Below are 57671 nucleotides of genomic sequence, written 5' to 3'. Positions count from 1 at the left end.
TTCGGTCGCGTGCTGGCACAACTGCGGTGGTCGGTGTGTCAATTACGCGCTCGTCCAAGACGGCGTGGTGACGCGCCAAAAAACGGATGACACGCACGAAGACAGCCCGAACTTTCCACAACAACGTGGTTGTGCGCGCGGTCGCTCGCAACGGCACCAGGTCTTTGGCGCGGATCGCATCAAGTACCCGATGAAGCGCAAGAACTGGGCGCCCGGCGGCGGCAAGAAAGAATTGCGCGGCAAGGACGAATGGGTGCGGATTTCCTGGGACGAGGCACTGACTATCGTCGCGAATGAAATTATTCGCATTCAAGCCAAGTACGGCAACACGTCCATCTTTGTTCCAGGTGGTTCCGAGATCGGTCGCACGCTGACACTGTTCGGCGGATACGTTCCCAGTTATGGCACGACCTCGGGTGGCACCCTCCACTCGACCAAGACGACGGTGCTGGGTTACACCGCGTACACGAACGTGATGATGAATGATCGCATGGATCATCGCAAGACGACCTTGTTCGTGCACTGGGGACTCAACTCGATTTCGAGTAGCGGCGGCAATCCCACCTTCAACCATCTGCAAGATCGCAAGAACGGCGCCAAGATCATTGCGATTGATCCGTACTACACGGATGCCGCCCAGGTTCTCGCGGATGAGTGGATTCCAATTCGCCCGAACACCGATCACGCGATGGTGTTGGGCATGGCGCACGCGTTGCTCGCCGAAGACGATGCCAAAACGAATCCATTGATTGACTGGGATTTCTTGAATCGTTGCACGGTCGGGTTCGACAAAGACCACATGCCCGCCGGCGCGGATCCCAAAGAAAATTTCAAAGACTATGTGCTCGGCACGTACGACGGGGTGCCTAAAACGCCGGAATGGGCAGCGGCGATCTGTGGTGTGGATGCGAGCCGCATTCGTTCGCTTGCGCTCGAAATCGCCAAGACGAAAAACGTTGGCTTGGGTATGTCGAGCGCGACCTGCCGTCAGCAGAACGCGGATTCGTGGCCCCAAATGTTCTACACGTTCGGCGCGATGAGCGGGCACATTGGCAAGCCCGGCAGTTTTACGGCGGACGGTTACTATCACCAAGGTTTCAGCGGACTGCGTTGCATGGTGGATATCGTCCAGCCCGGCAGTAGTGGGTTGCCAAGCGTCGGCGCGAATCCCGTCGAAGAAAAAGCGGCGGATCCGTGGACAGCATTACCCCAAGTTCCCGGCACGCGCTTGTGCGAATCGTGGATGTGGAACGCGATTGCCAAGGGCAAGTATCAAGCCGTCAAGGGGCAGTGGCGCGACCTGAACGTTCAAATGATCTATCACGGCGGCGGCGCCAAACTCCAAACCGCGGACGGCATGAACGATGGCATCGAAGCGCATCGCAAGGTCGAGTTCGTCGTCAGCAACGCGCAAATCCTCACGACAAATGCGCGGTACTCCGATGTGGTTTTGCCGGTGACAACGGCGTGGGAACGCGATGGTGGGATGATTATTACCGGCAATCGCGAGTTTGGTCTGATCTGGGGTCAGCAAGTGACCAAGCCGTTGTTTGAAGCGCGCGACGACATGTGGATCGCGGCGGAACTTGGCAAACGCCTGGGTCTCGATGCGACCAAGATTGCGCCGCTTTCGAACGCGCAACAAGTTTACAATCAAATCGTCGGTTCCAAGGTTCTCAAGGAAGACGGCAAGACGACCGAGCCGCTAGTGACGATCACGGAAAGCGATGTCAAGTCGCTCGCAGAGGTGGGGATTATCGTCAAGCCGCAAGCCGGGCGCGTGTCGCTCCAAAAATTCCAAGAACTGGGATTCTATCAAGTGCCGCGCAAGCCAGGCGACAATTTCGAGTACGTCGCGCTCAAGGCATTCCGCGACGATCCGGAAAAGAATCGCTTGCCGACCAAATCCGGCAAACTCGAAATCCACAGCAAGACGCTCGCGGACATTATCGAGTCGCGCGGCTGGTCAACGATCAAACCGATCCCGACCTACAATCCGGCGCAGGAAGGGTACGAAGCGACCTTCAAAGATTTCAAAGCCAAGGTCAAGGGCGAGTTCCCACTGCAACTCTACACGATTCACTATTATCGCCGCTCGCACTCGGTCTTTGACAACATTCAGCAATTGCGGCGCGCCTTCCCGCACGAGTTCTTTATGAACCCGATTGATGCGGAAGCGCGCGGCATCAAACACGGCGATATCGTGTTGATCAAGAGTCGCCATGGCAAAGCGATTCGCCCCGTCAGTTTGAGCGAACGCATTTTGCCCGGCGTCGTCACGTTGCCGCACGGCGCGTGGGTCGAAATGGATGAAGCAAGCGGCGTGGATAAAGCCGGTGCGGATAACATCATCAACGGATCGGTTCCGACCGGTCAAGGTGTCTCTGGTTGGAACACGTGTAACGTTCAGGTCGAAAAGTACACGGGGTCCATCGAACTCAAACCCGACTATCAATGGTCGCCGCGAATCCCGGTCAAGGAGGCATAAGCGATGGCAAAGCAACTTGGCTTTCATATCAACTCGAGTGTCTGCGCGAATTGCAAAGCATGTCAAATCGCGTGCCAGGACAAGAACAATCTGCCGACGGCAATTCGTTGGCGTCGCGTCGTTCTGTACGGCGGCGGCAACTGGGTCGAGAAAGATGGACGCTGGATGCCGAATGGCGTTTTCAGTTACAGTGTGTCCTTCGCGTGCATGCACTGCGAAAAACCACTGTGCGTCGAAGCATGTCCGACCGGCGCGATGGTCAAGCGCGCGGATGGCGTCGTCCTGGTAAATCAAGATCAATGCGTCGGTTGTCGTTACTGCGAATGGGCGTGTCCGTACGGCGCGCCGCATTTCAACGAAGCTAAAGGCGTGATGACCAAATGTAATTTCTGCGAAGACCTGCTCGCGCAGGGACAAAACCCGGCGTGCGTGGATGCGTGCCCGATGCGCGCGATCGAGTTTGGCGACATCGCCGAACTGCGCGCGAAATACGGAACGCTCGCGGAAATCGAACCCCTGCCCTCGGCAAAGATCACTCAACCGCACGCGGTCGTTACCCCCCATCGCAACGCGCAAGCGAGCGGCAAAGGCACAGGCAAGATCATGAATCTGCCGGAGGAGTTGTAACCATGAACGTGCGTGAATGGGCATTGATTACGTTCACGATCCTCGCCCAAATGTCCGTAGGATCGTTCATCGTCCTCGGCATCGTCCACTATTTCGTCGTCCGCAAGTCGGGCGAGAAACAAGCGGATGAGTTGTCCGACCGCGCGCTCCTCGCGATCGGTCCCGTGCTCGCGCTCGGTATGGCGGCGTCGCTCCTGCACCTCGGCAATCCGGTCAACGCGTACAAAGCCGTGACGAACCTGGGAACCTCGTGGCTCTCGCGCGAGATTTTCTTCGGCGTGTTGTTCGCAGTGGCGGGCGCGGTGTTTGCGGTGATGCAGTGGAAAAAGATTGCGACGTTCACGGTGCGTAACGTCGTCGCGATGATCGCGGCGGTCATCGGCGTCGCGCTCGTGTACAGTATGTCGCAAGTCTACATGATGCCAACGCGCCCCGCATGGAATCTAGTGACGACGCCGGTATCGTTTTATGCGACGACGTTGTTGCTCGGCGTGCTGGCGATGGGCGCGGCATTCGTCGCGAATTACTGGTACGTGCAGAGAAAAAATCCTGGGTGCGCGAGTGAGCAGTGCGTACTCTTGCGCGATGCGCTCCGCTGGATTGCGATTTCGTCCATCGTCTTGCTGGGTTTTCAGTTCGTCGTCTTGCCCTTGTCTATCGCATTGATGGCGGCAAGTGGCGCAGCGGCAAGCGCGGCGATGTTCGTAGGAGAGTACGGTGTGCTGTTCGCGTTGCGTCTCGTGCTCGTGTTTCTGGGCGCAGGCGTGCTCGGCATCTTTGCTTATCGCGAAGCGCAAAACGCGGGACACGAACGGATGTTGAGCATTCTCGCGTACAGCGCGTTTGCGTTTGTGCTGGTTGGCGAAATCGTCGGGCGATTCCTGTTCTACGCCACGGCGACGCATTTCGGTTTGCAGTAAAACTTGTAGGGGCGTTCAGTTGAACGCCCCTACATGTCTAAAATCTATGACGAATAAAATTGCATTTGCTTTAGGTTTAATCTTTCTCCTGGGTTTGTTCTCGCTCACAAGCCAGGTCTCCGCCGCGCCGCCACGCCAATCTGGGACGACGCCAACGCCAACGCGAGCAAGCGGGCGCGTGGCGACCGCCGCTCAAGTTGCCAAGGCGAAACTGGACTGGACGCAATCTGGGCATGCGAGTACGTTCGATAACGGCGCGGGCGCGAACACCACGTGTGCGCGGTGCAAGTCGCCGTTCAACTGGGATGCCAAAGCGCCCGCGGCGCAATCGGCGTTGGATTGCGGCGCGTGCAAGCGCGTGCCCGGCGCGCCGCGACCTGACCTCGAAGGTGGTGTGCCGGTGGCGACGAGCGCATGGCAGAATATCGGTTGCGACGTGTGCCATCAACCGGTGGGCAATTCGTATTCGACCGCGCTGTCGTTTTGGAACAATGAGACGAAACAGTACCAAGCCGTTCACGATGCGAATGAATTGTGCGCGCACTGTCACGAAGGTCGCCACGGCTTTGAAGTAATGACCGAACAAAAAATTTCTCCGGCGCACAAGGGTTGGGCGTGTACGCAATGTCACGGCGCGCACAACGCGCCGGTCAAGTGCGCGGATTGCCACGACCCGACCAAAGGGCGCGGCGCGGCGGAACACGCCAAGCATCCGCAGGTGAATTGTACGGCGTGTCACGACGCGGGCGGGTTGAGTGTCGGATTTGAAACCGAGGCGCCCTCACGGATTGCCGCGCGTCACTTGAACACGTACATCACACTCCGCTTTGCGCACACGTTAACTTCGTGGCCCTCGCACAATTTGCAATTGGAAGTAGATTGCGAACGCTGTCATCATCCCCAAGGTACATTGAGAACGGTCGTCGCATCGCAAATTGGATGCGATGTGTGCCACGCAGAAGGCGCGTCGCTCTTTTGGTGCACCAACTTTCCACGCAACCCAGACCCGAATCCAACACCGACGCCGAAGCGTTAGGTTGACCGGATGCTCTCTTCGAAAAATTTTTGGATTCTGCGAATGGCGCTGGTCGCCGCGCTTTTCTTTTTGGGGACTCGATCAGCCCACGCGCAATCTAGCCGTCTCGCGGTTGTGATCGCGACTCCTGCTCAGGGCGAAACAGTTTACGTTTCGCCCAGTGCGTTTTTGTACAGCATTTACATCAACGGTTGGATCGTCACGAGCAATCCCGAACCTAGTCTGATCAAACTCCAATTGGATTTGTTGCGCGGAACGGAACTGACCGCGAATCTTAAATCGCGCGCGAACCCCGATGGCTCCTTCTCTTTCTCTGTGACCGCGAATCCGGCTGGCGCTGATTTTCCTGATCCGCACACTGGATGCATCGAGTGTCATTTCACGTCGCCGATTGCCTTGCCGCGCGGCAAAGTGCTTGTGCGCGTCACCGCGACCGACCCCGCGGGCAACCAAGCCGTCGCCGAGCGGACCATCATCGTGGATCATTCGGGCAGCGCGATCATTCCAGTCAAGGTCGTCGACGCGGATCATCCTGAGCAGACGATTCCGAATATCCCAGTCCTGGGTTCCGCGCGAATGTACCTGTGGCGCGCCCGAACGAGTACGGCAACGACCGATACGACTGGTCACGCGCGCGTCCAAGTTGAAGCGCTCGCGCAATCTTCGACGCGTTACATTTTTACCGTACCGCCGGTCGTGGTCAATGGCGTATTGTACGAAAGCGTCGAATCGAAACAAACGACTTTGAAACCCGGACAAGCGTTCGGCGAAATGTTGACCTTGCCGGTGCGCGCGCGGCGCGGTCAAATCACCGGAACGATTCGCGGCGTCGGAGATTCGGTATTGACGGTTCGCGCGATTGACGGGCAAACCGGCGCGAGTTTTGTCGCGCAAGCGCGCGAGGGTGCATTTGCATTTTCCGAATTGCCGGTTGCGCGCTATCTCGTCGCGCTCGACCCGGCCGAACTCGCGCCGCGCTCGCTCCAAGCCAATGCGTCCCAGATTGATTTATCCATCGCGTCATCGGCGCAAGCCACGGTCGCGTTAACTGCGAATGTTGCCTCGCCGCGCGTGGTGCACGGAACGATTCGCGCTAGCAACGGCGAGCCAGTACCGTTCGGCTGGGTCGCGTTAGATGGAGCATCCGGCGGCACGCGAACCAATCCTGCGACCGGCGAGTTTGTGTTGTACGATGTTCCGGCAAACGCGCAAACGCTGCGCGTGATTGCGCCGGGATTTTGGAGCCAGAGCATCGCGATCAAAAATGATGCGGCAGTGTCCATCACGCTTGCGCCGCGTAACGAATTGCGCCAAATCGCGTGGGGCAACGGCTTGACGATGTTGCCACCGGAAACACTCACCGAATCGGTCGGCGGTCATCTGGTTTTGACGCACGGTTGGATGTGGGGCAAGGGCACCGGCGCGTTTTCCATCGAAACCGCTGGCGCGACCATCACGTTCGAGAATGCGCGCGTTGCCATCGAACGACAAGCCGAGCGCGCGTGGTTGTACGTGATGGAAGGCAACGCGAACGTGGCGCTCGATTCATCGCGCCAAACAACCGTGAATGCCGGGCACATGCTGGTGATTGATTCGCATTTTGAAAATCTGCGTGCAGTTGCGATCGAGCCCCTCGCTATCCGCGCACTTACCGGAACGTTCAGCGATCCTTCCGAATTTGTGACCGAGCCAACTCTCAGCACCCAAGTGCGCGACGGGGTAGTGCTGTTCGGCATCAGTGTGGCGCAACTCGTCACGTTCACGACGTACGGATTCATCACTCTGGCAATTCTAGGCGCGCCGCTCTTGATTTGGGCGATGTGGTCGCGCGCAAACCGCCAAAATCACCCAACCGGGTGATGCCAAATTACTCCAAAGAGAGATGCGCTCAAACTGACTTTGCCGTATCCTGAACGTGTCGGTTTCAGGATGAAGAGATGATTGATGAAGATCATAACCCTGTCAACGGCGCGTCTCGCGCCGTGACAGGGTTTTTGTTGCGATTGAAACAACAGGGAGGAAAATCGGATGAGTGAAAAAAATTTGATCACTCAAGTGTTGCAAGACACGTTGCTGACCCGGCGCACATTCTTGAAATGGAGCGCGGCATTGGGCGGCACCGCGGCGCTGGCTAGCGGCGGATTGAACATCGGATTGCAAGAAGCGGTTTCTGCCGCGCCTGAGACAGCGCCGAAAGAAAGTAAATGGGTCACCGCCGCGTGCTGGCATAACTGCGGCGGTCGTTGTTTGATTCGCGCGAACGTGGTGGATGGCGTGGTCACGCGTGTCAAGACCGACGACCTGCACCCCGATAGCCCGGACTTTCCGCAACAACGCGGCTGCGTGCGCGGTCGCGCGCAGCGCATGCAAATTTTTGGCGCGGATCGGTTGAAATATCCGATGAAGCGCAAGAACTGGGCGCCGGGCGGCGGCAAAAAAGAATTGCGCGGCAAAGACGAATGGGTTCGCATTTCCTGGGACGAAGCGCTCGACATTGTTGCCGGCGAGATCAAACGCGTCAAAGAAACCTACGGCAACAAGGCGATTCTCTCGAAAAACAACATGGCGTTTCTTTCCGCGTACGGCGGCAACATGACGATCTGGGGTACAACCTCGGACGGCGCATGGCCCCAGCCGAACATGAAAATGCAGGGCGGCACCGGCGGCACGGCGGACAGCAACAATGATCGGCTCGACTATCGCAATTCGAAATTGATCGTGTTGTGGGGCGCGAATCCGATTTGGAGTAGCGCCGGTAATCCAACCTACAATTATCTCCAAGCGAAAAAAGCCGGCGCGCGCTTTATTTTTGTTGATCCGTACTATAACGACTCGGCGATGATGTTGGGCGACGAGTGGATTCCGGTGCGACCCTCGACCGATGGCGCGTTGCTTCTCGGCATGGCGTACCACATGATCACGAACAATCTCCAGGACCAAACGTTCTTGGACAAGTACACCGTTGGGTTCGATGCGGACCACATGCCCAAGGGCGCTGACCCGAAAGAAAGTTTCAAGGATTATGTGCTTGGCACGTACGACGGCACACCCAAGACTCCCGAATGGGCGTCGCAAATTTGCGGCACGGATCCAAAATTGATCCGCGCGTTCGCGCAAGAAATCGCGACGATCAAGCCGATGACGTTCCTGAGTTCCTGCGCGGCGGCGCGCACGTACCTGGGCGAACAATTCGCGCAAATCTTTTTGACGGTGGGCTGGATGACTGGCAATGTCGGCTTGCCCGGCGCGATGGTCGGCGACAGCCGGCACAATCGTTGCAGTTTCGGCGGTCCCGCGCTCGTACGCGGCGGCAGCGCCGGTGTTCCCGCCACGCCGAATCCACTTTTCAATCAACCCACCTTTCCAGGTCCCGACCCTGCCAAGACCGATTGGTATGGATTTGTTTGGGATGAAGTGTGGGACGCAATCGTGAATGGCAAGTACACGGCGACCGTGCGCGGCAAACTGGACTGCGATATCAAAATGATTTCGCATCTCGGCAACGGCGCGGCGTTGAATCAAACTCCGTTCCTCAAGCGCGGCATCGAAGCGCATCGCAAAGTCGAGTTCGTCGTTTCGTCATCGAGTTTTCTCACGACGAACGCGCGCTACTCGGACGTGGTGCTGCCCGTGACAACACTCTGGGAACGCGAAGGCGGCTTGCTGACCGGCAATCAAGAAATGCTGATTTACTACAGCAAAGTCGTTGAGCCGATGTACGAAGCCAAAGACGATGGGTGGATCGAAAGCGAACTCGCCAAACGATTGGGACTGGACGCGCAGAAACTCTATCCGCTTTCGGCGAAGCAACAAGTGTTCAACGCCGTCGCCGGCTCATCCGTCATCAAAGCGGACGCGTCGGGGTACGAACCGCTCGTCACGATCACCGAAGCCGACCTCGCGGAATGGGGTGTGACCGGCAAGACACAAACTGGTCGCATCTCGCTCAAGGAATATAAAGACAAGGGCATCTACCAGGTTGCGCGCGCGCCCGGCGACAAGTTCGGTTTCATCGCCAAAGCCGCGTTCCGCAAAGATCCTGAAAAGAGTCCGCTCAAGACGGCGAGCGGCAAACTCGAAATTCACTGTCAAGCGCTATCGAACGTCATTGGTTCGTACGGTTGGAACAAACTGCCGGCGACGCCCAAGTACAATCCACCGGTCGAAGGCGTTGAAGCGACGTTCTCCGATTGGAAGAACCAGGTCAAGGGCAAGTATCCACTGCAACTGTACACGATTCATTACATGCGTCGCTCGCACTCGACGCTCGATAATGTGGGCTGGTTGCGCGAAGCGTTCCCGCAAGAATTTATGATGAACACGTTGGACGCGGCGGAGCGCGGCATCAAGAACGGCGACATTGTCAAAGTGACGAGTCCGCACGGCACAGTGATTCGTCCGGTGTTTGTGACCGACCGCATGATGCCTGGCGTGACCACGCTGGGCGAAGGCGCATGGGCAGAGATTGACGAAGCAACTGGCGTTGATAAAGCGGGTTGCACGAATACGCTGATGGGAAACAATCCGACCGGGCAAGGCACTCAACCGTACAATACGATCATCGTCCAGGTTGAAAAGTATGACAAGCCATTGCCTCCCGATGCCAAATGGACCCAGCGCATCATCTTCAAGAAGGAGGCATAAATCATGGGCAAGCATCTCGGCTTTTATATCAACTCGAGTATTTGCACCGGTTGCAAAGCATGTCAGGTCGCTTGCAAAGACAAGAACGATTTGCCGGTTGGAATGTTGTGGCGACGCGTCGTGCAGTACGGCGGCGGCGCGTGGCAACCGCATCCGACGATCAAACATCTCGCCACACCGAACAACATCTTTGTCTACTCGTTCTCGATGTCGTGCAATCACTGCGAAAACCCAGCGTGTGTGAACGTGTGCCCAACCGGCGCGATGACGAAACGCGCGGACGGCATCGTCGTGATCAATCAAGATCAATGCGTGGGCTGTCGCTATTGCGAATGGGCGTGCCCGTACGGCGCACCCCAGTTCGACGAAGCCAAAGGCGTGATGACCAAATGCAATTTCTGCGAGGACTTGCTCGCGCAGGGACAAAACCCGGTGTGCGTTGACGCGTGCGTCATGCGCGCCATCGAGTTCGGCGATCTGGCTGCATTGCGCGGCAAGTATGGCATGGTCAATGCCATCGAACCGTTGCCGCCGTCGAATCTGACGAATCCTGCCATCGTTCTCACGCCACATCGGCACACCGAATTTAGCGGCAAGGGTACCGGCAAAATTCTAACGCTAGAGCAGGAGGTCTAACATGAATGTGCGTGAATGGGCATTGATTACGTTCACGATCCTCGCCCAAATGTCCGTGGGATCGTTCATCGTCCTCGGCATCGTCCACTATTTCGTCGTTCGCAAGTCGGGCGAGAAACAAGCGGATGAACTTTCCGACCGCGCGCTCCTCGCGATCGGTCCCGTGCTCGCGCTCGGTATGGCGGCGTCGTTGTTGCACCTCGGCAATCCGATCAACGCGTACAAAGCCGTGACGAACCTGGGAACCTCGTGGCTCTCGCGTGAGATTTTCTTCGGCGTGTTGTTCGCGGTGGCGGGCGCGGTGTTTGCGGTGATGCAATGGAAAAAGATCGCGACATTCACGGTGCGTAACGTCGTCGCGCTGGTCGCGGCGGTCATCGGCGTCGCGCTCGTGTACAGTATGGCGCAAGTCTACATGATGCCAACGCGTCCCGCGTGGAATCTGGTGACCACACCGTTGTCGTTTTACGTGACGACGTTGTTGTTGGGCGTGCTCGCAATGGGCGCGGCGTTCGTTGCGAACTATTGGTACGTGCAAAGCAAAAATCCTGGGTGCGCGAGTGAGCAGTGCGTACTCTTGCGTGATTCGTTGCGCTGGATTGCCGTTGCATCCATCGTACTCCTGGGTTTCCAATTTGTGATTCAGCCGTTATCGGTTGCTCTGATGGCGGCGGGCGAGGCAAGCGCGAGCGCGGAAATTCTCGCGAACGAATTCGGCGTGCTCTTTGCACTGCGGCTCGTGCTCGTATTCCTGGGTGCAGGCGTGCTCGGCATCTTTGTTTATCGCGAAGCGCAAAACGCCGGACGCGAAAAAATGTTGGCGATTGACGCCTACGCCGCGTTCGCGCTCGTGCTCGTGGGCGAGATCGTTGGGCGATTCTTGTTCTACGCAACGACGATGAAAATCGGATTGCAATAATGAAATGTACGGGCGGGATGACCCCGCCCGTACATTCAACGGAGGAAAAACAGATGAGTGAACCAAATGTCATCACTCAGGCATTGACCGAGACGCCAATCTCGCGTCGCAGTTTTTTGAAATGGAGTGCGGTGCTGGGTGGCACAGCCGCGCTTGCAAGCAACGGACTGAATGTTGGCTTGCAAAACGCAGAAGCCGCTGCGCCTGAGGCAGCCGCGCCGAAAGAAAGCAAGTGGGTCACCGCGTCGTGCTGGCACAACTGCGGCGGGCGTTGCTTGCTCAAAGCCCAGGTGGTGGATGGCGTGGTAACGCGCGTCAAAACCGACGACACGCACGCCGACAGTACCGACTGGATTCAGCAGCGCGCCTGCGCGCGCGGTCGCGCGCAACGCCAATTGGTTTTTGGCGCAGACCGACTCAAGTACCCGATGAAGCGCAAGAACTGGGCGCCGGGCGGCGGCAAAAAAGAATTGCGCGGCAAAGACGAATGGGTTCGCATTACCTGGGACGAAGCGCTCGACATCGTCGCGAGCGAACTCAAGCGCATCCGCGAAAAGTACGGCAACGAAGCGATCTTCAACGCGCACGGCGCGGAAATTGCGCGCGCGCTCGCGCTCACCGGCGGCTATGTCGATCGGTGGGGACTCGTGTCGTGGGGCACGTGGGCGGAAGCATACCACGAAATCACCGGCGTGGCGGGCAATGGCTCAAATGCCGGCAACGACCGCATGAGATTGCGCAAAGCGAAATTGATCGTCATGTGGGGATCGAACCCGGCGTGGAGCAGTAACGGCAGTCCGACGTATCACTTTTTGCAGGCGAAAAAAGCCGGCGCGAAATTTATTTTCGTTGATCCATTCTACAACAACACTGCGAGCGTTCTCGCCGATGAATGGATTCCGATTCGACCCGGCACCGACACGGCGATGCTGCTCGGCATGGCGCATCACATGATCGTCAACAAGTTGCACGATCAGAATTTCCTCGATAAGTACACGGTCGGTTTCGACGCCGAGCACATGCCCGAGAGCGCAGACCCGAAAAATAATTTCAAGGATTACGTCCTGGGAACGTACGACAACACACCCAAAACGCCGGAATGGGCGTCGGAAATTTGTGGCGTGCCAGCAGACAAGATTCGTCAGTTGGCGACCGAGATCGCGACGACCAAGCCCACGATGATCCAAACCGCGGGCGCACCGGCACGCATCAACAACGGCGAATGTCTGCCGCATGCGATGCTCACCGTTGCATGGATGACCGGCAACATCGGCATTCCCGGCTCCGGCGTCGGACCGAACATGCACACGAGCGCGGGCAACGCCGGTCCGGCTTTGGTCACCGCGGGCAGCGCGGGCGCACCCGCCGTTGCGAATCCGTTGGTGAAAGGGGCGACGAACAAGGGCGGCGTCAACGTCATCAACAACTGCGAAATGTGGGAAGCGATTCTGAACGGCAAGTACACGGCGGGCACGGCGGGTCGCAAAGACATCAACATCCAAATGATCATCGAGACCGGTTTTGGCTCGGCGTTGAATCAGCGCACCGGCGCAAGCAAGGGCATCAAAGCGCATCGCAAAGTTGAATTCGTGCTTGCCAATGGACACAACCTCGCGTCGCACTGCAAGTACGCCGATGTCGTTTTGCCGGTGACGACCGATTGGGAACGCTATGGCAGTTTCCAATCCGGCAATCGCGACATGTTGATCTGGGCGAACCAGGTCGTGCAGCCGCTGTATGAAGCGAAAGACGATATGTGGATCGCGCAAGAACTCGGCAAAAAACTAGGGCTTGCCGCCGACAAAGTTTATCCGCTTACGCCGGCGCAAGGCATCTTCAATCAGCTCGCCGGCGCGAAAGTGATGAAGCCCGACGGCTCGGGCATGGAGAACTTGGTGACGATCACCGAAGATGACATCAAAGAGATGGGCGTCACCGGCAAGCCGCAGCAAGGTCGCATTACGATCAAAGAATATCGAGAAAAAGGCGTCTACTGCGTTCAACGCGCGATGGACGATAAACTGGGGTACACTGCATTTGAAGCGTACATCCAAGACCCAGTGAAAAACAAGGTCGCGACCAAAAGCGGGAAATTGGAGATTTACTCCAAAGCCGTGTCGGACTGGATCAAGGACTGTGGTTTCAACACAAAAGACCCGCTGCCGAAATACGATCCGCCGATCGAAGGGTACGAAGAAACGGTCAAGGATCCGAAATATCCGTTGCAGCTTTACACGATTCACTACATGCGCCGAAGCCATTCGAGTTTCGACAGCTTGCCGTGGCTGCGCGAAGCGTACCCGCAAGAGTTCATGATGAATCCGCTCGACGCGCAAGCGCGCGGCATCAAGCAGGGCGACATCGTCAAGATCACGAGCCGGCACGGCGCAGTCGTTCGCCCGGTCTATGTGACGGAGCGCATGATGCCCGGCGTGACAACTCTTGGCGAAGGCGCGTGGATCGACATTGACGAAGAAACCGGAATCGATCGCGGTGGCGCGACCAACACCTTGAACGGCGATTTTGCAACCGGGCAAGGACACAGCGGTCACAACACGTGCATCGTTCAAGTTGAAAAATGGAATGGGACACTGCCGCCGGATTCCAAGTGGGCACAGCGGATCCCGGTGAAGGGAGCGTAAGAGATGGCAAAGCAACTTGGATTTTATTTCGATGCGAGCGCGTGCATGGGTTGCAAAACATGTCAGGTCGCTTGCAAAGATAAGAATGATTTACCGGTCGGCGTCAATTTCCGGCGCGTGTGGCAGTATGGCAACGGGAGCTGGGTTCCGTCCGGCAAACTGTGGACGCCGAACAATGTGTTCGTGTATTCGGTGTCGGTCGCATGCAATCACTGCGAAAAACCGTCGTGCGCCGAAGTGTGTCCGACCGGTGCGTTGGCGAAACGCGCGGATGGGCTTGTCCTCGTCAATGCGGATCAATGCGTCGGCTGCCGCTATTGCGAGTGGGCGTGTCCGTACGGCGCGCCGCAGTTCAATGAAGCCAAGGGCGTGATGACGAAATGCAACGGCTGTGAAGACCTGCTCGCCCAGGGTCAGAACCCGGCATGCGTGGATGCGTGCCCAATGCGCGCGCTCGAGTTCGGCGACATCGCGGAATTGCGCGCCAAGCACGGCAACGTCAACGCCATCGAACCGCTACCGGTAGCGACGCTGACTTTTCCCGCGCTCGTCATCAAGCCGCATCGTCACGCGCAAGCGAGCGGCAAGGGCATGGGAAGAATTATAGATTTGGTTGAGGAGGCGTAAGATGAACGTTCGCGAATGGGCATTGATTACGTTCACGATTCTGGCACAGATGTCGGTCGGTTCGTTCATCGTGCTGGGCATCGTCCACTATTTCACCGCGAAGAAATCCGGCGAGAAACAGGCGGACGAACTCTCCGACCGCGCGCTCCTCGCGATCGGTCCCGTGCTCGCGCTCGGTATGGCGGCATCGCTTCTGCACCTCGGCAATCCGATCAACGCGTACAAAGCCGTGACGAACCTGGGAACCTCGTGGCTCTCGCGCGAGATTTTCTTCGGCGTGTTGTTCGCGGTGGCGGGCGCAGTGTTTGCGGTGATGCAGTGGAAAAAGATCGCGACATTCACGGTGCGTAACGTCGTCGCGCTGGTCGCGGCAATCATCGGCGTTGCGCTCGTGTACAGCATGTCCATGGTGTATATGATGCCGACGCGTCCTGGATGGAACGTCATCACAACTCCGTTGTCGTTCTACGTGACGACGTTGTTGTTGGGCGTGTTGGCAATGGGTGCGGCGTTCGTCGCAAACTATTGGTACGTGCAACGCAAGAATCCTGGGTGCGCGAGCGATCAATGCGTGTTGTTGCGCGACTCGCTCCGCTGGTTTGGGATGGCATCCATCGTACTGTTGGGTTTCCAATTCGTGTTGTTACCGTTGTGGGTCGCGTTGATGGCGGGCAGTTCCAGCGCCAGTGCAACAATGCTGGTGGGTGAATTCGGCATCGTCTTTGCGCTGCGTCTCGCGTTGGTATTCCTGGGTGCGGGCGTGCTGGGTATATTCCTGTATCGCGCCGCCTCGAGTCCGGGGCAAGAGAAGGTGATGGGCGCAGTTGCCTACGTTGCATTTGCATTCGTGTTAGTCGGTGAAGTATTGGGACGCTTCTTGTTCTACGCGACGGCGACGCATTTCGGCTTGCAATAAAACTCGTAGGGGCGGGATAACCCCGCCCCTACTATATCAACCAAATGAATCGAATCCTGGGATTGTTTTTCAGTATCGTTTTCGCATTCGTCCTCGCCGCGTGCCAGCAAGTCCCCCCCACACCGGCATCCGCGCCCACACCGGACACGTCTCTCATTCGCCAAGCGTGGCAAAAGAGTCCGCACGCCAACACGTTCGACCCAGGCAAGGGACCGAACACGTACTGCGCGCGTTGCCACTCGCCGCGCAACTGGGATCCCGCGGCAAAGATTGATCCGCAACCCAACTGCGTCTCGTGCAAATTCTCGTTCGATCCTGCAATGCGGATCGCGAAAGGCAATCCGCCGGTCGCTAAAGCGGATTGGAAAGACATCGGTTGCGAAGTGTGCCACACGACTGCGAACGGAGTAACCAGTTCGCAAATCGCGTGGCTCAACAACGCAAACGGACAGTACGAATCGGTCGCGAACGCGACGGCGTTATGCGAAAAATGTCACACCGACACCGAAACGATTCGGCACAAGCGCGATGTGTCGCAGAGCGCGCACAAGGATTACGCCTGTACGCGTTGCCATGACGCGCACTCCACCATTGCGAGTTGCTCGGCTCAAGCGTGCCACCCGAACGCGCTCGATCCCGCCAAGCCGATCCTTGGTCACGACAAGACGCACACGACCGTATCGTGTATCGCGTGTCACGATGCGGCGGGGATGAAAGTGGGCATCGAAAAAGGCAAAGATACCTGGATGACATTCCGCACAACCGAATTGATGGGACGCTCGACCACGGCGGTGTACAAATCACACAGCATTCAACGCGCGGTCAATTGCAACAAATGCCACGCGCCAAACAACCCCTGGGGACTCAAGACCGTCGAGAGCACGACGCGATGACGACATGGCGTTGGTTCAAACTGGTTGGGTTGCTTGTGGTTGTGCTGGGATTATTTGTGTGCGCGGGCAATCCAGCCAACGCGCAATCATCCTCGCTTTCTGTAACCATCTCGACTCCGCTTGAAAATGAGACATTTTACGCGGGACCCTATTCGTTGGTGTACAGCATTGACATCGCGGGCTGGGTCGTAACGAGTAATCCCGAACCCTCCCTCGTGCGTGTGCGGCTCGATGTGCTGGTCGGGAATCTAGTGGCGCAGACCACGACCGCGCGTTTACGCGACGATGGCGCGTTCTCGTTTGGGATGACGGTCAACGCGGATTCGTCCGCCGGCGAATTTTCGCCCGACCAACGGAACTGTGACGCGTGCCACTATTTGGCGAATGTGATCTTGCCGCGTGGTAAGGTAACGCTCCGCATCACCGCGCTGGAACCAAATGGCAAGCAAGCGACGGCTGAACGACATATTGTCGTGGATCGTTCCGGCTATGCAACAGTGCCGGTCAAGGTCGTGCGCGCGGATAACCCACAACAACCAGTGCCCAATATCCTAGTGAACGGTTCCACGCGTCTCTACATGTGGCGCACGCGACACTATACCGGCATCTCGGATGCGAATGGTCAGGCGCAGTTGCGTGTCGAAGCGCTGAGCCAAACGCCGACGCAATATTCGTTTCGCGTCGAGCCAACGGTCGTGGATGGCGTGTGGTTCGAAAGTGTTGCGCCGATCACGGTGACGCTCGCGCCGGGCGCGACGACGAATGCGCCGATCACAGTACGCGTGCGCAGTCGCACCGGTGAAATTACCGGCAACGTCAATGTCGCGATCAAACCCGTCGCGGTTCGCGCGATTCGATTGTCCGATGGCGCGAGCTATACCACGCAGATAACATCGAATGGCACGTTCGCGTTTGTCAATGTGCCGATTGGACAATACCTGGTTCTCGCGGATGACCGCGCGCTCGCCGAGCACGGATTCGCATCCACGCCACAAACGATTGACCTCGAATCTTCGCCCGCGATTTCAATGACCTTGCCGCTCGTCGCGACACAACGCGGTAAGACCCTGAGCGGAACACTGCGCGATTCAAAAAACGCGCCTCTGCCATTCGCGTGGGTGACGCGCGAAAAAACCGGCATCGTGCAGAATGCGCTGCCAAGCACCGGCGCGTACACGCTCGACGATGTACCGCGCGAGTCGTTGACGCTGGTCGCATCCGCTCCCGGCTATTTCTACCAAGCGCAAGTCGTTGATGCCGCCGCGAACAGCGTCGCCGATTTCACGTTGACACGACGACCGGAAACACAATCTATCGCGTGGGGCAATGGCGAAATCGTTGCGCCGCCCGAATCCCAGGTTCGCGTCGAAAAACAAACTATCGCGCTCGAGTACGGTTGGCTATGGGGCAATGGCGGAGATTCGGCTGTGACGATTCGCGTGGCGGACGCGACCATCACGTTGCCTGCCGGTCAATTCGCGCTCGAATATTTTCCGGATCGTCCGGTGTGGTTGTATTTGATGGATGGCGTTGCAAACGTTCGTTCGTCGCGCGGCGAAACGTTAGTGCGCGGCGGTGAGATGCTCGTGCTGTCAAATCCAGGACGCTTGACGCCCGTCCCGCTCGACGCGGTTGTGATCGCGGCGCTGCATCCAACGAGCGCCTCACCCATCACGCCGATGTGGGAATCGAATCTCGATGCGCGCCTGCGGGACCAACTCGCGCAAATGGGCATTAGCATCGCGCAAGTGACCACATTTGTAACCTATTTTGTCATCATCTTGGTACTTGGCTTGTCACCTCTCTGGGCTATCATCTGGTGGTGGCGACGACGTCGCCCACGCGAAAACTAACAACCGGAATGGCATAGCCAATTTCTGTCGTCGAAACACACGGAAATACACAGAGTCATTCTTCTGTGCGCTTCCGTGTGTTTCTGTCGCAAGTGGAGTAGGCATGGAATCGAATTGGAACGAACTCTTGACCGGCGAAATGTTGACCTTTGGATTGCTCAGTAAAGCATTCTACGTGTATCCGGAAAAGACGTGGTTGCAGTCTCTGGTGGAGGGCGATATTTTTTCCGAAGCGCCGTTTGCATCCAACCAAGCCGAGGTGGAATCCGCGCTCGAATTATTGCAAGCGTGGAGTCGCGGCATATCGGACGAAGCGCTTGAGGATGTCCGCATGGATTACACGCGGTTGTTCATCGGACCCGGCAAAGTGTTGACGCCGCCGTGGCAATCCGTGTACTTTAGCGAAGAGCGTTTGACGTTTCAAGAAGAAACGCTCAAGGTGCGCGAGTGGTACCGGCGTTTTGGACTCCAAGCCGAAAAAATTTACCAAGAGCCGGACGATCACATCGGACTCGAACTCGAATTCATCGCGCACCTTGCCAAACTGGGTCTGCGCGCGCTCGAACAGAATGACAAAGCCAAGTTCGAAGAGACGCTCGACGCGCAGAAACGCTTCATGGTTGAGCATTTGTTGCGCTGGGCATTCGGCTGGTGTGAGCAGGTTCACGCGCAGTCGCACACCGATTTTTATCGCGGCATCGCGCTCCTCACGCGTGGAGCCGTCCGCGAAGCCGCCACGATACTGGATGTGAAAATCCCCGTAGGAACGAAGGCGTGAACCTTTTTTCAGTCGCCGGCAAACTCGCGCCGGCGGATCAACCGCCGGTCTCGCTCGAGGCGACGCGGTGTGTGCGCGCGAAAGATAAACGCTCGACGTGCGAATTGTGCGTGCGCGGTTGCCCTGTCAACGCGTTGCGTTTGGATGCGCCGATCGCGCTCGACGAAAAAGCGTGCGTCGCGTGCGGCTTGTGTTTGCGCGTGTGTCCGGTCGGCGCATTCGCCGGCGACGATAGCGCGGCGGACATTTTCAATTGCATTGCGCGTCTGTCCGCGACCCAGGTCGTCGAACTTGTCTGCGCGCGTCATCCCGCGCCGGAAAAAGGATTGATCGAAAACGCGACGGTTATTCGTACCAGCGCCTGTCTCGCCGCGCTCGGGTCTTCGACGTATCTGCGCTTGCTTACCCAGGTTTCCCAGGTCGCCATTCGGATGGATGCGTGTGAAGAATGTTCTATCGGACGCGTGCAACCGGAAATTGTGAACGCGCTCGCGCCCGTTCGCCAATTATTTCCCGAACGCGTCATTGCCGTGACTGACCGACCCAGCACCGATGCGAAAACGCGCGTCGTGTACGACGCCAAAGCGCCGCCCGTCTCGCGGCGCGATTTCTTGCGCGTGTTGACCGGCGAATCAGTCCGCACAGCCGTGCGCGCGTTCGCCAACGAAAGCGCTGATGCGCCAGCGGGCAGTGTCTTGCCGCGCGAGCGTGTCCGCTTGATCAATGCGCTCAAGCAACTCGCGCTCGGCGAGCAAAATGTCCCCGCGCAATTTACCGGCGTGATTCGCCTGACTGCCGATGATCAATGTACCGCGTGCGGCGTTTGTGCGCGCGCATGTCCGACCGGCGCGTTGCAATTTTCAACAACCGAAGGCAACGCGTACCGACTGACCTGTGCGGTTGCGAAATGCACAGACTGCGGTGTGTGCCTCGATGTGTGTGAACCGCAAGCGTTGCATCGCAATGGCGCGCCGAGCATCGCGGAACTGGTCGCGGCAGAAGCGATGGTTTTGAAAGCCGGCGCGCTCAAACAATGCGCGAAATGCAACGCGCTCTTCGCCGACCACATTCCGGGTACTCTCTGCCCGATCTGCGATTTCCGCCGACGCAATCCGTTCGGCAGTCTGCGCCCGCATACCGCGCACGAGGGGCAATCATGATTGTCGAAATTACTCGCGACAACATCGCGCAAATCAAGAATCTCCATCTGGCAAACTACGCGGCGATCTACGCCAAGATCCAACAGGATTTTTTTGCGCGCATCCGCGCGCTGGGAGTGGAATTTGATCCGCGCGATGATCGCGCCGAGGCGCAAACCAAGATTGCGAACGTGGTGAGCAAGGGCGCGGTTCTCCGCAACGACGACAAGAGCATCTACGTAAACCACATTTCTCCCGCGTGTGCGGCGTGTCAGACCGGTCTGGGAACGGCGACGTTTTTCATCTCGCTCAAGTGCCATCGCAATTGTTTTTTCTGCTTTAACCCGAATCAGGAAAATTACGCCGAGTTCCAAACGCAGAAACGCAATTGCGTTCGCGAGCTGGAAGAGATTTATCAAAGCGGCGCGCGCCTGGAACACCTCGCGCTTACCGGCGGCGAGCCGCTCTTACATCGCGCCGAGGTAGTCGAGTTTTTCAATTACGCCAACGAAAAATTTCCGCACGCGTACAAACGCCTCTACACGTCCGGCGACCATATTGACGTCGAACTTTTGACCGCGCTGCAACGCGCACGCCTCGACGAGATTCGTTTCAGCATCCGCCTGTATGATTCCGAGCAAGCGCGGCGACACACGTACGACCGCATCGCGCTGACCAAAGCATACATTCCCAACGTGATGGTCGAGATGCCGGTGTTGCCCGGCACATTGCCGGAGATGAAGCAGGTGTTGACGCGACTCGATGAACTAGATGTGTCCGGCATCAACCTATTGGAATTTTGTTTTCCGTTGAACAACGCCGACATGTATCGCGACAAAGGCTATCGCATCAAGCAACGCCCATTTCGCGTGTTGTACAATTACAGTTACGCCGGCGGATTGCCGGTCGCGCAAAGCGAGTCCGCGTGTCTCGATCTCGTCGAGTTTGCGCTCGACCAGAAATTGAAACTGGGTGTTCACTATTGCTCGCTCGAAAACAAACATACCGGTCAAGTCTATCAACAGCATTTCGAACAAAAGATTCCGGCGCATCTTTATTTTTCGCCGCGCGATTATTTTCTCAAATCGGCAAAGGTGTTCGGCAAAGACCTCCATCAAGTCTTGCCGATTTTCGAGCGAATGCGTTACCGCGATTTTCAACGCAACCGCGATCGGTACTATCTCGAGTTTCACGTCGAGAAAATTGCCGCGCTGAAAGACCTCGCCATCGAAATCGGCATCGCGACGAGCGTCATGGAAGCGCGACCAGATGGCGCAGTGATTCGTGAACTAAAAGTGGATCTGACGACGCCGCAAACATTCGACCTCGCGACCGATGTGTAAAAATCACCCAAGCGGGTGATGACACGGCGGCGCTCAAGTCGTATAGTAGTCGTGTCATTTAACAAGTTGAAATTTCTCCAAGCTCGCACGCCTGTGGCGATTCGCTATGGCTAACGAGCCGGACTCTGAGCAAATCTCAGAGGACACTTTTTTCTGTAAAAAAGTTGTCGTGGGTACGCGCGGAAACGCGCGTGCCTCCGCACTATTTGGAAAGGAGAATCTGGTTGGTTGAGCGTGTTTGCTTTGCCAGACTCTTTTCCGAGTCTGGCAATTTTTATTTGTGAGGAACCATCATGCAGGATTTAAGAATGTTGTTCGAAGCCAGCGCACACCAACATCACCAGCATCTTTGTCCGCGCCAAGTGCTGGGGGTGCGCATGGGCATGTACGCCGGTGAATTGCTCGACCTCGAACTGCCGCAAGACGACAAACGCCTGTTCGCGTTCGTCGAAACCGATGGCTGTTTGATTGACGGAATTTCGAGCGCAACGAATTGTACGATTGGACATCGCACGATGCACGTAATTGATTACGGCAAGACCGCCGCGACCTTTGTGGACACGGAAACGAATCGCGCCATTCGCGTCTGGCCACGGCTCGAATCGCGCAAGCGCGCGGTACGTTACGCGCCCGACGCGCCGGATCGTTGGCACGCGCAACTGGCGGCGTACCAAGTAATGCCGGCGAATGAACTCTTGAGCGCGCAACAAGTCGTGCTGACCGTTTCGCTCAAGGCGATCATTAGCAAGCATGGCTTGCGCGTCGTGTGCGAGCAGTGCGGCGAAGATATTATCAACGAACGCGAGGTGCGCGCCGAAGGACAAATTCTGTGTCGTGCCTGTGCCCTCGGCGCGTACTATAGCGTAATCGGAATGCGGAATTCAGAATGCGGAATTCAGAATTCCGGAGATAGAAGAAAAATTCTGACTCCGGGATTCTGACTTCTGATTTTTGATCGTGGGATTCCAACATGCAAGACACGTTTGGTCGAAACATCGTGTACATGCGCCTCGCGGTCACCGAGGCGTGCAACTTTCGTTGCGCGTACTGCGCGCCCGATGGGTATGTTACGCCAGCCACTTTGCCGCTGACGTTGCGCGAAATCAAAAGCGTCGTTCGTTCAGCGGTTGCCCTGGGTGTGACCAAGATTTGGCTGACCGGCGGCGAGCCGCTCTTGCGCCGCGACATTGGCGATATCGTCTAAAGGATTGCGCCGATTGACGGTATCCGCGACCTCGCACTGACGACGAACGGATTTCTGCTCGAACGACTAGCCCAGCCGCGCGCCAATGCTGGGTTTCGCCGCGACCGCTTCGCGCAGATCGTTGGTGTGGACGCGTTCGACGCGGTCTGGGCTGGGGTGTCATCACCGTTCGATTGTGATTGGCGATTCGGCAGTCGCGTTGCCGCACGTGACGATGACGACACCGCGCCCCGGTCGCGCCTCTGACGGAATCTTCCATCCCCACGCGACATTGCCGCTGCCATCGGCTTTCTGGTTTGCGCCGGGGATATTTACGAAACTGCCCGCCGTCGAAACATACATCAGCGAGCACAGCGCATTCGGCGATGTTTGGACGACAACCTGGGCGTTGCCTCCCGGTCGCACGACCGAGACTGACACAAAGCGTACCTCAGAATTCGTTTGCGCCGGCGTAGCGGTCGGACTCGCCATCGAACCTGGCTTTGCCGTTGCGGTGCGGGAAATTGGACGCGTTGGCGTCGCACTGATCTTGGAAGCCGGGGTTGGTGTGGTCTTGCCGGGCGCTACTGATGTTGCTTTGCCGGGTGTGCCGGTAGAGCGCGTGAGGGTCGCGCTCGATTGCCGAGTGGGCGTTGCCGTAGACGCAAGAGTTAAGGTGGGGGTGAATGTGAGCGAGGATCGCCGCGTGAAAGAGGGTTGCGGCGTTGGTGTCGGCGTGTCCACGCGGACTGCTTCGGCAGACGGCGCGCGAAAACCAAACACATCCAGCACAACCAAAAACACACTGCAAACCAACAGAACACAAACTGCAAGAACGGCAATGACTAACCATTGATTCGTGGACATGAGAATCTCATATGGCAGACTCGCGGTGCAGACAGTATCGTAGAGACGTTGCGTGCAACGTCTCTACGATACCGTAATCCCAATCGGAATTCGCTCTAGAACTTGCCTTTCGCACTAGGGCGTGTAGGAATAGCCGATGCCATGATTCGCGCCGTGACAACTGATATAGCACGTTCCAGTCGTGCCATCCCAGTACCACGCCGATTGGGAATTGAATCCGGTATTGGGTGTCACCACCGCCAAATCAAAATTGATTAACCGCAACTGCTCGCTCCCGTGCGAGTTGTGGCAAACATAGCATGGTGCGCGCGCGCCACCAGACCCCGCGTGTACTTGGTGCAGATTCGTCTGCGTTCCCAAACGGAAACGCGTGTTAGTGGCTTCTTGATTGTTCGCGGGCGCATAGGCACTACTCTTGTGGCATTTGAAACACACCTCGCCCGCGCCGAGCGCGTTCGCTCCATTCGAATCCACTGTGCTATAGTTGTTCGCGCCGTCGAGCAGATGCAGCCGTGGTGAACCGTGCGGACCACTCGCGCCGGTCGCCGGCGTCGCATTGGTGTGACAATCCGTGCAGTACACCATGCTCGTTGCCGACCACCCCGTAACAAATCCTCCGGCAGGCGCAGATGAATTCTTGCCCGGCGCGACAACCGGATGGAAACTCGCATTGTAAGGATTGAGCATCTGCGCGAGATCGCGACTATCCAAGACTTGCCGTGTATTCGCGCTCGTGAGTTTCCGCAAGCCGTTCGTGGTGTATGCCGCGCCATTCCAGCCATCGGGTTGATAGGTCGGCAACATGGTGTAACTCGAATGGCACTTGAAGCAGACTTGATAATCGCGTTGCGCTTGCGCCATCCAAGTAAATGCGAACGGCGCGCCGGTTGCAGTCCAGGTCGGGTCAACGCCAGACACGGCGTACATCTCCGGTTGAATCATCGGCGCTTGAGTCGCCCCGGCGATTGAATCGCGCGTGGCATCGTGCGGTTGATGGCAATCCTCACATTCAATATGGCGATTCGCGCCGCCAAACACCGCGCCGCCCGTTTCCCCAACGCGATGAATTCCGCTCGTGCCGGCAATTTCATGTTTGAAGAAACTCGTCGTCGTGTTCGCGTAACTCGTGAACGCGGGTTGAACGTACGTCCCGTTGCCAATGCTCGTGTGGCAAGTAAAACAAACATTCTCCTCGTGCCACGCCCGACGCACCACCGTCCCACTACCCGTATGCGAACGATGACAACCGGCGCAACTGTCCGTCGTCGGCGTGTAGGCAACATGCGGATCGTTCGTGATCGGAACCTTGGTCGCTGCGCGCGCCGGTAGAACCGGCGTGGGCTGGGCAGAGTTCGGTACATTCAAGCGCACTTCGTCCAAATAATACGTAATCGCATCCGTCATGCCCCCCACGCGCGCCCAACTGAAACGCATCTGCGCGGCATTGACCTGGGTCTGGTTGGTGAACTGCGTCGAGACCGAATACGTGCGCGTGACCACAGCGGTCGGCAGACGGCTGCCCGCGTTAAACGTTTCGAGCGTCGTCCAAGTCGTGCCGTTGTTCACTTGGAGTACTACGGTGTCGTCGGTATGCGCGCCGACAACATAGAACTTGGCATCCAGTGTCACCGGCGAACCGATCGTTGAAAAAGGAACGTCGCTGATCGCGCTAATCGTCCAGTCGCCGGTCGTTTGTCCGGTGGCAACCGCGCAGGTCGCGTACGCGTTGTTGAACGCCATGTCAATGCTGTTGTTCGTGTTCGCCAGCGAGCAGTTGGTTTGCGTTTGAGCCGTGCCCCACAAACCCATCGGCGCAAGAATGCCGGCGCTGTTGTTCCACGGTGGGGGAGTGACGATTGGCGTGATTGCTATCGTCGCAGTGAGGGTTGTCGTCGCCGAAAGCGTAGCCGTCGCGGTAATGGTTCGCGTTGCGGTTGGCGTTGCAGTTGGCGACGCCGTGACAGTCGCGGTTATGGTTTGTGTCGCGGTTGGCGACAGGGTAGTAGTCACGGTTGTCGTTCGCGTCGCGGTTGGCGACACCGTGGCAGTTGCGGTGATTGTTCGCGTTGCCGTTGGCGACACCGTGGTCGTCAGCGTAGCCGTGCGCGTGATCGTATTCGTCGCAGTTGCCGTGCGCGTTCGCGTTTTTGTGGTGGTTGCCGATGCCGTTAGCCCTGCGGTTGGCAATCGGGTTGGGCTGGCAGATGGCGTTGGCGCGGCGCTGGGCGTTGCCGATGATGGCGCGGTGGGTATGCGCGTCGCGGTGCGCGTCCAGGTCGAACTGGGGGGAGCGGTTATCAGCGCCGTTGCCGATGCGGTCGGCGAACGGGTGAGCGAATTTGTCATCGTCGCGCTGGGTTGCGCTTTGGGCGCGACGGTCGGCGACGCGGTGGATGTGCGCGTGAGTGTTGGCGCTTGCGTCGCGGTGGCGGTGAGCGTTGGCGCGCGTGAATTCGTCGCAGTCGCCGACGCGACGCGTGTGTTCGTCGCCGTGTTCGATCCAACCGTGCCGGGCGCGCCATTGGCAGAACCAGGGCAGACAAAAGAAACCGCAATCATCAGAACGACAAAAACGATCCAACCAACGAGCGGGATCAGGCGTTGGCGCGACGCGCGATTCCGCTCGGGTTCGATCAATCGTTCGGGCATTCCTAGATTATCGTTGGGCTGGATGATTTCTGACACGGTACGCTCAATCTAGTCGCGCTATTTTCCCTTGCCGCGCAAATTCGTGTGGCACGATTCGCAGGGTTGAGATCCATCTACCCCCGGATGGCCGGCTGGAAGTTGAATTGCATTGCGCGCCGAGGTCGCACTCACGGTTGCCCGGCGCGGCGTCGTGTCGCGCGGAACGCTTGGGTGTGTGGCGGCGGGAACCGGCGCGGACGGAGACGCAGAAACCGGCGCGGGCGTCGGCGTTGCTATATTTGACTGGGCGCGCGCGGGTTCATTCGGCGTGAAGAACATGTGCGCGCCCACCCAGGCAACGACGAAGAAGAAAACGATCAGCAACCCCAGTCCCAGGATTATCGCAACGCGAGTTTCTGCGCGATTCACTCTGGCTCTTTTCTATTTCTGGTGGCAGTTTTCGCACACGCCGCGATTGTCCATTCGCAGCAACGCACTATTGTTGGTCGGTTGCACATTCGCGGCGTACCCGCTGGCGTTAACGTTCGTCCCATGTGCGCGATGACACGTCAAACAAAAGACCTGGTCGTTCGCGTTCGCGCCATCGCCGAGCGGATCTTCGAGCGGCAAGGTGGTCGTTAGACCGCCCAGCGTCATGTTCATCCGGTGGCGATAGCGGGTGACCAGACCTCTGCCATCTTCCGCGTTGAACGGCATCGCCGAGATTTGTTGTTGGTACGTAAAATGACAACCCGTGCACCAATCGCCCAATCCCAAACGATAGCGCGGCGTGGTGTAGTTGGCGACATAACCGAGTTGATCCGGGCGTTGTCCGCCGGTTTCATTCGACGTGACCAACACATAGCCCGGCGGGTCTTCTTGTTGCGCGCTAGGAGGATGCAAACGTTGTTGCAGCAAACGATAATTGCGTCCGCCGTGTGGATTGTGGCAACTGGTGCAGGTCAACGGCATCGTAACGTTTTGTCCACGCCCGGGGAAGGTTGCCCACGCGTTGGCGCTAATGCCCCATTGCGGCGCGCCGGGCCATACCAAACCGGATTCGTCGTTGTGGCAGCCGGCGCAATCGTACGTACTGGTCCAAGTGGTACCGCTGCCCCACGCGTTGCGGTACGTTCCGTCTACGCCGTGGGACGAAGTTACCGACCTTGCCTGATAATTTGTAAAACCACCGCCGAGCAAACTACCGCCGCCGCCGTTGAAGATTCCATCTTGCACATTCGTCAACGCGCCGCTGCTCGTGTTGCCGTGACACGTGAAACACAGACCGGGTACTTGCGTAATCAACAACCGGCTCGCGCCCGCGCTGTGCGCGCGATGACAACCGGCGCAGGCGTCCGTCGTCGGACTATAATTTCCGTGCGGTCCGCCGTTGGCAAATGTGACCGGCGATACGCCGAGTCCAACGACGACTAGAAATAGAACAGCTAACACGACTGGGAAGAAAACTGCGTTAGAAAACTTCATCGTCTCCCTCGTTTACGTTTCTTCTTGATCGGATGGCAATCGAAAGCCAGCCAAGCCATCTTCGAGCGCGCGAATCGTCTCGCGCAAATGCTCCAGCTCCACCGATAGATGCGGATGCGCGGAGAGCAAGGTTTCCGTGAGAGCCGCCGCGCCACGCGTCGTCGTTCGCAGATGATCCACGCGCTGATCCAGTCCCGTTAGCATCTCGACCGTTGCTCGTTCCAATTCTCTCAGCCATTGGTATGGGATGGTCCACCGTTCTCCGATGGAACCGGCGATGCGCGAACACCCCCCGAACGCGCATCAACCAGCGACGTGCGAACCGCGCCCGCCGGCATTTCAACTACCGATGGGATGTCATCCGTTTTACACGCGGTCAACACCACGGCAAACGACAACCCAGCCCAGAGCACCAACATGCCTAACTTTTTTTCGAATGTTGCTTTCACGATGCGTACTCGACCACCTGGTCCTGACGCTTACTTTTTCACGGTGTGACACATCGTGCAATCCTGGCGACCTTCCAGTTTGTGCGGAATCAAGGCAGGCATCGTGGCAATCGGCGAATGGCACATCGTACACATCGCATCGGTGCGCTTGACGTGCGTGACCGGCAATACCTTGAGCACCTTGGCAGAGTGACATGCCGAACAACCCGGTTTGTCCGCGACCGAATGCGGCGCTGATGGAACCGCGATTTCTGATTCGTGGCAGATCACGCAGGTAATGCCCGTTCGATTCTTGTGACTGACCGGCAAGAGCACGACTCCCTTAGCGCTGTGACAATCGGCGCATGATTCGTGACCTTTGACCAAGTGCGCGACCGCGGGCGGTTTAACGACCATCGGATCGTGACACGCCAGGCACATCGTATCGGCGCGACCTTTGTGCGTAACGGGTAAGGCATTCGCCATCTTGCCCTCGGTGTGACAACCCGAACACGCTCTCCGTACTCCGCCGGTGGTGTGCGCGATCGCGGGGATCGCAACGGTTGAGGGCGAGTGGCACATCGCGCATGTTTGCTCCGAACGCCGGCCGTGCGATGACGGCAGCGGCGACATCGCTTTTGCCGCGTGACAGGTATCGCATTTTTCGCGTCCGGGCGTCTTGTGTCCGATTTGCGGTACCGTTAGCGCTGCTTCGTGACAAGCCGTACACATTTTGTCGGTGCGCTCCTTGTGCGAGGCAGGCAGAACTGGGACGCTGGAGATCGGAGCCGCGGCGGGCTTGGCGTGGCACGCTGAGCAAGTCGTTTTGCTTTGCGTATCGTGCGCCACAGCCGGTACCGACGCGATCACTTTATTGTGGCACATCGCGCACGTTTTATCGGAACGTCCGGAGTGATCGGCGGGAAGCGGCGCGATTTGGTTTGGCGCGTGGCAGGCGGAACACGTTTCGCGCCCTTTGGCGCGGTGCGCGACCACCGGTATCTGCGCGGATTGCGCGATGTGACACGCCAGGCAGGTTTTATTTTCGCGTCCTTCGTGCGACGCCGGCATGGGCCACATGGACAAGTGACACGCGAGACAATCGCCGCGTCCTTCGGTGGCGTGCGGCACGCGCGGTCCCACTTGCACTTGGATTACCGGCGTCGGCGTTGGTGGAATCGGCGTCGCCGTCGGTTCAGGCGTCGGCGTAGCAACAACCGGAATTGGCAGAGGACCGCAGGCAACCAGCGCCAATGTGATTAAGAGTGCAACCAAAATAATAATTGCAGTTCGATGCCAAGTGAGTCGTGGAAGAAAAGACATGTGTTTCCCCATGTTGCGCGTGCAGGATTGGATACAGGTTGGGAGGGGAGATGTTTCCTCCCCTCCTTCCCTTGCGTGCGACGCTTGGCTTACTTGTTGTGGCAAGCTTGGCAAACGCCGCGGTTGTCGAGACGGAGCAGTGACGAACCCATTGCCGTTGTACCGCCGGGTCGTAGCACTGCACCTGAGTACGTGCCCATCGCCGCGCTCGTGCCGTGAACAACGTGGCAAGTCAAGCACGCCGGCGCGCCGTTCGCATCGCTGCTGCTGATGTTCGATCCGTCCGTGCGATGGCGATAGTTGTAGATCGAATCACCCGATGGATTGGTCGAACCGGAGCCAGCGCCGGTCGCGTGGATACGGGTGTGGCAACGCGCGCACCAGGTGCTGATCGTGGCGATCTTACCATTGTCCGCATCGTTGTCGCTGGCGGCGGGATAGTTCTGACCATAGTAATTGCGAGTGGCGCTACTGACCGTGTACGTCTTGGTCGTAACGTCCGAAACGGTGAGGGCAGTGCCACCCAACGTGGGACCCCCAGCCCCCATCTTTGGGCTGGCGCGCAAGATGCGGTAGGTGGCTTCATTCGTCGCACCCGATCTGCCGTGCGGGTTGTGGCAGGTGTGGCATTCGAGCGTAAAGGTCGTGCCCGCGCCGCTATTGAGCGCGCCAATACCCCAGATCGTGTCGCCGGTATATCCGGTCATACCATTGACCCGGTGTTGGGATACGGTTGCCGCTGAAGTGGAGGCGCCATCCAGATTGGTGTCCATCCTAGCGAAAGCAAACCCGCCGCCTTTGAGCGACGTGTTCGCGCCGCCGGTAACCCACAATCCATCCAGCACATCGGTGCCCGCGCCACCACTCGTCACGCCGTGACAGGTCATGCACAACGCGTACGACGTGGTGGCTACCAAGAGACTAGGACCAACGCCTGTGTGCGCGCGGTGACAACCCGCGCACGCATCGGTCGTTGACGTGTAGCCGCCGTGGGGACCATTGTCGGCGAACGCGCCGCTTACCCACACGATGGTGAGTGTGAGCACCAGCGCAAGCACAACAAGCCAACGAAGTTTCATTTTTTCGTGCCTCCTCCAAAAAGATGTCTGAGCAAGATCCTGGGTCTAATTTCTGGTTTACGCTTTTTCCTCCTTTCCCTTCATCGCATTCATTGATGTTGAGATTCGCTTTTGGAAATCCGACAGGTCTCGGATTCCAAATCATTTTCTCAACGTCAATTGGTGAACGGCATCGCCCCCGTTAGCGTTGCCCCCATCATGAGGCATCTGATCGAATGCCGTCTCATTTGAGGCGATGGCAGGCGCGACACGTATCATTCGTCCGCCCGGCATGATCGCCGGGAACTGGACGCGCTCCCGAACCACCTTGCAAATGACAGATCAAACAATTTTCGTGACCATCCGCCGAATGAGCCGCCGGTCGCGCCGTTGGTCGCGGGGCGCTCGCGCTCAATGGGTGACAACCCAGACACATTTCATTCGTTCGCCGCGCATGATCCTTGGGCACAGAAAAATACGTGTTCCCTTTGTGGCAGTACAGACAATCGGCTTTGCCCACGAGACTATGCGGCACGGCGACTGGCGGCGGCAACGGCGTCGGCGGAAGACGGGTTGCGAATGGCGCGGGCGTGGATGTCGCGCCGACTGTTTCGACACTGCGCGTGCGTTTGGAAATGGGCGTAGCATAGTTCGGATCCTTGGAGGAGAGACCTGGGACGGCGGTCGGCAATGCTGCGCGCGCTGGCAATGGACTTGCGCGCGTGCTCAACAGCACGAGCGCCGACATGACGATCACGACCAGGATCACTCCAACCAAAGCAATCAACGCCAACGTCCGTTTCATGCTAATTCATCAATAGACCCACACTTGCACGCGATTGTTCACGCGGTCGGCGATGTAGAGTCGCCCGGTCTGGTCAATCGCGATATCGTTGGGGTAATTGAATTCGCCATCATCCACGCCGTAATCGCCAAAGGTAAACAGCAGCTCGACTTTATCTTTCGCTGTGTCATACACCTTGATTGTGTGCGCGACGGCATCCACGACGTACAAGCGATCATCGCCGTCAATGGACATCCCGCGCGGCAGACTAAATCCTGGGATCGTGAACAGCAGATTGCCCGGTTTGTCGAAAACCTGCACGCGTCCGTTATTGCTGTCGCTCACGTAAAGACGTTCGCGCGCGTCCAGCGCGATCGAGTTTGGGAACGACAATTCGGTCGGACCGGTCCCAGCGCCCTCTTTGCCAAATTGCGCGACCAAGCCGCCCTCTTTATCCACAATCATTACGCGATGTTTGCCCTTGGTCACTTCGGTAAAATAGAAAACGTCATCCTCCAAACGAATCCCCATCGGTTGCCAGCCATCTTTGGTCGGCGGTGTGAGACTCGATTGAAAGTTGCCGCCCGCGTCGTACAGATCCAGCGAGCGACGAATGCGATCGGTCACAAAGACCATGCCGGCGCGATCAACCGCGACGTACACCGGCGCGCGTCCCGGCACCTGGGATTTGGGCGGCGCAAAATTGAACAACTCTTTGCCCTCGCGATCGAACGCGTGAATCAAACGATCCCCGCCGCTTTCGGCGACGTAGAGCCGGTCGCCCTCGGCGGTCACCGCGACGCCGACCGGCTCGATGATCCCGTAGATCGAAAAAAGATAGTGCGGCTTGAGACCCTTGGTCAGCGCCTGCGCCGGTCCCGGCAACGCTTTGCTGAGCGCCCGGCGCGTGATCAGGTAGTACGACCAGGTAGAACAGATGCAGAGCAATAGCACCAACAACAACAGCAGAAGCAACCAACGCTTCCAACCGTGGCGGCGTTTGTCCTCTGCGGCTGCCGGTTCGGTTTGTAATTCAGGAGGCGGAATTTCCATGTCGCTCATCGCTAGTTGCCTTTCGAGATCCGACCCAGCGCTTGCTGCGCGGCGATGTCATTCGGATATGTCTTCAAGAATTTGTTCAGCGCGGCGATGGCTTCATCGCGGCGACCTAGTTTTTCGTACGCCAGCGCCAAACCGTAGTTTGCCTGCACGATCTCCGGCGATTGCGCGAGCACACCTTCGAGTTGTTTGGACGCGTCATAGTATTTGCCTTGCCAGAGTATGACCATCGCGCGCGCGTACGCGGCTTGCTGGGTCTTGCCGACCGCCGCGTAACTTGTCGCGAGTCCCTGGTATGGCTCGACGAAACCAGGATCGAAGCGTAACGCTTCTTGAAACGCGCGGATCGCGTTTTCGTGATCGGTCTGTTTTTGGTAAACCAGTCCAAGCAGGTGGAGCGCGTCCGCATCGGTATAATCAATCGCGAGCGCGGCTTGCAGCGCTTCGACCGCTGGCGGATAGTTGCCCTGCTCCAGGTAGAGCACACCAAGTTGATAATAGACGGCTTCCAACGGCTTGCTCATCTTGGCGAGCGGATTGTCGCGATTCAACTCGACAACGCGGGTCAATTGCGTGACCGCCGCCGAATAATTTTTCTTTTGCTTGTACGCTTTGCCCAGCAACATCATCGCGCCTTGATGCTTGGGATCAATCTTGAGCGCCTCTTCGCCCTGTTGAATCGCCTGGTCAACCATGCTGCTGTCGAGATAGTACGTGGCGACTGAAATGCGTAGATCGGGATTCTGGGGATTCTTGACGACCATCTCTTCCAGATGCCGTGCTTGACGATCCAACACGCGTTCGTTGGAATGCGTGTATCGGTCAAGATAGTAGAAAGTCGTAAAGCCCCCCGCCGCGAGCAAAACCAGGAGCGTGAGCGCCCAGAGAATCAAATTCTCGCGGGCGAAAAGTTTTTGTCGAGTTAGCATCTTTTCCTCGTGACATCAAAACAAGCCCTGTGCAATGGAAATAAATTCCATCCCACAAGGCTCGTTCTAAACCTTGGGCGAATTGGAAATGCCGCCATGGCATTTCCACATCAAGCTTGTCGCGTTCAGCCGAACTAGTTTTCGACCTTGACTCGATGAGCGCCGCGCGCGCGTCCCTGCCCGCGATACTCGTCCAAGAGCGCGCTGCTCGCGGACGGGCACAGAAACACATCGCCGCGCGCGACGGTTTCGACCGCCTGGGTCAGTTCGGCGATAGATTCGCGATGCGAGAGGTACCCTTTGACGCCGGCGCGCAAGAGCCGAATCGCCAGTGCGCGATCTTCCATCTCGGTCAACGCAATAATACTGAGCGAAGGAACCTGGGTCTTTAACTCTTCGATCATCGCAAAGATGCGCGGATCATCCTGGGGAATATCCAGCAACAGAATATCGGGTTGAACCCGGCGCGCGTTTTCGACGGCGGCGTACCCTGCGTTGCTCTCGCTAATCATTTCAGGAGGCAAGCAGTTCGCCAACAGCGCTTGCAATCCAGCGCGGAGCAGAACAAAATCACTGGATACCTGGACGCGTATCGTGCTCAACGATTACCCCACTCTGAAGGATCCCATCAAAAGAAAAACCGACCATCGAATTTTACGGTCGGTTACGCCACTCGCTTCCCCCAGCATAGGCGTCCAAAATATAGCTGAAGTTCAATGCGTCCGTTTAATTGTCATGTTCTGGATCGAGCTGTGTATGCACGATAACATGCGCCAGCCGATTAGTGAATACTCCTAAATGACAATCCACCTAACGGAAAGGGATTATGTTCGAGAAGAAGAAACCGCGCCAAGTAATGGAAAGGGATTACGCGAGAGGAGCCATCCCTTTAAGGGAGAGGGAATTGCCTCCTCGCCCCTTCGGGGCGAGGATTGAGGTGCAATCGCCGTGCTGACTTTGCACGCGCCCTGGCAATGGACCGTCCCCTTTTGACTTGGAAGCAATCGCGCCGTATAATAAAGTTACCAATGGACGCGTGCAATGATTTGCGACGTGACAGGTGATGAATGCCTCGTCTTTCTTTCTAGACAGGCATTTTTTCATTTTGGGCGCACCGCCAGTACTCGCGAGGGTTCATGAATATTTCCTCTAGGGCTCGTCCCAAGCTGGGAATGACGCAGCGACTTATCTTCGGGTTCTGGGTCTTAACGCTGTTAACGATGTTCGCCTTCGTCGCGACCATTGGCACGCTGATGCAGGGACGAATGAATCTGGGTACGGATACCGCGTTGCGCGCGCAGGCGCGCATCTTCCAAACGACATTACAAAATGAGGAACGCTTTCTCATCGCGGAGGCAGTCAGTGCGACGAACTTGGAAGGTATGAGCGACGCGCTGCAAGCCAAAGACACGCTCCAACTCAAACGCCTCTTGCTTCCCTTCCTCTCGGCTCATGAGCTCGATTCAATTTATTTGATTGACCAGGAGCGCCACGTCCTTTTTCTTTACGGCGATCCGATGTTTACCGATGCGAAACAAACCTCGCTGCCGATGGTTGATCGCGCATTCGACCTGTTGATTGCTGGCGGACCTGTGCAAGTGGATGGGCGGCTCTGGTTGTCTGGCGTGGCGGCGCATCGTTCGAGTGAACGCACGCGCGAAGGTCAGGCAGACGCCGTCATTCTCCTCAGCAAGCGACTGGATCAAAGGCATCTTGAATCGTTATGCGAGTCGCTCGACCTTCAGATTGCGTTGACCTGGGGCGATACCGCCGTGTACTCCTTCGATCCGGTACCGCTTGAAATTCCGGCGAGCTATTTGCGCGCGCTCACGCGTAACTTGACCGAGCACCGTGACACGAATATCGCGTATCACACAACGCAAATTGCTAACCTGCCTTACCGCGTTGCCGCTTTCACGATTCCGACACACGATGCCCTTCCCATCTCGGCTTATCTTTTTCAACCGATTGCGCTGCAAATCGAGTCAATGCAAATCGCGATCATTCAGGTTGTCGGCGTCGGTTTGGCAATCATGGTGCTTGGATCGTTGTTCGCCTATCTCTTCACACGCGGAGTAACTCAACCGATCCGACATCTCGCCCATGCCGCGCGCGCAATTGCCGACGGTCACCTCGAACAACAAGCGCAAGTCAAAAGCCAGGATGAAGTAGGCGAATTAGCCCAAGCCTTCGAGGATATGCGCGTGCGAGTACGCGCGATGTTAAAAGACCAACAGCGCTGGAATACTGAATTGGAAACCAACGTTCGCGTCAAGACATCCGAATTGCAAGCCCTGTGTGAACTGCGCGATCAACTGTTGCGGCGGATGATGACGGCGAAGGAAGAAGAGTGTCGCCGCGTCGCGCGCGAATTACATGACGAGACCAGCCAATCGTTGACGGCGTTGATCGCCAACCTCGCCGCGGTCGAGGGACTCGCGCCGAGCGACGCCCAGCCGCGCCTCGCGCAAGTACGCTCACTCGCCGGACAAATCCTGAAAGAGATCAATCGCATCGTACTCAATCTGAGACCGACTTTGCTGGACGACTATGGACTGGTAGCGGCATTGAGTTGGTACGCTAAGAATCGTTTAGAAGATAATGGCATTCGCGTCGACGTTGCGACGTTTGACTCGGAACTCCGTCTGCCAGCCAATGTCGAAACGGTTTTGTACCGGGTTGGACAAGAGGCAATCACGAATATTGCCAAACACGCCCATGCTACGCGCGTACAAATTAACTTCATTCGGTCCGAGTCTCCCGAGGGATGCGCGCTCACGCTCCAAATCGAAGACAATGGCTGTGGTTATGTGATCGAGGAAGTTGGAAATTATTGGCGCGGCGACCGTCCGCATTTTGGTTTGTTGGGCATTCAAGAGCGAATGGAATTGATCGGGGGACATTTCGAAACCCGCTCTGCGCCGAATCATGGAACTTGCGTTTGTGTCAGCGTTCCATTAGATGCCCACCAGAATGAGACACCGGAGCATCCATGACCGCAATTCGTATTTTGTTGGTGGACGATCACGCGATCCTGCGCGCTGGTTTGCGCGCCCTACTGGCAATTCACCCCGATCTCCAAGTCGTCGGCGAAGCATGCGATGGCGCAGAGGCGCTTATACGCGTGAACGAACTGAAACCGCACGTGGTTGTCATGGATATTGCGATGCCGGGCACCAACGGGCTGATCGCGACGCGGCAAATTCTTCAAGCGCAGCCCGCCACCAAGATTCTGATCCTGACCCAATACGACAATGAAGAGTACGTCCTTCCATTGCTCAAGGTCGGCGCGGCGGGCTATGTGCTCAAGCAAGCTGTTGATACGGAACTCGTCGCCGCGATCCGCGCCGTGGCGCAAGGCGGATCGTTCCTGTACCCCTCGGTTGCCAAACTCGTCTTGGATGCGTTCCTCGAAGAAAATTCCCCGCGCCATGATGATCCCTATTCGCACTTGACCGACCGTGAGCGCGAGGTGTTGATCCTGATTGCACAGGGCTTTTCCACTCGCCGCATTGCCGATTCACTGCACATCAGTCCCAACACCGTAGATGTGCATCGCGCGCGACTGATGCAGAAACTCAACCTGCACACCATCGCCGAGTTGAGTACTTTTGCCGTGCGGCGCGGTTTGCTCAGTGAGTAAACCGCATCGCATTGGAAAGCGAGACCTGCCAATGCGGTTGATGACGCGTCGTCAATTTCTGCAACTGCTGACGCTTGCTAGCGCTGGAACGCTCGCCGGCTGTTTGCCAGAATCGCTGACACCTATCCTTGCTCCCAGAAAGAAATCAGGCGTTGTCTTGCGCTTGGCCGGCGGCGATATTGGGTACCCGTCTCCCTTCGCCTACGTGCGCGGTCCTGGCTATGTGCGGATGAGTTGGATTTTCGATACGCTCATTTGGAAGGACAGCCAGGGCTATATACCTTGGCTAGCGACTAACTGGGAACTGTCCAACGACGGCAAGGTTTGGACCTTGCTGTTGCGTCCCGATATCAAATGGAGCGACGGTCACCCGCTCACCGCCGAAGATGTCGCCTTTACGTTCGATTATATCAAGCCACTGCCGATTCTCTCGCCACTCATGCGGGGGATCGAATACGTCGAATCAGTCCGCGCCACGAGCGATAGGCGCGTCGAGATTGCGCTCTCGCAACCTTACGCACCGTTTCTCGCTAACATCGCTGGCGCAACTCCAATTATTCCAAAACACATCTGGAATCAAATCAAACAGCCGGCGAATTTTCTCCCGCCCGAAGCAGTGATTGGAAGCGGACCGTACAAGCTTCTTTCGCACAACGCCAATGGCGCATCCACGTATGTTGCAAACGAAAATTTTTGGCTGGGCAAACCGTTTGTTCAACGAATCGAATTGACGCCGGTCGCCGATGAGTTGCAAGCGTTGCGCGACGGCATGCTTGATGGCGCGGCGTTCCCGCGAGAGGGCGGCATCACGGATGCTATGCTCGCGCCATTTGAGAAACCGGAATTCGGTATCCTCACCGCACTCGGCGAGTGGAATGTCACGATCCATTTTAACCTAACGCGGGGCGCGCCGTACGACCAGACGAAATTTCGCCAGGCGTGCGCGTACGCGATCAACCGCGCGCAAATCGTCCAGGAAATTCTTTTTGGTCGCGGAGAAGTAGGATCACCGAATGGATTGGCGCCTTCCAATCTCTGGTATGACAAGAATTGCGAACCGTACGCGTTTAACCCAACTGCCGCAAACGCGCTCCTTGACGAACTGGGGTACAAGGATATTAATGGTGACAGCGTCCGGGAAACTCCCGACGGCAAGCCCCTCGCGTTGACACTCCCATTCGATGCGGCGCAATTGACACACGTGCCCGAAATGATTCGCGCAATGCTTCGCACGGTGGGTATCGCCGTTGGGTTGAAACCCTTGTCGCGCGCAGAAATGGATCGTCTTACCTCGAATGGTGATTATTCGGTCGCCCTGATTTATTACGGAGGATTAGCCGGCGACCCGGACTTGATGCGGCAGACCTATTGTGGTCACAGCCCATCGCAGGCATTTTCGCGCGTGCTGGGCTATCGCGACGCGCGCTTTTGCGAGTTGGCAGATCAGCAATTGATCGTCACCGACAATGCCAAGCGGCGCGCGATGATTTTGGAAATGCAGTCCATTCTCGCGCGCGATGTACCGGCGTTACCGCTTTACTATCCCACGCGTTATTGGATCTATCGTAAAGCGGTCCTCGACAACTGGTATTATACTCCGGGCGGTATTGCTTCCGGTCCTCCATTCACTTTGAACAAACACGCTTTTGTAACCGGACAAACCCTGGGGTTACAAATTCGCTCTTGGTAGATCCCTCTTTCAAAAGTTGTTTCTGAATTCAGCCAACCTCGCGAAGGTTTTGCCGACTTTGGTCTTTTGACAGTCCATTGAACAGGAAGGCAAAGAGGAAAATTTTTTTGACCTATTGACGAATAAGCGGAATCCATGTTATAGTGGCGTCACTTCGCGATACTAGACATTGATCCTCGTAGTGTGATCGTCTCGCCTAGAAATGAGACTGGGTTGTCCTGTTTGCAATCCAAGGGTGCTGTTGCCCGAAATCTGGGGATCGTTTTATCAAGGCATCTGCCTTGACGCAACTCTTTGCGTCAAGGCAAATGCCTTGTTGCATTTGATAGACATTCAGTTTCGGGCGCTTGACAATTCAAGGAGCGCTTGTGCCAACTCTTCCTTTGATAATTGCCGGACCGATTGTACGCCGCGTCGAAGGTCGCACGTGTTCGTTCTGGATCGCGTTGCGCGATAGTGCGACAGTGACCGCAAGCGCATGGCTGGGCGAGCAAGTTGCTGGCGCGGGCGCGCCCCTCGCCACGGCGACAACCCCAACACGCGCGTTTGGCGATCATCTGCATATCGCGGTGGTGACAGTCGAGTTACCTTCGGCGATTACGCCCGGCGTGCTGTACTCGTACGATCTCAGCTTCAACGGGAGCACGCTGCAGAGCGAGGGTTTTCTCACAACGACGGCACCCGCCGGCGATAACCCAGGTCGCCTGGCGCTGGGTTATACCAACAATCGCCTCCCGTCATTCGTTACCCCCGCCGCGACGTTGCCCGACCTTAAACTCGCGCACGCAAGTTGTCGCAAAACGAACGGACCCGATTTCGATGCGCTGGCTTGGTTGGACGATGTGATCGCGGACAATTTCAACTCGCCCAATCGTCCGCAACAACTCTTCCTCACCGGCGACCAGATTTACGCCGACGATGTCGGCGCGTGTTTGTTGCCGGTCATCAACGCGCTCGCGCTCGATCTGATCGGCTCCGCCGAACCAATTCCGATTGAAGCGAATCTCTCTTTCGACGGCACACTCAAAAATTTTCCGGCGTTGCGTCGCCAACTTTTAATTCGCGAGACGGCGGGCATGAGCAGTACCGACGCGCACAATCATTTGATCGCGTTCGGCGAGTACGCCGCGATGTATTGCCTGGCGTGGAATCCCGGCGTGTGGCGCAAACTGGCGACCGCGGACGATCTGTTCATTGATCGCTCCCAGGTTGCGGCGCAACTCGGTCCCCTGCTCACCGATTGGGAAAAGTGCTACGGCGACGTGAATAAATGGAAGACTGAGAAACGCAAGGATGTCGAGACCGAAATCGCACGCGTCGAGACATATCGCTCGACCGTGCCCAAGGTCGCGCGCGCGCTCGCGAACACCATCACCTACATGATCGCGGACGATCACGAAATCACCGACGATTGGAACCTCACGCAACGTTGGCGCAATCGCGTGTACTCCAAACCCCTGGGGCGCGCGGTGGTTCGCAATGGCGTGATGGCGTACACCGCGTTTCAGGGCTGGGGCAATGAACCGAAGGCGTTTAGTGACGCGGGCAACAACAAGGACTTGCTCGACAAGACCTCGGAAATCGCGACAGTGCACAACAACGCACCGATTGCGAGTGTCCAACGATTGGAAGAACTCATCGGCGCGAGCGGCGCGAATCAATCCAAACAAGCCAAGTTCCATTACACCATACCGGGTCCGCGTCATCTCGTCGTCGTGATGGACAGTCGCACACGACGCAAGTACAGCGGACAAAATGATTTTCCGCCGGACTTGCTCGGCGATTCGCTCAACACCCAGGTTCCCAAAGGTCCGCTCACCGACGGCCGCGAACTGCTGATTCTCATTTCGCCTGCGCCGGTCCTCGGCACAACCCTCTTCGACAAGATCGCGCAACCGCTCATCCAATCCATCCGCGACACGATCACCAGCATCAAAATCCTCCGCAAAAAAGCGGACGATCCTTGCACGCCGGGCGGACCAGTGTGGGGCTTTGAAGATTACGACGCCGAGGGCTGGGCGATGAACGAAGAGGCGCAACAAAAATTATTACTGCGTTTAGCCGATTACACGCAAACGGTGATTCTTTCCGGCGACGTGCATTATGGCTTGAGCATGGAGATGGATTTGTGGCGCAAGAACAGCGCCAAGCCATCGCGCATCGTACAACTCACTTCCAGCCCGCTCCGCAACGAGTTCAAACCGATCATTCAAGCGTTGCTTCGTTCGAACGCGTTGCTTCAAGATTTCGAGCGCGGCACGGATGCCGAACTGTTGGCTTGGAAGGATGCCCCCGCGCCAATTACGATCCCGGCGGACAAACACATCGGCTTGGGACGGCGCGCGCGCATGTTTCGCTCGCCCGCATTGTTGCCATCACGCGGCTGGCCCCCCGGCTCGACCATTCCATCCGACAAATTGCCAGACTGGTCGTGGCGGCTCAAACTCGTGCGCGATCAACGACCGAACAGCGCACTGCCGCCCGCATTGCGACAACCCGCGCTCATTCCCGCGACCGATGTCAACGCCGGCGACCCGTTCCCAGGTTACGCCGCCGTGGCGGCGCGCCAGGCGCTTGTTGCCGCGACACATTTCGATCATCTGCGCCAAATGGTGTTCAACACCAACTTTGGTCTCGTTGTATTTTCGGGAAGCGATGCCACCTTAAAACTCACGCACACGCTCATGTCGCGCAACGGCGAGCCGGGCGAAAACAAAGCGACGCCGAATACGGTTCACGAGATTGCGCTCGTCACGCCGACGGACGCGCAACCACCGACGATTGGATGAGGCAAGTCAATGGCAGACTCGGACAAGAAAACCAAAAGCATTTTCAAAAGCATCGTCCAATGGTTCAAGGACGCGGCGGATTGGGTTCAGGAAAACCTGGGCGACCCGGCGATTGCCAACGCGCTCCGTCAAGACTTGGGACTCAAGCCGGGTGAAGATATTTCGCCAGGCGACAAAGCCAAGTTTCAACAATTCGCCGCCGGGTTGGATCCGGACAAAGCCGCGTTCGCGGAGACGATTGCCGAGATCAGCGAGGTGGTCCCGGTGTTTCGCGCGTTGGGCGAGCAACTCAAATCAGACTCGCTTGATGCGGCGGATGTGTCGTTCCTCATCGCGCGGCTCGCCGCCGTAGATTCAATCCGCTTGCGCGCGCCGATTGTGTACAGCATCGCCAAGATGCTCACACTCGTCACCGACGATCCAGACAGCGCAGAGATGTTCGACATTGATATGCTTGTCAAGTTATTTCGCGATGGACCCGATGGCTTTCCGCCCGACATTGGCAAGCGCATCGCCTTTCAACTCGTTCCGTCCGCGAGTCTGGGTCTGCTCGAGTTGTTGCTGATTGACAAGGTCGCCGATCCGGATTTTATTGATTTTTACTACGGCTGGGATCCCGCTCCCGGTTCGCCCACGCCGATTGCCGACACGGTCGCGAGTCGCGCCGGCACGATTCTGTTGCGCTTGCCGCCTTCGAATCCTGCCGCGCTAGCACTCACGATGATTCACGTTCCACCGGAGCACGGTGGACACGGCTTATTTCTCGCGCTCGACCAGACGCTCGAATTTGAAGATAAGCGCGAACGCGTCTTTGTCAACTTTCGCGACGACCAGACGGCGGCACAGATCAACGCGTTCACCGCCAAGTACAATTTGGCGCAAGGCGAAAAATTCAGCGACCGCTCTTTTCGTTTCAATCTGACCAGTGAAACGACGCTGAAGCTTGACGAACTGTTGAAAAAGTTCAAGACCGACGAACCTTCCGTAGAGTCGAGCGACAGCGAAAGCTTTGAGACAAAGATTGCGGCGTTACTGCCAAGTCCGTTGAAATTTTTTGTGCCTTTTCCAAAATCCGTGCGCGCTTTCCAGTTCGTCGAGGGAAACGCCTCAAGTTATGCCAAACTGACAATGCTGTACGGCAGTGATCAGTCTCCGGCACTGCGTCTCGGCGAAAAGGACAAGACGCGTCTCGACATTTCCAAGTTGCTCCTTGAAGCCGAGTTCTCGACGGAAAGCGCGGCGGTGCGGTTCGGCTTCAAGGGCGCGAAACTCATCATTGATCTAGCGAAAGACGGCGACGAGTTTGTCAGCAATGTCGGTGGCAACCAGGTCAAAGCCGGGATGGATTTCAGTTTGATCGCGGACACCAAAGGCGGACTGCGCGTGGATGGCGGAGCCGGATTCAAAGCGACTTTTCCCGGCGGCGAACTGCTCGGCGGCGCGCTCACGGTGCACCACATTGACCTCGCGCTTGGACCTGGGACGAACAATCGTGATATTGGATTAGAAGTTTCCGGCGCGTTCGCGTTCAAGCTGGGTCCGTTCAAAGGTTCGATTGATCGTTTGGGATTTGTGCTTGACGCCGATTTTGGCGAGGGCAACCTGGGTTGGCTCGATCTCGCGCTCGGTTTCAAAGCGCCGAACGGAATCGGACTTGTGCTCGATGCGGCGATTGTGAAAGGCGGGGGCTATCTCTTTATTGACGCGGCACGCGGCGAGTACGCCGGCGCGCTCGAACTGACGATCAAGTCAATCGGCATCAAAGCCATCGTGATCTTGTCCACCAAAATGCCGGACGGCTCGCGCGGTTGGTCGTTGTTGCTTTTGATCTACAGCCAGTTCCCGCCGATTCAATTGACCTGGGGCTTTACGCTCAACGGCGTCGGCGGCATGATCGGCGTTCAGCATGGACTACAAATCGAGGAATTGAAATCGGGGATGCGCACCGGCGCGCTCGACGATATTCTTTTTCCGAAAGACCCGGTTGCAGATGCGCCGCGCATCATCAATCGTTTGCGCGCGATTTTTCCGGCAACGCCGCGCGCGCTCGTCGTCGGACCGATGGTCGAACTGGGTTGGAGCACGCCAAGCATCATCAAGATTCGGATGGGCTTATTATTCCAAATTGATAACGTCTTTGGCGGCGACCGCCCAGCATCTATCCAGCGAATTATTTTGCTGGGTCAACTCGTCATCCAATTACCGCCCGAAGTTGAGGACAAGGCGGTCGTTCTCAAACTGCTCGTTGATTTTTACGGCTATTACGATTTCGACATCAATCGTCTCGAGTTTGCCGCGCGCTTGCGCGATTCGCACGTCATCAAACTGCCGTTGAGTGGAATGTTATTTGTGCGCGCCGAGTTTGGCGACAAGCCGACCTTTATTCTTTCCGCCGGTGGTTTTCATCCGAATTTCAAAGACCTGCCTGCCGATATGCCGTCGCCGATTGATCGTTTGGAAATCAAATTCAATATCGGCATCATCAAGGTGCGCGCGCAAACCTATTTTGCGATCACGCCCGCGAGCATTCAGACCGGCGCGGACATCCAGGTCAATGCGTCCGTCGGTCCCGTGGATATTAGCGGCTGGCTCGGTTACGATGCCATCTTGTACTTGCAACCGCGTTTCTTTTTCGAGGTGGACATTCGCGCCGGCGTCGCGATGAAATACAAAGGGCACAATCTCGCCGGCATCACGCTCAAACTTCACCTCGAAGGTCCGGGGCGCTGGCGCGCGCGCGGCGCGGCGACGTTCAGCATCTTGTTCTGGGATGTGGATGTGGACTTTGACGAGTCCTGGGGCGACGAACCAGCGATCGCGCCAGTCAAGACGAACGTCGCGCAACTCGTGCAACAGGCGCTCGCGGACAAGGGCAACTGGCGCGCACAATTACCGCAAGGCGGCGAGTCGCTCGTCACGCTCGCCATCGCCGATGGCGCGACCGGTGTGCTGGCGCATCCGCTCGGTCAACTCCAGGTCTCGCAAAAAGTTGCGCCGCTCGATTTAGAGTTGCAACGTTTCGGCAGTTCGCAAGTGGACGGCGCGACGAAATTCCAAATCACTCAAGTGACGGTGGGTGGTCAAGTCATCGCCAGCCCAGAACCCGCACTCGAATTTTTCGCGCGCGCGCAATTTGTCGAGATGAGCGACGAACAAAAATTGTCCGCGCCCTCGTTCGAAAAATTTGCGAGCGGTGTGACCGTTGGGAGCGACGATTTTCTCGCGGCATCTGAAGTAGTGAGCGCCGACCTGACTTTCGAGACCGCGTATCTTGACCCAGGCAGTCCGGTGCGTCGCACGGTTAAAGCCGGACTGGTGTCGCTTGGTATCGGCAAAGCCGCGTTATTTTTGCAGGCGCAACACGGCGCGGCGGCAAAATCGGCGCTGCGAAGCACGCGCGCGCTTCGTCCGACCACGCCGCGCAAAATCAAACTGAATGAGCCACCCCTCGCGGTCACGAATACAGATACGCAAACGAGCGCCGTTGATCTGGACGGATTATCACACACCACACCAACGCTCGCAGAACAGACCGCGCGCGACGCGTTAGGTAAAAACACGCTCGGCGCAACGCATCTGGTGATCGAAGAATTTGAATTGACCAAGTAACCGACAGTGTAGCATTCCTACCGACAGGCGAGGAATCTCACCACAGAGCACACGGAGATCACCGAGAAATTTTTCTTTCTCTGTGCCCTCTGTGCTCTCTGTGGTAAATTGAATCATCGCAGCGGTGCACTTGCTACAATCTCAGGTAACCGATTGAATTTGCGAAGGACTGAAATGGCAGACCCTCTTCCGAAATATCGTTTCCTGCCGTGGACGCGGCGCGGGCTTGCGGCGGCGATTCCTCAACTCGATACCGGCGCGAACTTGCCGGCGCGCGCGCCGTTGCCGGTCGCGATCACGGTGACGAATGTCGCGCCCACCGGCGTCAACCTCGAACTGTACGGTCCGGGCGATGTGATCGGCGTGGACCCGCGCTTGATCGTCCGCACCGACCCGCGTCCCAACATCACCGATTTCGAACCGAACTATCTTGCCGCGATCGAATTCGATCTGCCCGATTTTCCCTGGATGTTCACGCCCGCGCGCGCCGGTTCCCATGATCACTTGCGTCCCTGGTGTGTGCTCGTCGTCTTGGATCAACGCGTGGTCACGCCACCCAAGGTCAATCGCGGCGCGCCGTTGCCGGTCGTCATCATCCCCGCCGAAGCGAGCGCGAGCGAGTTGCCGAACCTCGCCGAGTCGTGGGCGTGGGCGCACGTCCAAGTGATGAGCGACAACACAGATGCAAACACACTCCAACAAGAAATGACGAGTCAACCGAATTTGAATGTCGCGCGTCTCGTGTGTCCGCGCCGGCTCGAACCGAATCACCGCTACCTGGCATGCCTGGTTCCGGCTTTCGACCTGGGTGTTCAACGCGGTCTCGGTCTCACGCCGAACGGCACGACGATTAAACCTGCTTGGGACAGCGCCAATCCCGGCGAAGTGAAACTGCCGTTGTACTTTCACTGGGAATTTGCGACGGGACCCGCCGGCGATTTTGAATCGCTTGCGCGCAAACTTACCCCGGTCAAAGCATCCGGCGAAATTGGTTTTCAGCGCATGTTCGTCGGCGCGCCGGGCGGCGGCTTGCCAACCACGCCCGCGAGCGATGAAGCGTCTTATCTCAAAATGGAAGGTGTTCTGCGCGCGCCCAAGGTCAGCAATTCATCACTCGATGATGTTGCCGCCGCGATGCGCGCCGGGTTGCGTCAAGCGATCAATGCGCCGGGCGAAATGTTGCGCGGCGCGAACCCATCGCGTATCGCAATCTCGCCGCCGATTTACGGCGAATGGCATCTCAATCGTCACGCGGTCCAAGATGCGCCGGGCAATCCCGAATGGTTGCGCGCATTGAATCTCGATCCGCGCGCACGCGCGGCGGCGGGGCTGGGCGGCGAAGTGGTGCGCGCCAATCAAGAAGATTTTATGCAAGTCGCCTGGGAACAAGTTGGCGATGTGATCAAGGCGAACGAACTGCTCAATCGCGCGCGCTTTGCGCTCGATGTTCACCGCCGGACGTACGAACGACATTATGTGACGCTTCCCCAGGATCGCCTGTTGCAAATGACTGGCGCGTTGCACGCGCGCACGTTGATGGCGGACAAAACGGTGCGCGCACAAATCACGTTGACGAGTTTACCGAACGCGAGTGTGGACCCCGCGTTGCGTCGGCTCGCGAGTCCGCAACGCGCCTGGCTCAAATCAATTGCGCGGCGCGGTAATTTTGCGAGCGGTGGTTCGCGTTCAGTGCGTTCGATGCTGATTCCAGCGCTCGTCGCGAACAAGGTTACGATTGATCCCGATCAATTCACGCCCGACAGCATCGTCGGCGCGGCGATCCTCGACGAACTCGCCGCGAAACCTGGGGCGACCCAGGTTGATCTTGCGCCGTTCGGAATTCAAGCGCGACTCGACGTGAACAATCTGAATCGCATGAAAGCCGCGCGCGCGACCTTGCTCAAGATCAAACCGCAGAACATTCCAAAAATAGTCCTGCGTCCAAACCTTCCGAGTTCGGGCGTGATCGTCAAATCACAACTAGACAAACTGCGCGCGTTGCAAGCGCAACTTTTATCGGAGAGCATCGCCGATCCACAACGCGAGCGCGTGCGATTCAATGTGCCGGCGATCCTGTCCGAGTTATCAAATCAAGTCAAGCAAAACGAAGACGCTCCGGTATTTCTTGTCAACGCCGAGCCGGACGCGCGCGCGTTGGTGAGCGCGTTGCGGGTTGATGCGCGCGGCAATGTCTTGTTGCGCGGCGCGCTCGTCGCCAACCTGGGATCGGATCTTCGCGCGCGCAAACGCGCCGCGCTCACGCAGTTGTTGAGCGATCTTCCCACCGGCGCATTGCCCAGCAAACGCGTCGCGCGCGCCGTTCCGCTCACACTCACGATTCCCACCAAACCGCCGACGCCTGTCCCAACGCCGATTCCGCCACCGAGTCGTCCGCCTACCATTCCGCCCAAACCGCCGATCCCCGAACCCGTTCCAACTCTGCCGCCGACCGTGATACTTCCGCCGCCCACCAAAGACCGGACCGTCATCTCACGATTCAAGCAAGCGTTCGCCACGATGTCGAAAACGGTCCGCCTCGACACGCCCGATCCGCTTCCCAGGTTTGTCGCGTTCGGCGTCAAGACCGCGCGCGATACCTTGGTCGCGCGTCTCGACCCGGACGTAATGGTGTTACGTCGCGTGCAAACGATGATCGGCGGCGAAGCGGGCTTGGCGCTCGAAAGCATCATCGGCGTAAAAGTACTGCCGACCTTTGATCGCGTGATGGTCGCGCCGGAAATCGCCGCGCCGATGTACAGTTACCTTGCAAAATATGATCGCGAACGATTCTTGCCCGGCATCGGGCAACTGCCGCCGGACTCGATCACGCTGCTCGAAACCAATCCGCGTTTCATCGAAGCGTTTATGGTCGGGCTGAATTACGAAATGAATCGCGAATTGTTGTGGCGCGAGTATCCCACCGATCAGCGCGGCACCCCGCTCCGCAAATTTTGGAGCTGGTCGGATGGCGGCGCGGACTTGCCGCAACCGATTCATCAATGGATCACCGGCGGACTCGGCGCGCACGTGCGCGGAACAGGGCAGGGTGGACAAATCGTTTTGCTTTTGCGCGGACAATTGCTGCGCCGCTATCCGAACACGATCATTTATGCGTGGCGCACCAAAAACAAAAAACTCAAAGACCCGCCCGCCGCCGGCGACATTCTCGAGCCGGTCTTTCGCGGCACGTTCGATCCCGATGTGAGTTTCGCCGGTTTCGATCTGCGCGACACCGACCTGACCGACGGCGAGGGCTGGTTCTTCGTTTTGCAGGAACAACCGACCGAGCCGCGCTTGGGATTTGATGAGACGCGTACCGATCCACTCGATAATTGGTCGAATGCCAGTTGGGACGATGTGGGGGTTGAATCTGGCAAGTACATCAAGATTCAGGGCAGTCCGTTGAATAACCTAGTCCTCGGCGGAGTCATGTTCGGCAAAAACTCGGCGCATCTCGCGCACATTACTCTGCAAAAACCAATGCGTGTGGCGATTCACGGCAAGCACATGGTTGACATTTGACCCAGGGAGCAAACCAGGTGGCAATCAAAAAGAAAAAAACAACGCGTCCGATTCCAAAACCCAAACGACGCGCGAGCATGATCGCCAAGCCGCGCGCCAAAAAACGCGCACCCATCAAGCAACAAAAAACCGCGCGGCGCTCACGCGCCAAACGAATGGCGGCGGTTATCACGCATCCCCCGAGCACCCGTGCGAGTTTGAACCGCATGGCGACCCAGCGCGTAACGATTGCCAAGCTCACCATGCAAACGTCCGCGAACGCGACGCAATTGGCGCGCTTGGATTTCGCGCGCCACCGGCTGGCGCGCATCGGCGGCAGTGCGACGCAACTCGCTAAACTCGACGCGCAGATCGCAAAGTTGCGCGCCAAACAAAAATCGCTTGCGGAACGCTTGCGTGTTGAGAACAATGCCTTGGCTGGGTTGAGCGAAAAACTGGTCGCGGTCACTCCGCCGGAGCGCATGATCGCGACGCTGGACGGCGGCGTGCCCATCGTCCTTTTGCCGGTTCGACTCGAAACGCGTTTCTTTAATCGCGGCACGGAATTGCGCATTCGCATTTATCCCGATCAGGCGCACCTCAACGGGCACGAACCCGAATTGACCGACGCCGAATTGCGCGCGGGCACGTGGTACTGGGAGCAACGTTGGAACAATGTCGGCGCGGATGTCGCGCGCGAGGCATGGCGGGCAGTCGTGAAAACATTTGACGCGCGGCGCGCCAGCTGGATCGTGCGCGCGCTCACACCGACAAACCTGGGTGACCTGGGATCATCCACCCCGCCGCAGTTTCCGGAGCCGGGAAAAAAGTCCGCCGCGTGGACGCGCGCGATTCACGCGACCGCGTTGCCGGATCGCTGGGTCGCGATGGGCTACCAAGGAACGACTGAGGTTTTTCGCAAGTGGAGCGCGGGCGCGCCCGACGCGCTCCCCGTTTCGCTTACGCCCGATCCCGCTGACATTGCGCCGCCGCCGCCCGATGACGAACTACCGATTGACGACGGCATGCGTTGGACGGTCGAGTACGAGAGTGCGTTGAAACAAGGTATGGCGATCACGGTAACAGATACCGACCTGGGCGCGAATCGCAAATTGGCGAATGGCTTGACGCGCTTGATCGTGTTCGGCGTGGATTGGACGCTCAAGCCGGAGCATGCGGCGAGCACACTGGCTGATTTAGTCACCGCGCATCAGTACAGCGATGGATTGGAGTTTCTCAAACCAGGCACGCCAACGAACAACACCGGCACCGTGCGTTCCGGTTTGAACGAGACCGACGACAAACTCGCGGACCAGTACGACCCAGGATTACCTATCGCGGGCGGTGCGGAGGGAAGCGCGAGTCAGTTGCTCACGCGCGCGCTGGGTCTTGCCGCGAACAGTGTGGTGTTAGATCGCGCCCCCGGCGCGACGTTGAACGAACAGCGCACCGCGTCCAATTTGTTCAATGTGTTGTGGCGCGGCACACTCGGTTATTATCTCGACGAAATGTGCAATGTGGATGGTGATGCCGGCGATTCCAATCCGCTCATTAGCGACGCCCTGCTAGACCAAGCGCGCGATTATGTGGAATCGTTTTTATTTCCGAATGGTCCCTTGCCCACGCTCCGCATCGGCAAGCAACCCTATGGTGTTCTGCCGGTGATCGCGCCGAATTTCAAACCTGCGCCGAACGATAGTTTCAGCGGACGCCTGTTCGCGTTGCTCAACAAACTGCGCCCGTTTTGGGAGCGCGGCTTGAATGCGGTGCCGCGCGTCGCCAACGCGAACAGCCGCGACTCGTTGGATGATGTGTTGTTGCGAATCTTGCAAAATACGCCGCTCGCTTCGACGGCGCGTTTTCGTCGCGTGATCGGTTCCGCGACTGCCGCGAACACGCTGGGTCTCAAGCAGTACGAAGAGATTCAAGCCGACATTCTGTTTCAAATCCTCGGACCGCATTTTGGATGGGGCAAGCCGCCGCGCATCACCGAATTTGTCACCGACCCGCGTTCGTACAATCTGCCCGTGCCCTGGGTGCAAGCGAACGGCGTGTCGGACTCGGAACCGTTGCAACCAAATTATCTCGAAAGCATTGCCGACATTTTGCGCGGCAAACTAGGCAACGATGCGCGCGCCGTGCTCACCGCGCAAGAAGACGCCGACACGTTGTTGCAAGCCCTGCTCGCGCTCGCCGCAGTCGAGGAAATGGATTACAGCGCGCACAAACTCGTGCGCTTGCATCACAAAAATATTGGTCGGCTTGAACCCGTCGCGCGCGCGGCGGGCGTACACATCGCTGAGATGTTGTTCGCCGAAAAAACCGAGCCGCGTCCGCGAATTCCAGCAGCGCAAACCGCCAAGGTCTACAGTCGCGCCGAACTGGCTCAAGTGATTCTGCCGACAGTGACGAACGATCTCCCGCTCGCAACGCACATCACCAGGGCGATGCGCGACCCAGGATCGCTCCGGCAATTCGAATTCGTCAACCTCGCGTCCTTTCTCGCCAGTCTCGACGCGCTCAAGCCGGTTCCGTCTGCCGAGATCGAGCGCGCGTTTCGTGGTCTGCTCGATTGCTATTCGCACCGGCTCGATGCGTGGTACACATCGCTCGCCACGCGCCGCTTGAGCGAAGTGCGCGCCGCGCGCCCGGTCGGCTTGCACATCGGCGGGTACGGCTGGGTCGAAAATCTGAAACCGGAAACACAACCCGACAGTCTGGGGTATGTGCACGCGCCGTCCATTCCGCAAGCGATTACCGCAGCGGTTTTACGCAGCGCGCATCTCAGTCATCAAACTGGCGAGAGTAACCCAGGTCAAACGCCGTTCAAGATTGATCTAAGTTCGCAACGCGTGCGCGTCGCGCTCGACGTGATTAATGGTGTGGCACGCGGTCAACCGCTCGCCGCGTTGCTCGGCTATCGTTTTGAACGCGATTTACGCGAACGCGACATTACGCTCGCGCGATTTATTCTGCCCTTTCGCCGGTTCGCGCCGTTGCGCCCCAACGATGAAGCGATTCCCGCTGGTCAGTCGGTCGAGAGCATCGCCGCGCGCGATGTGGTGGACGGCGTGACCTTGCTCGACAAATGGCGCACCGATGGCGATGCCATTTTCGCACAGCCACTCATCAGCGCGGAAAATCCATCCCAGGATGACAAGGACAAAATTCGCGCGGTGCTCAATCGGCTTGCCGATGTGCTCGACGCGGCGAGTGATGTGTTGATGGCAGAGTCGGTATATCAAACCGTGCTGGGAAATTTCGAACGTGCGAATGCGGCAACCGCTGCGCTGGATCGTCAAGAACGCCCGGTCGCGCCGGATGTCGTTCGCACGCCGCGCACCGGCAAGGCATACGCGCAACGTGTGATGGTCTTGTTGGGCAACGGCGGTTTGCTTCCCGGTTGGATCCCGTGCAACGATCCGCGCTCCCGTGCCGAGCCGCGCGTGAATGCCTGGGTCGGTTCATTGCTTGGCGATCCAAAACAAATTCGCATCGCCGCGCGCGTCTTGCAGGAGCGCACCGATGGCAATCCGCCGGACGAGACCGCGCGCTTGTCCGCGACGATTGACGCGCTCGACATTTCGCCGCTCTCGCTTGTGTTCACCGCCGCGCCCGGCGGTCAGCAAAAGCCGAGTGAACTCGAAGAACGTTTGGTGATACATTTCGCTTCGCTCGTACCCGCCGGCGACGAACACACGATCATCGAATTGCTCGACACGCCGCCGAACGATGCGCCGCCCGGTTCGATTGCGCTCGGCGAATTGCGCGCGCTCTTGGATTGGATTCGCGCGTTGATCAGCGACCGGCGCGCCGCCGATGCGCGCGATCTCGCGCTCGCCGAAGAATTGCCGGGCGATGGTATTGACCCGGCAGAACTCGCCGCGCGCGCGACGCAACTCAATACGACTCTCGCGCAAACGATTTCGAATTTACAAGCGGCGAAGACCGCGCCGGCATTACGCGCGGCATTACAACGCGCCGCGGCATTGAACACACCCAACGCGCTCCCGCGTACCACGCTGAATGATGCGGATGCGGTCGCGCAACTCAAATCGCAAGCACAGGAAGCACGCGAATATTTGGAACGCGTGCAAACCGAAATCGCGCAAGCCGACGCGAGCATTGCCGGCAAAACGCTCGGCGCGTTTGAGTTGGCGCAACATCACGCGGCGTCCATCAAAATGATTTTTAGCAAAGCGTTTCCGGTGTTGGCGACGTTCACGCCGATCAACACATCCGAGTTGAGCGCATCACTTGCAGACCAAACGGCGCTGAACCACAACGACACACTCGCACCGAGCGGTTGGTTGCGCAAGATGGCGCTCGTGCGACCCGGCGTCGACGCGTTGACGAGCGTGTTGAGCGGCGCAACGTTGCTCGGCAGTTCTGCCGCCGGCGCGTCCACGTTTTCGCTGATCCAACTACCGCATCAACCAGGTCAACGCTGGCAAGCGTTATCGTTCGCCGATGGCGCGACGCCCACCGGCGATGTCGCGATTTTCGCGCACACACATGCCCAACTTGACGTGACGAGACCGCTCGCGGGATTTGTGTGCGATGAATGGATCGAGCTGATTCCGAACGCAACCGAAACGACCGCGCTCAGTTTTCACTACGACGCGCCCGGTGCGCGTCCGCCGCAATTGATGATTCTCGCCGTACCGCCCGAACCTGGGATGAAGACCTGGAATTTCCAGACCCTGCTCGACACGATCACCGAAACATTTGCGTTGGGGCAATTGCGCGCGGTCGGACCGAAAGAGATGCAAGTGCTCGCCGGCGGTCTGTTGCCCGCCGTGTATTTGCCGAACAACTTTACCAAAGACGTGCCCTCCACCGATTTCTTCAAATTGCGCGCCAAGCATTTAACTCAAGTGATTGCATCGGGCGTTCTGGGCAAAGAAATTTTGAAAGGAAGTTGACATGGCGCTCACGATTTTCAACGCGGTGTTTAGTCAAGTGCCAGACCTGGCGCAAGCGATTGCATCGCTCACGACCTGGTCGCGGCTCGAAGCGTTGCCGTACACGCCCGACCTGCAACCCAGTTTGCAAGCGCAGATCGCCGACCCGCTATGGTTCGTCGCGCGACAATGGCAGTTCGGCGAATTTCAAGGCGAAGACGCGGGCACACCGATTGAGGTGCGCGTGGCAGGCGAACGCACACAGTTGGCGCGTTACGTGCTGGGTGCGCTGGGCGACAATCCAAGCGCCGGCGCAAAAGATTATCAGCAAGAAAACTTGCCGCTCGAAATTCTGGTCGAGCGCGAAGCGATCCACGCGTTCCATCCGCGCGTGAATGCCGAAGCGGGATTGCAATTTCTCGATACATTGATCGCTGAGAATGCCGGTCATTTGCGCGGCGCGTACATCGCACAATATCCGGTGAAATTACTCGACGACAAGGAAGCATTCGGCGGCGAACTCGTTGATCCCAAAAGTGTCGCGTGGCGAAAACTCTTAGCCGGGCGTGGACTCGATGGACGCACGTTGGCGATGGATTTGCGTCCATTCGCAGACGTAAACTATCAATTCAGCGATTTGCCGTCGAACCCAGTGCTTGCGACGGACGACCAAGAAAAAGTGAAACGCGCCGCGGCGCGTTGGTTGCGTTGGTACGATGAAACGATGACCGAACCCGCGGCGAACCGCGGCATCCCCGAAGCATGGAATCCGCAACGCCAAGAATACGCGCTGGCGCTCTCTGCCAAGATTACCGATGGACCCGTTGTGCTGACCGCGTCGGAATATAGCGACGGTGATTTGGATTGGTATTCTTTCAATGTGAGCAATCAACCCGACCTGGGAAAGCCGGCGACAACGCTGACACCGGAGAACGTTCAACCGAGTCCGATGTTGCCGACCCTCGTGCGCTATCCGGGGATGCCCGCCGATCGCTACTGGGAATTTGAAGACGGCGCGGTCAACCTGGGTATGATCCAAGCCGGACCGACCGACCTCAGCCGAATGTTGCTCGCCGAATTTGGGTTGATCTACGGAAACGATTGGTTCATCGTGCCGTTGGATTTGCCGGTCGGTTCGATGTTCAAGATCACGCAGTTCACCGTACGCGACACGTTCGGCGTCGAGACGATGGTCAACGCGTCGCGCAACACCGATGGCACGACGTGGACGATGTTTGGCTTGACCAGTGCAACGAACGCTCCCGCATATTTGCGCGATGTGTTCTTTCTCGCGCCGACGTTACCGACGAAACTGCAGGGCGATCCAATCGAAGAGGTCGCGCTCTTTCGCGACGAGATGGCGAACATGGTTTGGGGCGTCGAGCGGCGCGTGCAAGGCGCGTCGGGCGAGTCATACAATCGTTACCACGAAGCGACCCAGATCGCGGCGCAACAGCAACTGACGCCGGGCGACGGCGACAGTACGATCACCGCCGATATTTTGTATCGCCTCGCGACATCCGTGCCGGAGAATTGGATTCCATTTGTGGCAGTGCCTGCGCAAGCCAATCAACCGGCGAGTCAATTCCAAATCCAACTCGAACGCCGCGCCATGCTCCGCACGCTGTTCGATGGAACCCAGGAGTTGATTCAGCCCAGAGGAGTGCTGTTGCGTTCGGATCCCAGCCAAGACGTCAACACGGAGCCGTTGTTGCGGATTGAAGAAGAAGAAGTGCCGCGCGCCGGAATAGTCGTTCAGCGTTTGATGCAATACGCGCGTTGGATAGACGGTCGGGCGTATCTCTGGCTTGGTCGGAACAAACTGGTTGGATTCGGTGAAGGCGCAAGCGGCTTAAGGTTCGATGCGATTGTGCCAACACGAGGAACGTAACGAGACCTGCCCTGAACACCTCGCCCGTTCCTCTGCAGACGTCCCGCGGTAACTCTAGCCACGCGCCGGTAATCATAATGCAACCCATTCAGCACTGGGAACGCGATGAACTTGGCTGTCCCTCGTGCCACTGGGGCTGACGTACTTCTCGTTGGAATCTTCTGTTCAATTCCTGGGTGCGGCTGCGCGCGATCAAAAATTCTCCACGCGCTTTGCGTCCCGGATCACCCGATACAAATGGTGCTCCCCCAAGACCAGGATCTGATCGAGGCATTCTCTCCACCCCAACTCGTTGCTACCAGACCAACTGAAACAACCGGATCGTCCACCTTCAAATCATCCGTGGCGACGTTCGCCTATTGGACGCACGCGGTTCGATTCTTCCCAGCAGTCAAGTAACCCAAAACTTTGACGGACACCCCTACAGCAGGGGTGTCCGTCAAAATTTTGGAACACTCAACCTTGCGAAGGTTTTGACGACAAATCAAATCTGATTGCCGTTCAACCTTCGCAAGATTTTTTCACACCCAAAAACTTGACGGACACGCATACAGCATGCACGACTTGTTGCCATGCATTCACTGTGCTACAATAGCAATGAGTGACCATTTGTGTATGTGTGCCTTTTTGGCGAGGAGTATTGGATGCCATTTGACTTTGTCTCTCGTCGTTCGCCCGTCTTCGCGCGCAACGGAATGGTTGCCGCGAGTCAACCGCTCGCCGCGATGGCGGGCATTCGCATTTTGCAAGCCGGCGGCAACGCGGCAGACGCCGCCGTCGCAACAGCTGCCACGCTCAACGTCACCGAGCCGACCTCGACCGGACTCGGCGGCGATATGTTCGCGCTCTTCTACGACGCGCAAACAAGACGTGTGACCGCACTCAACGGCTCTGGTCGCGCTCCTGCCGCGCTCACGATTGACCTCATCAAGCGTGATGGTTTATTCTCCAACCTCCAATCTCCAATCTCTAATCCTTTTCATGCGCACAATGTCACCGTTCCCGGCGCGTGCGCGGGTTGGTGCGATTTGATCGCGCGGCACGGCACCCTGCCAATGCGAAACATTCTCGCGCCGGCGATTGAACTTGCCGAGAAGGGATTTCCGGTTGCGCCGACGACCGCGTACTTTTGGCAGCGCGGTGTGGAACGCCAACTGAAACACGCACTTGGCGGAAGCGCGTTGATGATAGACGGACGCGCGCCGCGCGCCGGCGAAATCTTTCGCAACCCAGGTCTGGCGCGCACACTGCACACGATTGCCGAAGGCGGCAAGGACGCGTATTACAACGGCGACATCGCCCGCGCGATTGCAAAGGCAATCCAACAATCCGGCGGCATGATGACCGAAGACGATCTCGCCGCGCACGAATCCACCTGGGATGAACCAATCAGCACAACGTATCGTGGTGTCCGTGTGTGGGAGTGTCCACCGAACGGGCAAGGACTCGCCGCGCTCATCGCGCTCAACATCGTCGAAGGTATTGATTTGAACTATCACGCGCCGACGAGCGTCGAGCGCTTGCATCTGCTCATCGAAGCGATGCGGCTGGCTTTTGCAGACACGGGTTGGTACGTCGCCGATCCGAAATTCTCGCCCGCGCCACTCGATGATCTGCTCTCGAAAAAATACGCGGCAGAGCGACTCGCGCTCATCCATCCACATCGCGCGACGACGAACACGCAACACGGCGCGCCGGTCGCATCGTCAGACACGGTGTACTTTTGCGTTGTGGATGGTGCGGGCAACGCGTGCTCGTTCATCAACAGCAACTATATGGGCTTTGGCACCGGCATCGTGCCGGAGGGCTGGGGCTTTACACTGCAAAATCGCGGCAACAATTTCTCGCTCGACCCGAATCATCCGAACGCGCTCGCGCCGCACAAACGCCCGTACCACACGATCATCCCAGGAATGATGACGCACGAATCGGATGGCGCGCTCTATGCGCCGTTCGGCGTGATGGGCGGCTTCATGCAACCGCAAGGTCATCTCCAAGTCGTCGTCGGATTGATTGACGATGAACTGGACCCGCAAGCCGCGTTAGATCGTCCCAGGTTTTGTTTGAGCGAAGCGAAACCCGCGAGCCGCGTCGAACTCGAAGATGGCATTCCCTTCGAGACGCTGGCGCAACTCACGGCGATGGGTCACACGGTTGCGCCGATCACCGGCTATGCGCGCGCGACATTCGGGCGCGGGCAAATCATCGTGCGCGACCCAGACACAGGCGTGCTATGCGGCGGGAGCGATCCGCGCGCGGATGGATGCGCGATTGGAATTTAGTACATATCCAATGAAATCGTAACTACTCAGCCAACCCACATTTACGCCGATGAAAAAACAAATTTATCCGCGAATAACGCGAATTGCGCGAATAAGAAGAAAAAATTAGCGAAGATTCGCGTAATTCGCGGATAAAGGAACGATGGCTGAGTAGTTA

The 57671-nt window shown here is 57.7% G+C and carries 39 protein-coding genes and 2 riboswitches (1 of these 41 running past the window's edge); of the genes, 27 read left to right on the top strand and 12 right to left on the bottom strand.

Translation table 11 applies throughout. From position 1 onward, the window contains the following. The 18 genes from HY868_06600 to HY868_06515 all read left to right on the top strand — a co-directional run. Positions 1 to 2488 carry the 3' portion of a molybdopterin-dependent oxidoreductase gene (locus HY868_06600; GenBank protein MBI5301786.1) on the top strand. 140 nt of this gene lie to the left of the window's left edge, so 2488 of the gene's 2628 nt are visible here — the last part of the coding sequence; its start codon lies off the left edge, out of view; its stop codon occupies positions 2486 to 2488. Between the two features lie 3 nt (positions 2489 to 2491). Further along, positions 2492 to 3115 (top strand): dimethylsulfoxide reductase subunit B, encoded by a 624-nt coding sequence (gene dmsB, locus HY868_06595; protein MBI5301785.1) that lies wholly within the window; start codon positions 2492 to 2494, stop codon positions 3113 to 3115. A 2-nt stretch (positions 3116 to 3117) separates the two neighbouring features. Further along, positions 3118 to 4035, top strand: a complete 918-nt coding sequence (locus HY868_06590; protein ID MBI5301784.1) for a dimethyl sulfoxide reductase anchor subunit — start codon at positions 3118 to 3120, stop codon at positions 4033 to 4035. A 46-nt stretch (positions 4036 to 4081) separates the two neighbouring features. After that, positions 4082 to 5071, top strand: a complete 990-nt coding sequence (locus tag HY868_06585) for a hypothetical protein (GenBank protein ID MBI5301783.1) — start codon at positions 4082 to 4084, stop codon at positions 5069 to 5071. Between the two features lie 9 nt (positions 5072 to 5080). Next, entirely contained in the window at positions 5081 to 6931 is a 1851-nt protein-coding gene (locus HY868_06580; protein MBI5301782.1) for a hypothetical protein, read from the top strand. Between the two features lie 168 nt (positions 6932 to 7099). Continuing rightward, positions 7100 to 9715: a molybdopterin-dependent oxidoreductase gene (locus HY868_06575; GenBank protein ID MBI5301781.1), complete on the top strand. Its 2616-nt coding sequence runs from the start codon at positions 7100 to 7102 to the stop codon at positions 9713 to 9715. 3 nt (positions 9716 to 9718) lie between these two features. Beyond that, complete coding sequence (dmsB, locus tag HY868_06570; GenBank protein MBI5301780.1) at positions 9719 to 10351, top strand: dimethylsulfoxide reductase subunit B; 633 nt, start codon at positions 9719 to 9721, stop codon at positions 10349 to 10351. Position 10352: 1 nt separating this feature from the next. After that, the gene (locus HY868_06565) at positions 10353 to 11270 is read left to right on the top strand and encodes a dimethyl sulfoxide reductase anchor subunit (protein ID MBI5301779.1); all 918 of its coding nucleotides are present in this window, start codon (positions 10353 to 10355) and stop codon (positions 11268 to 11270) included. A 53-nt stretch (positions 11271 to 11323) separates the two neighbouring features. After that, complete coding sequence (locus HY868_06560; protein ID MBI5301778.1) at positions 11324 to 13912, top strand: molybdopterin-dependent oxidoreductase; 2589 nt, start codon at positions 11324 to 11326, stop codon at positions 13910 to 13912. 3 nt (positions 13913 to 13915) lie between these two features. Then, complete coding sequence (dmsB, locus tag HY868_06555) at positions 13916 to 14539, top strand: dimethylsulfoxide reductase subunit B (GenBank protein MBI5301777.1); 624 nt, start codon at positions 13916 to 13918, stop codon at positions 14537 to 14539. A gap of 1 nt (position 14540) precedes the next feature. Beyond that, on the top strand, positions 14541 to 15455 hold the full coding sequence (locus HY868_06550; protein ID MBI5301776.1) for a dimethyl sulfoxide reductase anchor subunit: 915 nt from the start codon (positions 14541 to 14543) through the stop codon (positions 15453 to 15455). Positions 15456 to 15499: 44 nt separating this feature from the next. Continuing rightward, on the top strand, positions 15500 to 16348 hold the full coding sequence (locus HY868_06545) for a hypothetical protein (GenBank protein ID MBI5301775.1): 849 nt from the start codon (positions 15500 to 15502) through the stop codon (positions 16346 to 16348). Beyond that, a complete protein-coding gene (locus tag HY868_06540) occupies positions 16345 to 18201 on the top strand; it encodes a carboxypeptidase regulatory-like domain-containing protein (protein ID MBI5301774.1) in 1857 nt (618 codons plus the stop codon). The genes HY868_06545 and HY868_06540 overlap by 4 nt, the downstream gene beginning before the upstream one ends. 103 nt (positions 18202 to 18304) lie before the next feature. After that, a complete protein-coding gene (locus HY868_06535; protein ID MBI5301773.1) occupies positions 18305 to 18979 on the top strand; it encodes a molecular chaperone TorD family protein in 675 nt (224 codons plus the stop codon). Beyond that, complete coding sequence (locus HY868_06530) at positions 18976 to 20139, top strand: 4Fe-4S binding protein (GenBank protein MBI5301772.1); 1164 nt, start codon at positions 18976 to 18978, stop codon at positions 20137 to 20139. The genes HY868_06535 and HY868_06530 overlap by 4 nt, the downstream gene beginning before the upstream one ends. Beyond that, positions 20136 to 21461: a radical SAM protein gene (locus HY868_06525; GenBank protein ID MBI5301771.1), complete on the top strand. Its 1326-nt coding sequence runs from the start codon at positions 20136 to 20138 to the stop codon at positions 21459 to 21461. The genes HY868_06530 and HY868_06525 overlap by 4 nt, the downstream gene beginning before the upstream one ends. Positions 21462 to 21524: 63 nt before the next feature. Beyond that, positions 21525 to 21694, top strand: a riboswitch (molybdenum cofactor riboswitch). Positions 21695 to 21754: 60 nt separating this feature from the next. Further along, positions 21755 to 22402 carry a TraR/DksA C4-type zinc finger protein gene (locus tag HY868_06520; protein MBI5301770.1) on the top strand — a complete coding sequence of 216 codons (648 nt, stop codon included), beginning with the start codon at positions 21755 to 21757 and terminating at the stop codon, positions 22400 to 22402. 29 nt (positions 22403 to 22431) lie between these two features. Further along, on the top strand, positions 22432 to 22665 hold the full coding sequence (locus HY868_06515; GenBank protein ID MBI5301769.1) for a radical SAM protein: 234 nt from the start codon (positions 22432 to 22434) through the stop codon (positions 22663 to 22665). 162 nt (positions 22666 to 22827) lie between these two features. Here the strand turns inward: HY868_06515 and HY868_06510 are convergent, their stop codons facing one another. From HY868_06510 to HY868_06455, 12 genes are all read right to left on the bottom strand, one after another. Continuing rightward, a complete protein-coding gene (locus HY868_06510; protein MBI5301768.1) occupies positions 22828 to 23511 on the bottom strand; it encodes a hypothetical protein in 684 nt (227 codons plus the stop codon). A 114-nt stretch (positions 23512 to 23625) separates the two neighbouring features. Continuing rightward, positions 23626 to 26196 carry a hypothetical protein gene (locus tag HY868_06505; GenBank protein ID MBI5301767.1) on the bottom strand — a complete coding sequence of 857 codons (2571 nt, stop codon included), beginning with the start codon at positions 26194 to 26196 and terminating at the stop codon, positions 23626 to 23628. 21 nt (positions 26197 to 26217) lie between these two features. Then, positions 26218 to 26568, bottom strand: coding sequence for a hypothetical protein (locus HY868_06500; GenBank protein ID MBI5301766.1), 351 nt, complete (start codon positions 26566 to 26568; stop codon positions 26218 to 26220). Between the two features lie 12 nt (positions 26569 to 26580). Further along, positions 26581 to 27624 (bottom strand): hypothetical protein, encoded by a 1044-nt coding sequence (locus HY868_06495; GenBank protein ID MBI5301765.1) that lies wholly within the window; start codon positions 27622 to 27624, stop codon positions 26581 to 26583. A gap of 12 nt (positions 27625 to 27636) precedes the next feature. Then, the gene (locus tag HY868_06490; protein ID MBI5301764.1) at positions 27637 to 27849 is read right to left on the bottom strand and encodes a hypothetical protein; all 213 of its coding nucleotides are present in this window, start codon (positions 27847 to 27849) and stop codon (positions 27637 to 27639) included. 5 nt (positions 27850 to 27854) lie between these two features. Continuing rightward, on the bottom strand, positions 27855 to 28073 hold the full coding sequence (locus tag HY868_06485) for a hypothetical protein (protein MBI5301763.1): 219 nt from the start codon (positions 28071 to 28073) through the stop codon (positions 27855 to 27857). A 30-nt stretch (positions 28074 to 28103) separates the two neighbouring features. Further along, positions 28104 to 29375 (bottom strand): hypothetical protein, encoded by a 1272-nt coding sequence (locus tag HY868_06480; GenBank protein MBI5301762.1) that lies wholly within the window; start codon positions 29373 to 29375, stop codon positions 28104 to 28106. A gap of 89 nt (positions 29376 to 29464) precedes the next feature. Then, complete coding sequence (locus HY868_06475; protein MBI5301761.1) at positions 29465 to 30454, bottom strand: cytochrome c3 family protein; 990 nt, start codon at positions 30452 to 30454, stop codon at positions 29465 to 29467. Between the two features lie 223 nt (positions 30455 to 30677). Further along, positions 30678 to 31238, bottom strand: coding sequence for a hypothetical protein (locus HY868_06470; protein ID MBI5301760.1), 561 nt, complete (start codon positions 31236 to 31238; stop codon positions 30678 to 30680). A 9-nt stretch (positions 31239 to 31247) separates the two neighbouring features. Next, the gene (locus tag HY868_06465; protein MBI5301759.1) at positions 31248 to 32279 is read right to left on the bottom strand and encodes a hypothetical protein; all 1032 of its coding nucleotides are present in this window, start codon (positions 32277 to 32279) and stop codon (positions 31248 to 31250) included. A 2-nt stretch (positions 32280 to 32281) separates the two neighbouring features. Then, positions 32282 to 33205, bottom strand: coding sequence for a tetratricopeptide repeat protein (locus HY868_06460; GenBank protein MBI5301758.1), 924 nt, complete (start codon positions 33203 to 33205; stop codon positions 32282 to 32284). A 134-nt stretch (positions 33206 to 33339) separates the two neighbouring features. Next, positions 33340 to 33807 carry a response regulator transcription factor gene (locus HY868_06455; protein ID MBI5301757.1) on the bottom strand — a complete coding sequence of 156 codons (468 nt, stop codon included), beginning with the start codon at positions 33805 to 33807 and terminating at the stop codon, positions 33340 to 33342. A gap of 47 nt (positions 33808 to 33854) precedes the next feature. Then, a riboswitch (cyclic di-GMP riboswitch) is annotated at positions 33855 to 33938 on the bottom strand. Positions 33939 to 34377: 439 nt separating this feature from the next. Here HY868_06455 and HY868_06450 point away from each other — a divergent pair. The 9 genes from HY868_06450 to ggt all read left to right on the top strand — a co-directional run bounded on the left by HY868_06450 (position 34378) and on the right by ggt (position 57514). Next, positions 34378 to 36201, top strand: coding sequence for a HAMP domain-containing protein (locus tag HY868_06450; protein ID MBI5301756.1), 1824 nt, complete (start codon positions 34378 to 34380; stop codon positions 36199 to 36201). Beyond that, positions 36198 to 36848 carry a response regulator transcription factor gene (locus HY868_06445; GenBank protein MBI5301755.1) on the top strand — a complete coding sequence of 217 codons (651 nt, stop codon included), beginning with the start codon at positions 36198 to 36200 and terminating at the stop codon, positions 36846 to 36848. Before HY868_06450 ends, HY868_06445 begins: the two co-directional genes overlap by 4 nt. A 40-nt stretch (positions 36849 to 36888) precedes the next feature. Next, a complete protein-coding gene (locus tag HY868_06440) occupies positions 36889 to 38538 on the top strand; it encodes a hypothetical protein (GenBank protein MBI5301754.1) in 1650 nt (549 codons plus the stop codon). A gap of 368 nt (positions 38539 to 38906) precedes the next feature. Beyond that, on the top strand, positions 38907 to 41327 hold the full coding sequence (locus HY868_06435) for a hypothetical protein (GenBank protein ID MBI5301753.1): 2421 nt from the start codon (positions 38907 to 38909) through the stop codon (positions 41325 to 41327). A gap of 9 nt (positions 41328 to 41336) precedes the next feature. Then, positions 41337 to 44936: a hypothetical protein gene (locus HY868_06430; GenBank protein MBI5301752.1), complete on the top strand. Its 3600-nt coding sequence runs from the start codon at positions 41337 to 41339 to the stop codon at positions 44934 to 44936. Between the two features lie 174 nt (positions 44937 to 45110). Next, a complete protein-coding gene (locus HY868_06425) occupies positions 45111 to 48458 on the top strand; it encodes a hypothetical protein (GenBank protein MBI5301751.1) in 3348 nt (1115 codons plus the stop codon). Between the two features lie 17 nt (positions 48459 to 48475). Beyond that, complete coding sequence (locus tag HY868_06420; protein MBI5301750.1) at positions 48476 to 53362, top strand: hypothetical protein; 4887 nt, start codon at positions 48476 to 48478, stop codon at positions 53360 to 53362. Position 53363: 1 nt separating this feature from the next. Beyond that, positions 53364 to 55232, top strand: a complete 1869-nt coding sequence (locus tag HY868_06415) for a hypothetical protein (GenBank protein MBI5301749.1) — start codon at positions 53364 to 53366, stop codon at positions 55230 to 55232. A 644-nt stretch (positions 55233 to 55876) separates the two neighbouring features. Further along, positions 55877 to 57514, top strand: a complete 1638-nt coding sequence (gene ggt, locus HY868_06410) for a gamma-glutamyltransferase (GenBank protein MBI5301748.1) — start codon at positions 55877 to 55879, stop codon at positions 57512 to 57514. Positions 57515 to 57671 lie beyond the last annotated feature (157 nt).

It is taken from the genome of Chloroflexota bacterium, from assembly GCA_016219275.1.
GTDB lineage: Bacteria > Chloroflexota > Anaerolineae > UBA4142 > UBA4142 > JACRBM01.
This window is presented reverse-complemented; position numbering and strand designations above follow the sequence as displayed.

Excerpts from the sequence above, each read along its gene's own strand:
- HY868_06525 (MBI5301771.1), top strand. The coding sequence starts at position 20,136 with ATGATTGTCGAAATTACTCGCGACAACATCGCGCAAATCAAGAATCTC.
- HY868_06460 (MBI5301758.1), bottom strand. The coding sequence starts at position 33,205 with ATGCTAACTCGACAAAAACTTTTCGCCCGCGAGAATTTGATTCTCTGG.
- HY868_06445 (MBI5301755.1), top strand. The coding sequence starts at position 36,198 with ATGACCGCAATTCGTATTTTGTTGGTGGACGATCACGCGATCCTGCGC.
- dmsB (MBI5301777.1), top strand. The coding sequence starts at position 13,916 with ATGGCAAAGCAACTTGGATTTTATTTCGATGCGAGCGCGTGCATGGGT.
- HY868_06540 (MBI5301774.1), top strand. The coding sequence starts at position 16,345 with ATGACGACATGGCGTTGGTTCAAACTGGTTGGGTTGCTTGTGGTTGTG.
- dmsB (MBI5301785.1), top strand. The coding sequence starts at position 2,492 with ATGGCAAAGCAACTTGGCTTTCATATCAACTCGAGTGTCTGCGCGAAT.
- HY868_06565 (MBI5301779.1), top strand. The coding sequence starts at position 10,353 with ATGAATGTGCGTGAATGGGCATTGATTACGTTCACGATCCTCGCCCAA.
- HY868_06560 (MBI5301778.1), top strand. The coding sequence starts at position 11,324 with ATGAGTGAACCAAATGTCATCACTCAGGCATTGACCGAGACGCCAATC.
- HY868_06545 (MBI5301775.1), top strand. The coding sequence starts at position 15,500 with ATGAATCGAATCCTGGGATTGTTTTTCAGTATCGTTTTCGCATTCGTC.
- HY868_06415 (MBI5301749.1), top strand. The coding sequence starts at position 53,364 with ATGGCGCTCACGATTTTCAACGCGGTGTTTAGTCAAGTGCCAGACCTG.
- ggt (MBI5301748.1), top strand. The coding sequence starts at position 55,877 with ATGCCATTTGACTTTGTCTCTCGTCGTTCGCCCGTCTTCGCGCGCAAC.
- HY868_06520 (MBI5301770.1), top strand. The coding sequence starts at position 21,755 with ATGCAGGATTTAAGAATGTTGTTCGAAGCCAGCGCACACCAACATCAC.
- dmsB (MBI5301780.1), top strand. The coding sequence starts at position 9,719 with ATGGGCAAGCATCTCGGCTTTTATATCAACTCGAGTATTTGCACCGGT.
- HY868_06590 (MBI5301784.1), top strand. The coding sequence starts at position 3,118 with ATGAACGTGCGTGAATGGGCATTGATTACGTTCACGATCCTCGCCCAA.
- HY868_06470 (MBI5301760.1), bottom strand. The coding sequence starts at position 31,238 with ATGAAACGGACGTTGGCGTTGATTGCTTTGGTTGGAGTGATCCTGGTC.
- HY868_06585 (MBI5301783.1), top strand. The coding sequence starts at position 4,082 with ATGACGAATAAAATTGCATTTGCTTTAGGTTTAATCTTTCTCCTGGGT.
- HY868_06510 (MBI5301768.1), bottom strand. The coding sequence starts at position 23,511 with ATGTCCACGAATCAATGGTTAGTCATTGCCGTTCTTGCAGTTTGTGTT.
- HY868_06535 (MBI5301773.1), top strand. The coding sequence starts at position 18,305 with ATGGAATCGAATTGGAACGAACTCTTGACCGGCGAAATGTTGACCTTT.
- HY868_06430 (MBI5301752.1), top strand. The coding sequence starts at position 41,337 with ATGGCAGACTCGGACAAGAAAACCAAAAGCATTTTCAAAAGCATCGTC.
- HY868_06550 (MBI5301776.1), top strand. The coding sequence starts at position 14,541 with ATGAACGTTCGCGAATGGGCATTGATTACGTTCACGATTCTGGCACAG.
- HY868_06475 (MBI5301761.1), bottom strand. The coding sequence starts at position 30,454 with ATGAAACTTCGTTGGCTTGTTGTGCTTGCGCTGGTGCTCACACTCACC.
- HY868_06450 (MBI5301756.1), top strand. The coding sequence starts at position 34,378 with ATGACGCAGCGACTTATCTTCGGGTTCTGGGTCTTAACGCTGTTAACG.
- HY868_06580 (MBI5301782.1), top strand. The coding sequence starts at position 5,081 with ATGCTCTCTTCGAAAAATTTTTGGATTCTGCGAATGGCGCTGGTCGCC.
- HY868_06575 (MBI5301781.1), top strand. The coding sequence starts at position 7,100 with ATGAGTGAAAAAAATTTGATCACTCAAGTGTTGCAAGACACGTTGCTG.
- HY868_06425 (MBI5301751.1), top strand. The coding sequence starts at position 45,111 with ATGGCAGACCCTCTTCCGAAATATCGTTTCCTGCCGTGGACGCGGCGC.
- HY868_06480 (MBI5301762.1), bottom strand. The coding sequence starts at position 29,375 with ATGTCTTTTCTTCCACGACTCACTTGGCATCGAACTGCAATTATTATT.
- HY868_06515 (MBI5301769.1), top strand. The coding sequence starts at position 22,432 with ATGCAAGACACGTTTGGTCGAAACATCGTGTACATGCGCCTCGCGGTC.
- HY868_06495 (MBI5301765.1), bottom strand. The coding sequence starts at position 27,624 with ATGAAGTTTTCTAACGCAGTTTTCTTCCCAGTCGTGTTAGCTGTTCTA.
- HY868_06440 (MBI5301754.1), top strand. The coding sequence starts at position 36,889 with ATGACGCGTCGTCAATTTCTGCAACTGCTGACGCTTGCTAGCGCTGGA.
- HY868_06465 (MBI5301759.1), bottom strand. The coding sequence starts at position 32,279 with ATGAGCGACATGGAAATTCCGCCTCCTGAATTACAAACCGAACCGGCA.